45 protein-coding genes and 2 pseudogenes (1 of these 47 running past the window's edge) are annotated in these 57,671 nt (G+C 38.6%); 8 read left to right on the top strand and 39 right to left on the bottom strand.

Annotated elements, in window-relative coordinates:
- The 5 genes from QM450_RS06525 to rfbD all read right to left on the bottom strand — a co-directional run.
- On the bottom strand, window positions 1-394 hold the 5' portion of the coding sequence (locus QM450_RS06525) for a cell division protein SepF (RefSeq protein ID WP_414320046.1). The gene continues 158 nt to the left of window position 1, outside the view; only the first 394 of its 552 coding nucleotides appear in the window; its start codon is at window positions 392-394; the stop codon falls past the left edge of the window.
- Between the two features lie 9 nt (window positions 395-403).
- Window positions 404-1,075 (bottom strand): YggS family pyridoxal phosphate-dependent enzyme, encoded by a 672-nt coding sequence (locus QM450_RS06520; RefSeq protein ID WP_414320045.1) that lies wholly within the window; start codon window positions 1,073-1,075, stop codon window positions 404-406.
- A 5-nt stretch (window positions 1,076-1,080) separates the two neighbouring features.
- Window positions 1,081-2,337: a cell division protein FtsZ gene (gene ftsZ, locus QM450_RS06515; RefSeq protein WP_075231296.1), complete on the bottom strand. Its 1,257-nt coding sequence runs from the start codon at window positions 2,335-2,337 to the stop codon at window positions 1,081-1,083.
- Window positions 2,338-2,354: 17 nt separating this feature from the next.
- Window positions 2,355-3,728: a cell division protein FtsA gene (ftsA, locus tag QM450_RS06510; RefSeq protein WP_281335631.1), complete on the bottom strand. Its 1,374-nt coding sequence runs from the start codon at window positions 3,726-3,728 to the stop codon at window positions 2,355-2,357.
- A gap of 528 nt (window positions 3,729-4,256) precedes the next feature.
- The gene (gene rfbD / locus QM450_RS06505; RefSeq protein WP_414320044.1) at window positions 4,257-5,111 is read right to left on the bottom strand and encodes a dTDP-4-dehydrorhamnose reductase; all 855 of its coding nucleotides are present in this window, start codon (window positions 5,109-5,111) and stop codon (window positions 4,257-4,259) included.
- A gap of 253 nt (window positions 5,112-5,364) precedes the next feature.
- On the opposite strand from rfbD, the gene QM450_RS06500 reads away from it, so the two are divergent.
- Window positions 5,365-6,510, top strand: a complete 1,146-nt coding sequence (locus tag QM450_RS06500) for an IS110 family transposase (RefSeq protein WP_414320043.1) — start codon at window positions 5,365-5,367, stop codon at window positions 6,508-6,510.
- 188 nt (window positions 6,511-6,698) lie between these two features.
- Here the strand turns inward: QM450_RS06500 and rfbB are convergent, their stop codons facing one another.
- The 20 genes from rfbB to QM450_RS06400 form a co-directional block, all read right to left on the bottom strand.
- Window positions 6,699-7,748 (bottom strand): dTDP-glucose 4,6-dehydratase, encoded by a 1,050-nt coding sequence (gene rfbB / locus QM450_RS06495; RefSeq protein ID WP_414320042.1) that lies wholly within the window; start codon window positions 7,746-7,748, stop codon window positions 6,699-6,701.
- 12 nt (window positions 7,749-7,760) lie between these two features.
- Window positions 7,761-8,354: a dTDP-4-dehydrorhamnose 3,5-epimerase family protein gene (locus QM450_RS06490; protein ID WP_414320041.1), complete on the bottom strand. Its 594-nt coding sequence runs from the start codon at window positions 8,352-8,354 to the stop codon at window positions 7,761-7,763.
- Window positions 8,355-9,224: a glucose-1-phosphate thymidylyltransferase RfbA gene (gene rfbA, locus QM450_RS06485; RefSeq protein WP_265471457.1), complete on the bottom strand. Its 870-nt coding sequence runs from the start codon at window positions 9,222-9,224 to the stop codon at window positions 8,355-8,357. It abuts the gene before it with no gap.
- Window positions 9,225-9,265: 41 nt separating this feature from the next.
- Entirely contained in the window at window positions 9,266-10,354 is a 1,089-nt protein-coding gene (gene wecB / locus QM450_RS06480) for a non-hydrolyzing UDP-N-acetylglucosamine 2-epimerase (RefSeq protein WP_281335637.1), read from the bottom strand.
- 60 nt (window positions 10,355-10,414) lie between these two features.
- Window positions 10,415-11,860 (bottom strand): flippase, encoded by a 1,446-nt coding sequence (locus tag QM450_RS06475; protein ID WP_414320040.1) that lies wholly within the window; start codon window positions 11,858-11,860, stop codon window positions 10,415-10,417.
- A complete protein-coding gene (locus tag QM450_RS06470) occupies window positions 11,850-13,784 on the bottom strand; it encodes an HAD-IA family hydrolase (RefSeq protein WP_414320039.1) in 1,935 nt (644 codons plus the stop codon). Before QM450_RS06470 ends, QM450_RS06475 begins: the two co-directional genes overlap by 11 nt.
- 98 nt (window positions 13,785-13,882) lie before the next feature.
- On the bottom strand, window positions 13,883-14,785 hold the full coding sequence (locus QM450_RS06465; protein WP_414318093.1) for a glycosyltransferase family 2 protein: 903 nt from the start codon (window positions 14,783-14,785) through the stop codon (window positions 13,883-13,885).
- Window positions 14,786-14,792: 7 nt separating this feature from the next.
- Window positions 14,793-16,037 (bottom strand): polymerase, encoded by a 1,245-nt coding sequence (locus QM450_RS06460; protein WP_414320038.1) that lies wholly within the window; start codon window positions 16,035-16,037, stop codon window positions 14,793-14,795.
- A gap of 19 nt (window positions 16,038-16,056) precedes the next feature.
- On the bottom strand, window positions 16,057-17,139 hold the full coding sequence (locus tag QM450_RS06455; protein WP_025170933.1) for a glycosyl transferase: 1,083 nt from the start codon (window positions 17,137-17,139) through the stop codon (window positions 16,057-16,059).
- A 24-nt stretch (window positions 17,140-17,163) separates the two neighbouring features.
- Window positions 17,164-18,045, bottom strand: coding sequence for a glycosyltransferase (locus tag QM450_RS06450; RefSeq protein WP_281335624.1), 882 nt, complete (start codon window positions 18,043-18,045; stop codon window positions 17,164-17,166).
- 4 nt (window positions 18,046-18,049) lie between these two features.
- The gene (locus tag QM450_RS06445; protein ID WP_281335623.1) at window positions 18,050-18,871 is read right to left on the bottom strand and encodes a LicD family protein; all 822 of its coding nucleotides are present in this window, start codon (window positions 18,869-18,871) and stop codon (window positions 18,050-18,052) included.
- Entirely contained in the window at window positions 18,868-19,611 is a 744-nt protein-coding gene (locus QM450_RS06440; RefSeq protein ID WP_414320037.1) for a WecB/TagA/CpsF family glycosyltransferase, read from the bottom strand. Before QM450_RS06440 ends, QM450_RS06445 begins: the two co-directional genes overlap by 4 nt.
- 3 nt (window positions 19,612-19,614) lie before the next feature.
- Window positions 19,615-20,985, bottom strand: a complete 1,371-nt coding sequence (locus tag QM450_RS06435) for a sugar transferase (protein WP_414320036.1) — start codon at window positions 20,983-20,985, stop codon at window positions 19,615-19,617.
- 15 nt (window positions 20,986-21,000) lie between these two features.
- Entirely contained in the window at window positions 21,001-21,690 is a 690-nt protein-coding gene (locus tag QM450_RS06430; protein ID WP_414320035.1) for a tyrosine-protein kinase, read from the bottom strand.
- Between the two features lie 10 nt (window positions 21,691-21,700).
- Window positions 21,701-22,393: a CspC family polysaccharide chain length determinant protein gene (locus QM450_RS06425; protein WP_414320034.1), complete on the bottom strand. Its 693-nt coding sequence runs from the start codon at window positions 22,391-22,393 to the stop codon at window positions 21,701-21,703.
- An 8-nt stretch (window positions 22,394-22,401) separates the two neighbouring features.
- Window positions 22,402-23,133, bottom strand: coding sequence for a capsular polysaccharide biosynthesis protein Cps4B (gene cps4B, locus QM450_RS06420; protein ID WP_414320033.1), 732 nt, complete (start codon window positions 23,131-23,133; stop codon window positions 22,402-22,404).
- Between the two features lies 1 nt (window position 23,134).
- Window positions 23,135-24,580, bottom strand: a complete 1,446-nt coding sequence (locus QM450_RS06415; protein ID WP_414320032.1) for an LCP family protein — start codon at window positions 24,578-24,580, stop codon at window positions 23,135-23,137.
- A gap of 650 nt (window positions 24,581-25,230) precedes the next feature.
- A complete protein-coding gene (locus tag QM450_RS06410; RefSeq protein WP_414320031.1) occupies window positions 25,231-27,189 on the bottom strand; it encodes a peptide ABC transporter substrate-binding protein in 1,959 nt (652 codons plus the stop codon).
- 158 nt (window positions 27,190-27,347) lie between these two features.
- Complete coding sequence (locus QM450_RS06405; protein WP_075227262.1) at window positions 27,348-29,315, bottom strand: peptide ABC transporter substrate-binding protein; 1,968 nt, start codon at window positions 29,313-29,315, stop codon at window positions 27,348-27,350.
- Window positions 29,316-29,483: 168 nt separating this feature from the next.
- Window positions 29,484-31,094: a glycoside hydrolase family 13 protein gene (locus QM450_RS06400; RefSeq protein ID WP_414320030.1), complete on the bottom strand. Its 1,611-nt coding sequence runs from the start codon at window positions 31,092-31,094 to the stop codon at window positions 29,484-29,486.
- Window positions 31,095-31,246: 152 nt separating this feature from the next.
- On the opposite strand from QM450_RS06400, the gene QM450_RS06395 reads away from it, so the two are divergent.
- Window positions 31,247-32,731 carry a DUF1846 domain-containing protein gene (locus tag QM450_RS06395; protein ID WP_414320029.1) on the top strand — a complete coding sequence of 495 codons (1,485 nt, stop codon included), beginning with the start codon at window positions 31,247-31,249 and terminating at the stop codon, window positions 32,729-32,731.
- A 178-nt stretch (window positions 32,732-32,909) separates the two neighbouring features.
- Complete coding sequence (locus QM450_RS06390) at window positions 32,910-33,131, top strand: hypothetical protein (RefSeq protein WP_414320028.1); 222 nt, start codon at window positions 32,910-32,912, stop codon at window positions 33,129-33,131.
- 222 nt (window positions 33,132-33,353) lie between these two features.
- Here the strand turns inward: QM450_RS06390 and glmS are convergent, their stop codons facing one another.
- The 13 genes from glmS to nrdR form a co-directional block, all read right to left on the bottom strand.
- Window positions 33,354-35,162 carry a glutamine--fructose-6-phosphate transaminase (isomerizing) gene (gene glmS, locus QM450_RS06385; protein WP_414320027.1) on the bottom strand — a complete coding sequence of 603 codons (1,809 nt, stop codon included), beginning with the start codon at window positions 35,160-35,162 and terminating at the stop codon, window positions 33,354-33,356.
- A gap of 216 nt (window positions 35,163-35,378) precedes the next feature.
- Window positions 35,379-35,558, bottom strand: a complete 180-nt coding sequence (locus tag QM450_RS06380) for a hypothetical protein (protein ID WP_414320026.1) — start codon at window positions 35,556-35,558, stop codon at window positions 35,379-35,381.
- Window positions 35,559-36,011: 453 nt separating this feature from the next.
- Entirely contained in the window at window positions 36,012-38,027 is a 2,016-nt protein-coding gene (gene recG / locus QM450_RS06375; RefSeq protein WP_414320025.1) for an ATP-dependent DNA helicase RecG, read from the bottom strand.
- 24 nt (window positions 38,028-38,051) lie between these two features.
- On the bottom strand, window positions 38,052-39,155 hold the full coding sequence (gene alr, locus QM450_RS06370) for an alanine racemase (RefSeq protein WP_315640736.1): 1,104 nt from the start codon (window positions 39,153-39,155) through the stop codon (window positions 38,052-38,054).
- Entirely contained in the window at window positions 39,145-39,507 is a 363-nt protein-coding gene (gene acpS, locus QM450_RS06365; protein ID WP_315640904.1) for a holo-ACP synthase, read from the bottom strand. The genes alr and acpS overlap by 11 nt, the downstream gene beginning before the upstream one ends.
- Window positions 39,508-39,552: 45 nt before the next feature.
- Complete coding sequence (locus tag QM450_RS06360) at window positions 39,553-40,584, bottom strand: 3-deoxy-7-phosphoheptulonate synthase (protein WP_061863833.1); 1,032 nt, start codon at window positions 40,582-40,584, stop codon at window positions 39,553-39,555.
- A gap of 1 nt (window position 40,585) precedes the next feature.
- Entirely contained in the window at window positions 40,586-41,617 is a 1,032-nt protein-coding gene (locus QM450_RS06355; RefSeq protein ID WP_414320024.1) for a 3-deoxy-7-phosphoheptulonate synthase, read from the bottom strand.
- An 81-nt stretch (window positions 41,618-41,698) separates the two neighbouring features.
- Complete coding sequence (gene secA / locus QM450_RS06350; RefSeq protein ID WP_414320023.1) at window positions 41,699-44,212, bottom strand: preprotein translocase subunit SecA; 2,514 nt, start codon at window positions 44,210-44,212, stop codon at window positions 41,699-41,701.
- Window positions 44,213-44,855: 643 nt separating this feature from the next.
- The gene (gene der, locus QM450_RS06345; RefSeq protein ID WP_045762664.1) at window positions 44,856-46,166 is read right to left on the bottom strand and encodes a ribosome biogenesis GTPase Der; all 1,311 of its coding nucleotides are present in this window, start codon (window positions 46,164-46,166) and stop codon (window positions 44,856-44,858) included.
- A 13-nt stretch (window positions 46,167-46,179) separates the two neighbouring features.
- Window positions 46,180-46,893 (bottom strand): NADPH-dependent oxidoreductase, encoded by a 714-nt coding sequence (locus QM450_RS06340; protein ID WP_414320022.1) that lies wholly within the window; start codon window positions 46,891-46,893, stop codon window positions 46,180-46,182.
- Entirely contained in the window at window positions 46,890-47,786 is an 897-nt protein-coding gene (gene dnaI, locus QM450_RS06335; RefSeq protein ID WP_414320021.1) for a primosomal protein DnaI, read from the bottom strand. The genes QM450_RS06340 and dnaI overlap by 4 nt, the downstream gene beginning before the upstream one ends.
- Window positions 47,787-48,953 (bottom strand): DnaD domain protein, encoded by a 1,167-nt coding sequence (locus tag QM450_RS06330; protein WP_414320020.1) that lies wholly within the window; start codon window positions 48,951-48,953, stop codon window positions 47,787-47,789. It abuts the gene before it with no gap.
- Window positions 48,954-49,427: a transcriptional regulator NrdR gene (nrdR, locus tag QM450_RS06325; protein ID WP_001203674.1), complete on the bottom strand. Its 474-nt coding sequence runs from the start codon at window positions 49,425-49,427 to the stop codon at window positions 48,954-48,956.
- Window positions 49,428-49,566: 139 nt separating this feature from the next.
- Here nrdR and QM450_RS06320 point away from each other — a divergent pair, with 139 nt between their 5' ends.
- The 4 genes and pseudogenes from QM450_RS06320 to QM450_RS06305 all read left to right on the top strand — a co-directional run bounded on the left by QM450_RS06320 (window position 49,567) and on the right by QM450_RS06305 (window position 53,017).
- Window positions 49,567-49,932 carry a GntR family transcriptional regulator gene (locus QM450_RS06320; protein WP_248035513.1) on the top strand — a complete coding sequence of 122 codons (366 nt, stop codon included), beginning with the start codon at window positions 49,567-49,569 and terminating at the stop codon, window positions 49,930-49,932.
- Window positions 49,933-49,935: 3 nt separating this feature from the next.
- Window positions 49,936-50,631: an ABC transporter ATP-binding protein gene (locus tag QM450_RS06315; RefSeq protein ID WP_414320019.1), complete on the top strand. Its 696-nt coding sequence runs from the start codon at window positions 49,936-49,938 to the stop codon at window positions 50,629-50,631.
- A gap of 15 nt (window positions 50,632-50,646) precedes the next feature.
- A complete protein-coding gene (locus tag QM450_RS06310) occupies window positions 50,647-51,378 on the top strand; it encodes a hypothetical protein (RefSeq protein ID WP_414315733.1) in 732 nt (243 codons plus the stop codon).
- 305 nt (window positions 51,379-51,683) lie between these two features.
- A pseudogene (locus QM450_RS06305) lies at window positions 51,684-53,017 on the top strand (transposase).
- Window positions 53,018-53,064: 47 nt separating this feature from the next.
- On the opposite strand, the gene QM450_RS06300 reads toward QM450_RS06305, so the two are convergent.
- Entirely contained in the window at window positions 53,065-56,211 is a 3,147-nt protein-coding gene (locus tag QM450_RS06300) for an SEC10/PgrA surface exclusion domain-containing protein (RefSeq protein WP_414320018.1), read from the bottom strand.
- A gap of 182 nt (window positions 56,212-56,393) precedes the next feature.
- Between QM450_RS06300 and QM450_RS06295 the strand changes: the two are divergent.
- Window positions 56,394-57,246, top strand: a pseudogene (locus QM450_RS06295) (IS630 family transposase).
- Window positions 57,247-57,671 lie beyond the last annotated feature (425 nt).

Below are 57,671 nucleotides of genomic sequence, written 5' to 3'. Positions count from 1 at the left end.
CTCCATCTAAATAGTCTAGACAACGACGCGCTTGTACTTCAGTCATATATTGGAAATCGATTAAAATACTTTCATTGCCTGCTAGTAAATCAACGATATCCGTTGCATCTTCGTAGCGACGAGGATAACGAACATCAATAGTTACCTTTTCTGCACTACGATGACTCTTCATCGCTAATTCTTGCTGACGAGCATGAAGGCGCGTAATATTTTTTTCCTTTGAATTCACTTGTGAAGGCTGGGGAAGTTGTTGAGTTTGTGGAAGTTCTTCCATGGGGGCAGAAACTGATGTTAGCGTTTTTTCAGGCTTTAATTCAGCAACGTTTGGTGCCACTTCTTCTCCATCTTCAGTGAAATAATCTATAAACTTTTCAAATTTATTTTTTAGTGACATGGTTATTTCCTACTTAAAAAATGCTGTGCCGATTCGAACGAAAGTTGAACCACATTGAATCGCTTCTTTGAAGTCTCGACTCATACCCATACTTAGTTCTGTCATCGGCATATTGGGGAGATGTTTTTCTTGAATGTTTTTTTGCAATTCTTTCGTTTCTTTAAATATCTCTAGTAATTCTTGACTAGTTGCATCAAATGGAGCCATGGTCATCAGTCCCACATACTCAATCTGGTCTAATTCTGAAAGTTCTGGTAAGAGGGCTAACAATTCTTCTTTCGAAAAACCGTGCTTGCTCTCTTCCTTAGAAATATTTACTTGCAAAAAGCACTTAATCTTGTGGTCTGCTCGTTTTTGAATTTCCTGAGCTAGCTTTAATGAATCTAAAGCATGAAAATAATCCACATAAGAAATCACTTCCTTGACTTTACGTCTCTGTAAGGTTCCAATCAAATGCCAGGTAAGATTCTTATCACTTAGAGCATGATACTTGTCAAGAAATTTATCAACACGGTTCTCACCAATGTGTTGCACTCCTTGCGAAACCAAAGCTGAGGCTGTTTCAACATCTACATATTTGGTCACCGCAATCACAGAAACCGAGTCGTTTTCACGACCAGCTTCCTGAACTGCATTCGATATCTGTTGAAAAACAAGGTTCGTATTTTCTTTTAAATTCATCTTCATTAACGATTTTTAAAGAATGGTGGTGTTTCCAACTCATCTTCATCCGTAGCTGCTGGAACTTCAAAACGTTCCACTGGAGAAACAACTGGCTCTCCTTGACGAACGATAGCATCGCGTCTCAAGTCCCAGTCACCAAAAGCTGATGTCTTTGGAGCTTCTTGACGACGATAACTTGGAGTTGGAATTTCTGCTGTATCAGCCATATCAAAATTACGATCAAAAGTCTGCGCATGACTAGTTCGAGCAGGTTCGCGGTGTGTTGCTTGGCGTGGTTGAGGAGTTACAACTTTCTCAACTTTATCCTGACGTACTCCTGTCGCAACAACCGTCACGCGGATTTCGTCTTTCATTGTCTCATCAATAGATGTTCCAAGCCAGATGTTAACTCCATGCCCAGCTGCTTGGTTAACAATCTCTGATGCTTCTTCAGCTTCAATCAAAGTCAAGTCCAAACCACCAGTTACGTTAACGATAACATCCTCAGCACCATCGATAGTTGTTTCAAGAAGTGGTGAGTAGATTGCTTTACGAGCAGCTTCTACAACACGTTCTTCACCGCTACCGATACCAATTCCCATAAGGGCGTTACCTTTATTGGCCATAACAGTCTTAACGTCTGCAAAGTCCAAGTTGATCAAACCAGGATTTGTAATCAAATCTGTAATCCCTTGCACACCTTGACGAAGAACGTTATCTGCCTCACTCAATGCTTCAAGAAGTGGAGTCTTCTTGTCAACGATTTCTAGCAAGTTGTTGTTTGAGATAATCAAGAGTGTATCAACATGCTCACGAAGTTCGTTAATCCCTTCGATAGCAAATTGTCCACGTTTGCTTCCTTCAAAACCAAATGGGCGAGTAACAACACCGACTGTCAAAGCACCAAGACTTTTTGCAATACGAGCGATAACTGGTGCAGCACCTGTACCAGAACCACCACCCATACCAGCAGTGATGAAGACCATATCAGCACCGCTGATCGCTTCTGTCAATACTTCTTCGCTTTCTTCTGCAGCTTTACGACCAACTTCAGGTTGACCTCCTGCACCAAGTCCACGAGTCAATTTAGGGCCGAGCTGAATAACTGTCTCAGCTTTTGTACTGCTCAAAGCTTGTACATCTGTGTTGGCTGCGATAAATTCAACTCCAGAAACGCCTTCGTCAACCATACGGTTGATGGCATTCCCACCACCACCGCCGACACCGATTACTTTAATTACTGCACCTTGTGCTGCTGCTGTATCAAATGAAAATGTCATATTTATATTCCTCTATTTTATTCGTCAAACATGCTTCCAATCAAGCTACGGAAACGATCTGTTAATTTACCTTTGCTCTTTTCTTCTGATTGAAGAGGAGCTACTGGTTCAACAGATTGGTTTGTTTCAGGCTCAGGTGTTGTCACTGTATTAAATACTGGTCGTGGAGAAACAGGTGAAACAGGTTGAGCTGAACTTCTAAAGTCAAGTGGCTGGTGGCTTAAAGTATGTTCACCTCGAATTGCTCGCTGAGCTAGAACATTCACTTCAGTAAGGCTTCCAGCGAATTCTGACAAGCTAATGACATGGGCAAAAGCAGGATTGCGAATCCCAACTTGATTTGGTACGAATAACTTAACACGGACTCCAAATACTTCTTGAGCCAATTCAACGACACCTGGAAGGAGGGCATTCCCACCAATCAAAGCAATACCTCCTGGCAAGTCTAATAGGTGACGTCTTTCCAAATCTTGCTTAATTTGCTCAAAAATGTGCTTAAGTCTTGCCGAAATAATCTCAGCCAAGTATTCTTCAGTCACTTCAACTGGTTCAACTTCACCGATCACTTCAACTTGGAAAGTTTCCTTGCTAGCTAGTGGTGGATAAGCTTCACCATAGTTCAATTTTAGACCTTCTGCAATTTTCTTAGAAGTCTTGAGAACTTTTGAAATGTCTTTTGTAACATAATCGCCACCCTCTTGGTTGACATTTGTATATTGAAGTTCTTGGTTGCGAATAGTGGCAACCGTCGTTTGGCCACCACCCATGTCGATAACAGTCGCACCAAACTCACGTTCACCTTCATTCAAGACAGAGTGAACCATTGCAAGAGGTGAAATAATCACGTTATCAACTTGAATGCCTACACGCTCTACAGTTTTACGAAGATTATGGAGAATCGTACGTGGGCCAGTGTACAAGAGACCGCGCATTTCCAAACGCACACCCATCATTCCACGAGGATCACGAATTCCTTGGAATCCATCCACGACAAATTCCTCTGGAATAAAGGTGATAACTTCACGGTCTGGAGTCATACTTTTAGTCAAAGCTGATTTAACCACATTTTCAACATCTTGATCTGTAATTTCTCTTGTATCTGATGTCACCGGAATCATGCCCTGAGTTGGCTCAACTTGTAGCAAATTAGCTGGCAAACCAACGTTTACAGACTTGATTGAAATTCCTGCTTTTTCTTCTGCTTGAGAAATTGCAGACTTAATAGCAGTCGCTGCTGCTTCAATGTCAACGATAATCCCATCTTTGACACCTTTACTTTTGGCATTACTTACGCCAATTACATTTACTTCACCATTTACAAGCTCTGCAACCAACACTTTAATAGAGCTAGTTCCGATATCTAAGCCTGTAAAAAAACCATTCCTAGTCATTACACTGCGTCCTCTCTATCTTACCAGTTTCACACTTCTATTTTTAATAGCTACACCAAGGCATAACTACTCACAGAATATTATAACACAAAAAATACATTCGTGCTCGAATTTTCTAACATTTACGCAAGCTTTTTCTTGAATTTTTATAATTATCCGACGATTTCATCGGTGGGTAAATAAAAGAAAACGACTGGGCAAACGCCCCCTTAAAATAAGAAAACGCATAATATCAGATGTTCAAAAAAAACTTGATACTATGCGTTTTATAACGGAAAGATTTACTCAATTTTATCTTCAAATTGAGTTTTTACCTCCTCCGCCTTTTTATAAAATCACTGGAAAATTGGTCCTATTTTCCGCAACTGTCCAAAAGAAAATTCTATAAATCTATTTCCTAGTGTGAGTGTCTATCACACATAGTTCGACTTCTCTAATAAAACCATTTCATCCTTTAGCATGAGTGATAAGGCACTAATCCTGAAATATCTCTAGTTCAAAATATACTTTATAGCAATATTTCAACATTTATTTTTTAAGGTCTTGTTTGTAAAATTCTTTCAAGGCATCTTGCCAAGTTGGGATGACAAATCCTGTAGCTTTGGCTTTGACCAGACTCATCGTTGAGTTTAGGGGACGTTTAGCTTTGGCAGGAAATTGGCTTGAGTCTACTGGCTTGACTTCGACATCTGTATCCTTCAAAATTTCAACCGCAAAGTCATACCAAGTTGTGTCTTCTGTCGCATCATTTGACAAATGATAATAACCAAATTCCTTGCGATTTTCAGCTAGGAAAGTCATGAACTCGGCCAAGGTACGCGTCCAGGTTGGTCTACCATGTTGATCATTTACAACTGTCAAGGTCTTATGAGTTTTAGCAAGATTTTGCATTGTGAAGACGAAGTTTTTGCCGTAATTTCCAAAAACCCAGGCAGTACGGATAATATAGAAGTTTGAAACGTGTTTTTCTACAAGCTCCTCTCCCATACGCTTAGTACGACCATATTCAGTTTGAGGATCTGGTTTGTCATCCACTTCCCACTCTTGTCCAACTGGTTTCTTACCGTCAAATACATAATCGGTAGAGATGTAGACTAGAGTTGCACCATGCTTTTCGGATGCTTTGGCGACATTTTCTGTCCCCGTAACATTGATGGCAAAGTCCATTTCTTTCCCTTCATCCTCTGCTGCATCAACAGCTGTATAGGCCGCACAATGGTAAACTAAAGTCGGTTTCACCTCTTCAAAAACTTTCTCCACCATTTCTGCATCGGTAATATCCATCTCAGCCACATCAACAGCAACGTATTCTTCATTACGCTCGTCCAATAAATAGCGAAGTTCCGTTCCTAATTGGCCATTTGCCCCTGTAATTAAAATCATTTTTCTTCCTTATATTATATTTAGTGCAGTTAGCTACTGCCAAAGCCCAAGTGGTACACTTGGAATAAGCCACTGTGGATTAGTTCATTTCCTCCAATCGCTGGACGATTTCTGAAAGGCTCTAACCACAGCTTTTTGTTTCAATTGGTAATGAGTTTGATAACGCATAGACGTTTTATCTCGTGTAAGGTAACAAGGCAAAAAGTTCGTGGATAACCAAGTGGACTTGAATACTATATCTGGAGGTACTCCTATGCTTTATGTTGGCATTGATGTCGCTAAAAATAAACACGATGTTACAGCCTTGAATGTTCAAGGAAAAACTGTTCTAAAACCCCTCACTTTTTCAAATACCAGAGCTGGGTTTGAACTCTTAGATCACTCTCTTCGACAGCTCAATCAAGACTGCCTCATTGCTCTTGAAGATACTGGACATTATGCCTTTAATCTATTGAAATTCCTCCATGAACAAGGATATAAAGTTTATACCTACAATCCTTTGCTCATCAAGGAGTTTGCTAAATCATTATCACTTCGCAAGACCAAAACTGATAAGAAAGATGCTCGTATCATCGCTCTTAAACTTCTTTCTGACCCAAATCGTGAGCAATTTCAACACGATAATCGGCAAGAAGAACTAAAGATCCTGACTAGACATATTCATCGCCTTAAGAAGAAACAGTCTGATTGGAAAGTACAATACACTCGCTGTCTTGATATCATCTTTCCTGAGTTGGATAAGATCGTTGGAAAGCATTCAGAATATACCCACCAACTCTTGACACGCTACCCTAGCCCTCAGAAAATGCTTGAGGCAGGATTTGATAATCTGATAGAAATTAAACGATTGACTGCATCCAAAATTCAGGATAGCCTCTCAGTCGCACCTCTCTCTATCGGAACAACATCTCCCGCTCGTGAATTCGAACTCATCGAAATCATTGAAAACATCAAGCATTATAACAGACTCATTGACAAGGCGGAAAAACAAGCCAATGAGTTGATGGCTGAGATCAACTCGGTCATCACGACGGTTACTGGGATCGGGAATCGTTTAGGGGCCGTCATCTTAGCCGAGATTCGAAATATTCATGCCTTTGATAATCCTGCTCAATTACAAGCTTTCGCTGGACTGGATCCTTCTATTTACCAGTCAGGGAAGATCGATTTAGCAGGGAAAATGGTCAAACGGGGGTCACCCCATCTGCGTTGGGCACTCATACAAGCTGCCAAAGCGTGTGCTCGCTTTTCACCTGCTTTTAAAGCCTATCTTAGGACTAAGTTAGACCAAGGAAAACATTACAATGTGGCTATCATTCACCTTGCAAAAAAACTTATCAGAACGCTGTTTTATCTCCTAAAAAACAAGCTGCCCTTTGACGAACAAAAAGTAATCTAACTTCTGAATTTGATACAAGATAACCTTTGAAAAAATGGACTTTTTCAAGGGCTTTTTGCCGTGCTCTAAAATCATCAAATTGAAACATGAATTATTTTAGATAAAACTATTGACTTTTCTTATAGTTTGTCTTTCAACTGATTCACAATTCTTCGGTATAGCAATAAAAAGCAGAAAGTTTCTGCCTTTTATTTTTCAAGAACCTCTTGTGTTTTAGCGTAGTTGGCTTCAACAGCTTCTTTTTCTCCTTGCCACCACTCTTGGTTATCTTTGTACCATTGAATGGTTTCTTTGAGACCTTGTTCGAAGTTGGTGAATTCTGGTTTCCAGCCCAACTCATCACGGAGCTTGCTTGCGTCAATTGCATAACGAAGGTCATGTCCTGCACGGTCAGTCACATGATCATAGGCATCGGCAGGTTGTCCCATTTCCTTAAGGATAAGTTCCAAAACTTCCTTGTTGTTCTTCTCGCCATCAGCACCAATCAAGTAGGTTTCACCGATTTGCCCTTTTGTCAAGATTGTCCAAACACCTGAAGAATGGTCATTGGTATGAATCCAGTCACGAACGTTCTTACCTTCACCGTACAATTTTGGTTTAATTCCACTTAGAATGTTGGTAATCTGACGTGGGATGAATTTTTCGATATGTTGATAAGGACCGTAGTTATTTGAACAGTTAGAAATCGTTGCCTTAACACCAAATGATCTTACCCAGGCTTTGACAATCAAGTCTGAAGCTGCCTTGGTTGATGAGTAAGGAGAGCTTGGGTTATATTTGGTATCCGCGGTAAATTTCTCACCTGGACCTTCACCATGACCTGGCAAATCTTCGCGTAGAGGAAGGTCTCCATAAACTTCATCTGTAGACACATGGTGGAAACGAATATCGTATTTGCGAGCCGCTTCCAAAAGAGTATAGGTTCCGATAAAGTTAGTATGGATAAATGGCGATGGATCATTGAGCGAATTGTCATTGTGACTTTCCGCGGCATAGTGCACAATAGCATCTGCTTGAGCTGCTAACTTGTCTACCAAGTCTGCATCCGCAATGTCCCCAACAACTAACTCAACACGATCACCTAAAATTTCCTCAATATTAGCGCGGTTTCCAGCATAAGTCAACTTATCTAGGACTGTCACGTGAACATCTGGAAAATTCTTGTAAACATAGTGGACAAAGTTAGAACCGATAAAGCCAGCCCCACCTGTCACGATAATTTTTTTGTATTCAGTCATATTCTTTCCTTTTTACAAATCTTCTTTTTTCAAAGGTTTTACATCCTTAAGTAGTGGATGATTTTTATCTGCTTCTGAAACCTCTGCTTCTGCAAGATTTTCCCATTCAATGGCAAGGCTTGGATCAGCGTAGTTCACAAAGGCATATTTGGGTTTGAGTTCAAGAGCCCAGTAGTCATTGACCAGATAGCTATAAGAAACTGTATCTGATAAGACTTGGAATCCATTGGCCACGCCTCGAGGAACGAAGATTCCCTTGCTCGCATCAATGACCGTCTGATAGGTATTCCCGAAGGTTTCGCCCTCGCGTAGATCAACCCAAGAACCCAGAACTTTCCCACCATCTGCTACAGAGATGTACTTATCCCAAGGTTCTGCATGTAGGCCACGGAGGACATTTTTACGTGAGAAGGATACATTGTTTTGCAATTTTCCTTCTGCAAAGAAAGACTCTGGAAATCCAAGTGGAAGCATTTTTTCCTTTTGGAAATTTTCTTTAAACCAGCCACGATTATCACCATGAACGGGGATATCAAACTCCAGCATACCTGGAATTGCATCAACCTTGCGTGCTGCAAGCGTCTTTCCGAAAAAATTATCTGTCATCTATGCTTCTCCAATCAAACGGAGCAGATACTGTCCGTATTCATTTTTCTTAAGCGGTTGAGCCAAGGCCAACACATCTTCTCGACTGATATAGCCCATGCGATAAGCAATTTCTTCCAAGTTTGCCACCTGAACATTTTGCATCCGTTGGACTGTTTCGATGTACTGTGAAGCCTCTAGCAAACTTTCATGAGTGCCAGTATCCAACCAAGCAAAGCCACGTCCCATAACCTCAACCGATAAATCTCCACGATCTAGGTAAGCCTTGTTGACATCTGTAATTTCCAATTCACCACGCGGGCTTGGTTTAATACTTTTAGCAATTTCTACTACATCATTGTCATAGAAATAGAGGCCTGTAACTGCATAATTTGAACGAGGATGTTCTGGCTTTTCTTCGATAGAAATAGCGTTCATATCCTTGTCAAACTCAACAACGCCAAAGCGTTCTGGATCCTTCACATGGTAACCAAAAACAGTCGCTCCTGACTCCTTACTTGCGGCCTTTTGTAGCATCTTAGAAAGGCCAGGACCATGATAGATATTGTCACCTAAGATCAGAGCAACACTATCATCGCCAATAAACTCTTCCCCAATGATAAAGGCTTGTGCCAAACCATCTGGACTCGGTTGCTCTGCATAAGACAGTTTAATCCCAAACTCAGAGCCATCTTGAAGAAGCTCTTTAAAACGAGGCAAATCTTGAGGAGTTGAGATAATCAAAATATCTCTAATCCCAGCCAACATCAATGTTGAAAGTGGGTAGTAAATCATCGGTTTATCATAAACCGGCATCAGTTGTTTTGATGCAGCTCGAGTCAATGGATATAAACGTGTCCCCGAACCACCTGCGAGAATAATACCTTTCATAATAGGGTACCTTTCTATATTATTACTTTACCTAGCCTCGCTTAAATTCCGCGTAAAATACGAACTATCTGTTTACTAGCATCACCATTTCCATAAGGATTACTAGCTTGACTCATTTTTTTATATTCTTCGGAATCGTCTAAAAGCATCTTAAAGTTTTGATAAATAGTCTCCTCATCAGTTCCAACCAATTTCAACGTTCCGGCAGCTACTCCTTCAGGTCTTTCTGTCGTATCTCGCATGACCAATACAGGTTTTCCTAAAGAAGGAGCCTCTTCCTGAACTCCTCCTGAATCAGTTAAAATCATATAACTATGATTCATGAAATTATGAAAATCAAGAACATCCAAAGGTTCAATAATCTGAATACGTTCTGTGTCTCCAAAAATTTCCGCAGCTGTTTCACGCACCAAGGGATTTTTATGAATTGGATAAATTACCTTAACATCATCGTATTCATTTAAAACTCGTTTAACAGCTCTAAACATGTGTTTCATAGGTTCTCCGAGATTTTCACGTCTATGAGCAGTTAGTAGAATAAGACGAGTGTCAACGTTTAAATCTAAATCAGGGTGTGTATAATCCTTTTGTACTGTAGTTGTAAGTGCATCAATAACTGTATTTCCAGTTACATAAACATTCTCTCTACCCTCTTTTAAAAGATTTTCTTTAGCCAATTCAGTTGGAGCAAAATGATAATTTGCAATAATAGAAGTCGATTGTCTATTAAATTCTTCTGGGAAGGGACTTTGCAGGTTGTAAGTTCGTAACCCAGCTTCAACATGGCCAACCTTAATTCCAAGATAAAATGCTGCCAAAGCTGCTGCATATGTTGTAGTAGTGTCACCGTGAACTAGAACAATATCTGGTTGTTCTTCTTCTAAAACAGGTTTAATTTTTTCTAAAATACTTGTTGTTATAGAGAACAAGGTTTGATTAGCTTTCATTATTTCTAAATCATAGTCTGGTTGAACTCCAAACAATTCCAAAACAGGGATAACCATCTCCTTGTGCTGACCAGTTACACAAACAACTGTTTCCATATCTGCCTGTTTTTTCAACTCATTCACTAATGGACACATTTTTATCGCTTCTGGACGTGTACCAAAAACTAGCATTATCTTCATGATTTCCTCCTAAATCAATAATTAAATTCTTTATTTGTTTATACATTTCAATTTTTGACCAATTTACTTCTTCTTTGCAAGAAGAGAAAATAATTGAATCGTCACTTCCTCCTTTAATAAAAGCAGAATTACTAAATATAATGAAAAGAAAGCAAAACCTGCTAGCATTAGAGAATAAAATGGTATAGTTATCGTTATCAGCTGATTCAAAATGATTAGTGGTATTGTAGAAACAACTGTTGCAATTATCACATTAACCAAACTCTTTATCGATATATTTGATACTAAATATTCTTTTGAAAAATGTAGTTGTACCATCATCTGCGACAATTCCGCAAAAAGAGTTGCGACAGAAGCACCAATAATTCCAAACTTAGGCATTAACAGTAGATTCAAAATAAGATTAATCACAGCACCAATCGTTACTGCAACCATAAAATATTTTTCTCTATTCATTGGAATCAATATTTGATTTCCTGTAATATTCGAAAAACCAGAAATAAGTAAAATTGGCATAAGTATTTGCATGGCTAAAGTCGCAGGAAGATACTGACTTCCTCCTAGTAATAAGATACTATCTTTCGCCTCTACAATAAAGAATACCATCAATGGAATCGTAATAAAAAATATAACCGCAGATGACTCCTTTAATATTTTTCTAAAATTCGAGGTGTCATTTTTACTAATATAAAATGAAAGTCTCGGTAGCAAAACTGCACTAATAGATGTAATAAGAGAAAGCAAAATCCACTTAACCTTTGATGCCACAGAATAGTATCCCACAGCCTCATTACCATTAATAAAACCGAGCATAACTGTATCTAAATTAGTATAAATATTTACTGCAAGTAATGAGGCAAATAAATACCACATTGGTTTAAAATGATGTTTAAATTGTAAATTTTTATATAATTTAATATTAATGAAATGTCGGCTATGCCATAGATTTAAGATATTTGAACTTAGAGAAGAAAACAATGAAATACTAGCAAAAACAATATAATCCTCTGGCCTTTTCACAAGTAGAAAAATCAATATTAATGATAGAATTTTAAACACTACTGACCGGGTAGTAATATAAGTATACTCTTCCATTCCACTATACAACCAATTTAAGGCAAAAGGAGAAGATAAAATTGTCCCACATGTGAGCAATAAGAGTGAAAATTCTTTATTCAATTGTGTTATAAATATAGTCAAAAATAATAGTATTGCAGTTGTTATTATAGACATAGCAACGTTTATAATCATTAACTCCTGCACTACCTTTGACAACTTGTCTCTGTCATCTCTAACACTTGCTACTGCTTTGATACCATAAGTTGAAATTCCCAGAGAAGCAAGTAAAATACCATAATTCCCTATTGAACTAAAAAATGAAGTTAAACCTATACCAGTTGGATTCAATATTCTAGATATATAAGGAAAAGTGATTAATGGGAAGATGATATTTGATAGCGTCAGGACAATATTTAATAATGCATTCAACTTTATGGATTTATTCCCCATAATTTTTCAACCTCAATTTCAAATCTAAATATTTCAATAAAAATATAACTCTTGTATATAATTCTGGAATAAATAGGAAATTGACACCACCAAACAATCTATAAACAAAATCAACCCAAAGTAGATCGCTTTTCTCTCTTAATAACGTTTTTAAAGATTTTTTCGTAGTCTTAAGAGTTACTATCTCACCAAAATTTTCAACAACTTTTTCTTTTAAAGATTCAGAAAATGATTGTAACTTAGGTATATAAATACATTCTTTTTTTAGCGACATCATTAGCCATAGATTTTTTTGTTCAAAAGGGAGAAACTTCATTTTCTTATAAGCTTCCAAAATTTCTGAAAATCCAAATACTAACTCTTCTTGATAATCTTTAACTGCCTGATAAATACTCACATGTTTCTTATCATCTTCAAGAATGGGAATAATTTCGCTATCTTTTTTATATTTCAAAACTGGACCATGATCTGCTACAAAAATATCTTCATAAAATTCAAAATTTCTACTCACAATATCATAAAATTCCGATTTATTTGGATAATCAGAAAATAATAGACCAGTTTTATCCGTTTTATTTTCTACTGAGTAAACATTGAGCATCAATCCTAGATAATAACCTACTATTCTCTTGTCTGGAAGAGCCTTTTTGATACTATCTTGTATCGTTCCTTTCCAACCCACATCGACTAAATATACTTCATTTTGGTTTTTAGTTAAACGTTCTATATAATCACGTAGTAATTGACTGTCTTTTTTCTCTTTATTGAACTTCGCAATGAACTGAGGATGTTTTTTTAATTTCTCTAATAAATAATCGTCTACTGTTAATACATATGTTGGTTTCTCTTTTAAATCTTGACAAATCAATATGATTTCATTATCAGAAAAGTTTAAATTTAACAAGAAATTTTGTAATGTAATTTTTTTATATTGACGAAAAATCATCTCAAATTCTTCATCCTCTAAAGAAGTAAAAGAAGAATATAATGTCGATCGTCTAGAAACATAAAAATATTCTGTACAAATCTTTTGATTTTTCCCCAAAAAAGTATCTTGATATATATCAAAAAGTCTTTTCAATAACTGTCCTTCTCTTGAGCAAAAGAGTGCTATTTGAACATCATCTTGAATCATCTTTTTATGCAATTTCGAAATAAAGAATACGATGTCAGCTAAAAAAATATTAAACGGTGCTTTTTTACTGTTAGAAAATAAAATTTGATTATAGAGTCTTACCAACTCTTTCTCTGCTACTATTGTATTTTTATCTATGTATTGTCTATAAATAGCATTTAATCCTAGAGAACGCGGTACTTCATAATCAGATTTATAATTATCTCCTATCATGGTAATGTCTCTAGGATTTAAGCCTAATTCTTTTAAAATTAACTTATATAAATTTCCTGTGGATTTACGGCAAGCTTTCTCACTCGAAATATAGATAGAAGAGAAATAATCAAAAATTTCAAACTTTTTTAATACAGTTTCTATTAATTCTTTATCAGTATAAAAATCAGAAACTAAGATAATCTGTTTTGAATCACTTTTCAATCTTTTTAAAACTTCTTTAATTTCCGAATCCAAGTAAATATGTTGTAATTCAATTTTCAACTCTAGAGTTTTAGCTCTATGAATAAACTCTTCTTTTGATATAATTTTTATCTTATCTTTAATTTTATCGTAAATTCCAGACAAAAGATCTAGATAACACATTTCTTCAGTGCCTAACTCTTTATCGTTTTCGACACTTTTTCTAACCTTGTATAATATTGCAGGAGATACATCAAAATTCAGCTCCAAAGCCATTTCCTTAGCCCACTGATACAAAGTTTGCTCAGGATGACAATTCCTATGTACAACAGTATCAAAAAAATCAAATGCGACTATTTTTGTTTTTATTTGAGATATATCAAACACTTCCATGTTTCACCTAACTATTTTAAATTATGATCCTATAATGACCACTCTCTTTGCTTATTTAATCTAATTACCTTAGTGCATCTACAGTTATAAGCAGTAACTTATTCGTTTATGAAAATAAATGGGTAGGATGGATCAATTCTATTAAATACACCATCTAAATAATATTTATACTTTCTTTTAGAACAATCCCTTCTCGAGAAACAATGATAAAGTTGTTGCATGAATAAATAGATCAAGAAAACAGTATACCTTAGTTTACTATTTACATTTCTACGAACAAATACAACTCTATTTCTCGCCATTAAATATTCTTGAAGTCCATTGACCGCTTTTATAGAGACCGAACCTTTATGATAAACATAACTTTGAGTAAGACATATATTCTTATAGCCTAACTTTTTAGCTCTATAACACCATTCAGTTTCTTCATAAAATAGAAAATAGCTTTCCGGTATATATCCAATAAGTTTCAAGATAGAGGTTTTAAACATCAAACATGCTCCCCCAATATAGTCACTTTCGATTTTAGAAGGAAGTTTGTCTCTCTGAGCACCATGATTTTTTAAAGTTACAATTCCTCTATTAATAAAAATATCACCACCTGTAGATTGTACCAAGTTATTATTTTTATATTCAACTAACACTGGACTAACAAAAGCAACAGAGGAATCACCTTCTAGTTCTCGTTTACACGATTCCAAAAAATCAACTTCAATTAGTGTATCGTTGTTTAATATACAAATGTAATCATATCCATTATCCTCAGCATACTTTATTCCAATATTGTTCCCATTCGCATATCCTCTATTTTCTAAACTAGTAATAATCTTAATAGGGGATAGCGCCCTGGATAACTCTTTGACACTATCGTTAACCGAATTATTATCTACAATCACGATGTCATATTCATTTGATTTTATAGTACTTCTCAAACTTTGTACACATTCAATCGTATCTTCATAATTATTATAATTGAGAATAACTATACATACTTTATCCATTATACACCTAATTTTCTATGTCATTTTTTAGCCTATAGTCATAGTAGAATATTAATGCAAGAACAATTGCCAATGAGAAACTTCTCTGCGCTCCAAAGATATTTAAAGAAATTGAAGTAATTATTAAATTAGTTAAGAGTGCAATAAAAAAGGCTCGGTCAACTCTATATTTATCATTTGACATTCTTAGAATTAAATTAATTATCTTATAAAATATATAACCATACATAAAAATTGCAGCCACACCAAATTGAACAAATAACTCTAAAAAACCTAAATCATCTAGATACATCTTAACAGCACTTGGCCCAGCCAAAATAAAATTACTATTTATATTACTTGATGTTAGAATTCCAACCCCAAGTTTCCATACATCATTAGCTAATAAACCAAGATAGTATTTCAACTCCCAGTATCTAAATCCTAATCCCATATCAAACGTTCCAGTATCTATATTTAAATATGCTTTAATATAATCCAATCCACCTCCATAAACGAATGCTATAATTATAGTTATAAAACTTAAAGAGGTGAGCAATCTAGAAGTTCTTCTAGAAAATACAAACATGAGAAACATTGACATCAAAACAGAAACCAGTAGCATTCTTGTCTGATTTACAAATGTTATATACATTAATATCAAGAACAAATAATAAAAGTATTTCCTATTTCCAAATTTAAAATAGAAAAAAGTGGAAATTAGCAAACCTATTATAATTAATGGCGTTCCATCTATTCGTACCGAAAATTCATTTCGATACCACAAATCTCCGAATTCTCTTAAAATAGATGGGAATAGTTCAACTTGAAATAATGTATATAAAAACCAAGTGAATGCTCTAATCCCAAGAGAAAACATAAAAATATTGAGTGTATTATCTAAAATTTTTCTCATGTTTTCTTGTTTGTTTTTAAAAAGGTAAATCAATACAAAAAATAGAAAAATCCATATATATTGCCGGGATGCCAAAAAAATATTACTCACACTGTAATTATAAAGAGTTTTAGCTCTTAATATCTCATATATAATACATATAGATAAAAAAGTTCCATAGATAAAAGCAGATTTAGAAATTCTTTTAGCATTAACAATCAGTATAGGAATCATTAAAAATAAGAGTGCAATAGATAAAATAGTTAATAAGTTTCTATGCCAATATAAGTTGAGGGAAAACATAAGAAACATTCCCACTGATAGCATCACTGTAAAATAGTATAGAATCTCTATAAATTCAAACTTCTGTCTCTTCATTCATCTCTCCACAAAAAAACTACAATTGATTAATCAGCTGATGAATCATCTCCGCTCTTTTTTCCCAAGTATTACTTTTCAAAAAATCTTCTCTAGCTATACTGTCATATTTCAAATTATTATTTTCAATCAATTGCACCAGATTCATTTGGTAATCTGAATAATTTGAATACATGTATACAAATGGTTCAAATCTCAGAATTTCCTTATAACATACCGTAAGTATATTTTTGTTAAAGTTAATATATTCATACAACTTAACCGGATCCACTGCTTCAACAATATCATTAATTTGAAACGGCATAATAAGAACATCTGCATTCTCAATATACTGATAAATCTTCTCGTGTGGTACACTTCCTAAATAATGAATTCTATCATGTTCAGGAATAACAGCTTTGCTAATCGGACCAATCAACTTATATTCAATATTATCAAAATCTTCTAAACTTCGTAAAATGATATCAAAATCAAACCAATGACTGATAGTTCCAACATATGCAAGTACAAGCTTTTGGTTATTCTTTTTATGCTGAGTAGGAATGCTTAAAATTTTACCATTATAACCATTTCTAACAACCACTATTTTATCAACCTGTTCTTCCAAGTTATAATCAGAAATAATATTTTCTCTTAATTTCTCACTCGAAACCAAGATTAAATTAGCTCTATTGACCAGTTTCTCTTCTAAATCCTTTAATCGCTGGCGTTCTTCTCTATCTTCTATAAAAGCCACATGATAATCCATACAATCATATATTATTTTTTGTTCTGAATTGTCTACAAGAGAGGCAAACTGCATTGGATTTGTCAAATATACATATTCTGGTTTAAAAGCCTTAACTTTTCTTCGAATATTCCAAGCAACAATTTTATCATTCAGTTGCTTTAGTTTAGGTGACCTATTAACAAAAGGTAGGGCATAAATACGTGATATATTTGTAATATTAGTATTTCTATCCTCAGTCAACCCTTTTCTATTATACCAATAGCGATACAGAACTAGTATCTCATAAAAATTAGATAAGCTTTCTGCAATAAATTGTGGACGCTGTTTTATCCAATTCCAATCAACATTTGTCACATATAAAATTTTTTTCATCATTTTTTTATTCACTTTTAATAATTACCGACTAATTTTGTTTTTCTCCATTAAAGTTAAAAAATAACTAGTGGATTCAAAGTTGCATTTGTTTGAAAATAAGGTTTTTTCTACTAAGTTTGTATAAACCTGATTAGTTGCAACATTTTGATGGTGCAATATCTTAATCTTCGGTGTATAAATTCTCTTGTATCCTTTTAATTCAGCTTCATAATCTAATATCTCTGTTTCATAGTAAAAGAAGGTATTAGGGTTAAAAGCATACTCCTCTTTTTCGATAAAATCTCTCGAATATACGATAAAGGAACCATGAAGGATTGGGTTTTCTACCTGTTTTCTATAGTCCACTGAGCCTTTTTTACGTCTATTTTGATAGATTGCTGTTCGAAGAAATTTACTAGCTTTCAACCAACATTTGATTTTTAAAGCTAGACTAACTTGGCTCCCTTTTTTAAATTTTTCATTTAGAGCTTTAACTTCTTCATAAGTATAATGTGTCAACCGTTTTGGGTTTTGGTGAAGTTGGTAAGTAGTTGAGAAGATATCTGGCCCGAGCAAATGGAATTTTTCCTCACGATAGATATCTGTCACGATTTTTTCAAAATCTTCTGTTTCTATCTCAATATCGTTATTCATGATAACCATGAAATCGGGGTTATACTTTTCCTTAGCAAATTGATAAGCTACATTATTTCCACGAGCAAAACCAGCATTTTCATGGTTAATCAAAACATCAATTTCTGAATCTGATTCATAAATCTCTTGTAGTTTTTCACCTGTACCATTATTAGAAAAATTATCAATAATGACAATCTGTTTTGCATTAGAATTGCCTTCTTTTATAGATTTAACACAAGAAATAGTTTCTTCTAAGACTTTGTAATGCAAAATAATATAACAAAACAAATTTTTATCCTCCTAAATGCGATTTCTTTTCATCATCACTAGGCTCTTCGTGAAGATAGTTTTCTCCGTAAAGTCTTTTCAGGTAGCGGTCATACTCCGTTGGAACTTTAAAGAAGGTATCCTCAAAAGGCTTCTCTACTCCTTCTCCCCAAATTTCTACCGGCATAACTTCTTTAGCAAATAAAGAAGCATTGATAGTTCCAGCATACTGCTGCTTTTTCCAATCATACTTCTTATAAAGACTATCCAATCGTCTATAGACAGAATTTTGAGGAAATAGTTTTGCAAATCCTAGTTTTTTAAATAAACCAATAATTAGTTTTTGCTTAGCGGAATGCATATCCACATGGTCGCCAACATAGGTTGTTCCTAAACTTGCTAAAAAACGATACCAGTATACTTTGCCAAAGTATAGCTTTCTTAAAAACGAATGATTTGGAGCACCGTCCAAAGGAATGATATCAATCAAATGCAATCCTAAATTTGTATTTCGTGGCAAGCCCAAACGTTTTCTTTCATTTTCCAAAAGGAATAGGCGAGGAAAGTAACAATGCAAAGTGTCGCAATATTGATAAGCAAGAACCTGATATTTGCCTGCGATAATTCTATCCTTAAAAATTTCCGGAAGTCTATCGTAGCCTTCACGAGGTACTGCAATATCCATATCGTCATCCCATGGAATAAAGCCATCGTATTTGACTGCCCCAAGTACACTACCTCCACGGAGGAAGAAGTCTATATTATTCTCTTTACAAATTTTTTGAAACTCTTTTATAGCATCTAATTCAACTTGCTGAATCAATTTTACCATTTCTGTCTGGTTCAATATTTTACACCTCTTTTTGCTTTTAAAACTTTTCCTATGAATGAAACATTCCCTACAAAATAACGCTTAAAGAGGCGTTTAGGCTCATTTGCTACACGAAACAACCACTCAAGGTTTGACTTTTGCATCCATAGAGGTGCTCGTTGGATATGACCAGACAAGACATCAAAACTACCACCAACTCCCATAAATACCGAATTGACACCGTTATCCATAAATTTTTGAATAATATATTCTTTTTTAGGAGACGTAATACCAACAAACACAAAATCAGGGTTCTTTTCACGAATATCTTCTTGAATATCTTGCTCATCATCTGCAGAAAAATAACCATTTCTGTGTCCAACAACTATCAAATTAGGATAATCATTCTTAAATGCTTTGAGCATATCTTGCAAAACCTCTTCTTTTGCTCCAAAAAAGTAAACGGAATACCCTTTATTATTAGACAACTCTAAAAGAGATTGCATCAAATCAATCCCTGCCACTCGTTCAGGAACAGGTGTTCCTAAAAACTTACTTGCAAGAACAACGGAAGCGCCGTCGGCATTTATGATTCCTGAGTCATTAACAATTTTTTTAATTTTCTCATCTGTATGGCACTGATTAATTTTATCAGCATTAACTCCCATTAAGTGTAATGTTCTTTCCCCCAGTACGTATTGTTCAACAGCATCCACTGTTTCCCTCATCGTAAGAGGATCAATGTTAATACCTAAAACTTTGATTCTATTTGTCATCCCTCACTTCGCTCCATCTCTCATCAACACAACTTTAACAGTTTTTAACAAAATTTCAATATCTTTCCAGATTGTCCAATTATCAATATAAGCCACATCTAGTTTTACAACATCGTCAAAATCGGTTATTTTACTTCGGCCACTAATTTGCCACAATCCTGTAATTCCAGGTTTGAAGCTTAGGCGACGTTTTTGCTCTGGCGTGTACTTTTCGTACTCATCTACAGTTGGTGGGCGTGTGCCGACTAGACTCATGTCTCCAATCAAAACATTCCAAAATTGTGGCAATTCATCCAAACTAGTTTTTCGGATGAATTGTCCGATCTTAGTCACTCGAGGATCGTTATCAATCTTAAACATTCCACCTTGCATCGTATTTTGATCCATCAACTGTTCCTTGATAGCTTCAGCATCGATTCTCATCGAGCGAAATTTATAAAAGGTAAAGTGACGGCCATTTTTCCCGATACGAGTTTGAGAAAAGATTGCAGGTCCACCATCTTTACGAATCAAGGGGACCAAAAATAGACTAGCAATTCCACAAAGGAGCAACCCAACAATAGCTCCACAAATATCAAGGATTCGTTTGGCAATTATATGACTAGGATTGTAAAAGTTTGTAGAAAATGTCACCACATTCAAACCTGCCATCCCATGGATTTGTTTATCTCGACCTAAACTTTTATCGAAAGTATTTAAGTTAACTGTTACATCAATCCCCATTATTTCAAACTGAGAAATAACAGTCTCGATATCATAGTCCTCACTTGGGAGATTGACAAAAACTTCATCCACCACTCCATGCGTGGCATAAGAAAGCAACTGTTCCCTCGGCACAACAGCGACCTTATCATGAGTAAACTCTGGCATGTCTAAAACGCTTACTGCAACGATTCTCCCTGGAACATCATTAGCTGTTAATAATCGATCCAATACTTTTTCGGTATGTGACATCGCCGTAATCAATAAAATATTACGACTTCCCTTCACATTATGTTTGAAGATTCTCCAATATCTCTTCACAAAGAAACTGAGTAGATAATTCAAGACACTGTACAAGGAAAGCAAGTATACCATTCCACGCCTTGAAATTACAAACTTTTCTTTCAAGAAAAAACTTGAAAAACTAATCAGCAGAGCATAAAAGATAATATATTTAATTGTTTTTACTAACTCAACATACTGGCCTCGTTTAAAAAAATCCTTACCGTATCCACTGATATAGAAGGCGACAAAGTGAAGAAAAAACAGAACAAATACTGTATTTAAAACAATGTCAGTTTCTGAAATTGCAATCAGTACATAAGCTAATAAACTAACAAGTATACTCTGCAAGAGTGCCAGAGTTATATTGTAGAAGCCTCTTCCTTCCATACTGAACTCCCTATCTTATTTTTTTCTTTTACCATAAGAACCGTAAGTTCCATAAGATCCATATTTTTCTCGTTTAACATCAAATTTATTTAATACAACCCCCAAAAATGGGATCCCTGTTTGTTCTAACTGAACCTTAGCTTTTTGAACATCTCTTCTTTTTGTTCCACCAGCTTCTGTAACCAAAATCGAGGCATCGCATTTTTGCACAATAATTGCTGCATCAATTACAACTCCGATTGGTGCTGTATCAACGATAATATAATCAAAATATTTCCGTAGTGTTTCAATCATCAATCCAAAATTGGCACTTTGAAGAAGAGCTGTTGGATTTGGAGAAGGTGACCCTGATTGGATCATAAATAAATTATCAATGCTTGTTTCACAAAGACCATGGGATAAATCTTGCGTACCAGCAAGATAATCAGTTAAACCTGTGATTCGTTCTCTTGACTTGAATACTCCAGACATAACTGAATTTCGGATATCAGCATCAATCAGGAGTGTCTTGTAGCCTGCACGCGCAAAAGCCAAGGCAATATTTGTAGAAGTTGTCGATTTTCCTTCGCTTGGTTCAACAGAGGAAATCGTTATAACCTTTAAGTTATCTCCACTCAACTGTATATTGGTACGTAAAGCATTGTAGTACTCTTCTGCTTTTTTTACAGAGTTCAGTTTTTGTTGTGATAATTCTAACTTCGCCATAAGTTCTCCCTTACTTTAATTTATCCATATCTGGAATGACTCCAAGGAGTGAAATTTCCATAACATCTTCAATATCTTCTGGACGTTTAACACGGTCATCGAATAGTTCAAGCAACAAGACCACTACAATCACTAATCCTGCACCTGCTACAACTCCCATAATGGTATTTCGACGAATATTTGGTGAAGACGGTCCAGTTGCTGGACGTGCTTCCTCCAAGGTAGTTACGTCAGAAACACGGGTGACCGCAATAATCTTTTGTGCCGCAACATCTCGAAGTGCATTTGCAATCCGACTTGCTTCTTCAGGTTTGTAATCACTAACTGAAATAGATACGATACGTGTGTCTGCGGGAACCGTTACTTGAATCTTCTTAGCTAATATTTTCGCATTAATGTTTAAGCCAAGATCAGCAACCACTTTCTCTAGGACATCTTGGGAAAGAATGATCTCACGATAGTCCTTAACCAGGTAAGTTCCTGCTTGTAGATCTTGATTTGTCAATCCCGGTTTATCACTTTGGTTTCGATTAACTACATAGATCCGAGTTGTACTTCTATACTCAGGTTTAACAACAAAACTACTATATGCAAATGCAGCAGCTCCTGCTACGATGGCTACAAGAAGGATGAGCAGTTTCTTTTTCCATAGTGCCTTTAACAACTGAATAACATTGATTTCAATAGTATCTTTTTCTTTCATTATAACTCCTAAATAATTTGATCTTTAATGACTTTTTCGGGATTTAGTATAAAGAGTTCTCGGGCTTTATCCAATCCATACTTTTTACTCACTATTTCGTAGGCTTCCTTCATATAAGGAGGGCGACCATCTAGATTATGCATATCACTAGCAACTATATGAACCAAATCCCTCTCTAAGAAATAGCGAGCCCGTTTTTTCATAAATTTATAAGTATCACCAAACAATTTTGGTTTAAGGATACTCGAACTGTTGACCTGTGTATAACATCCCATATTGATGAGGTCTCGCACTCTTTTTTCATTATTTTCCAAAGCAGCGTATCGCTCTATATGCGCTATTACAGGTGTTATCCCCAACATGAGAACATTCGTTAGTGCATTATGAATGTCTCGGTAAGGAGTATTCATGCTGAATTCTATCAAGGCATAACGGGTGCCATTTAGTTGTGGAATCTGCTGATTCTCTAATTTGTTTAAAGCATCACTGCTGTAATAAATCTCTGCTCCATACAAGATGGTTAAATCAGGAGCAACCTCTTTAGCCAACTCCTTGACAACTTTAAAATTTCTTAATATATCCTCTTCTGGTGTTTCAAACATCCCCTTTCGACGATGGGAAGTCGAAACGATGGTACGGACTCCTTGAGCATAGGCCTCCTTCAGAAGCGCTATACTTTCTGTCTTATCCTTAGGACCATCATCTACATCAAAAACTATGTGTGAATGGATATCAATCATCTTATTTTCCTTCCATGATATCTTTAATTTCTGTTTTGAGTGTCTCTAAGCTATTTGGATCTACCTCTAGCATATAAAGGCTGCTGTCAGGCATGGCATAGGAAGGAAGATCCATACGACCAGTTCCCTTTAGATCTCGAGTGATGACAGTATATTTCCCTCCACTTACTAGTTGGGCGTTCACTAAACTAACCATTGTTTCAGGAGGCATATTAGTTTGGACAGAATCCTGTAAACTTTGCATAATATCATCAAAATTTTTCAATGCTTCTGCCGAAGTTAGTTTCTGGACAATTGCAGAAATGACTTTCTGTTGATTGCGCCCACGGTCTCCATCGCCATTTGCTAATGAATACCGCTCGCGTACAAAGCCTAGGGCCTGCTCAGAGTCTAGATGAACATTGCCAACAGGAAAATGGTAATTGCCATGAAGTGAGGTGAATTCCTGGTCATTATTAACATCGACACCACCTAAGAGATCAATTAATTTCAAGAAGGAAGTGAAATTGAGTCGTGCATAGTAATTTAGATCAATTCCATAAAGATTTTCCAAAGTATGAATCGAAGCATCCACACCATAAATACCTGCATGGGTCAATTTATCATTTTGGTTATTGCCTCCATCAGCTATGGGCACGTAGGCATCACGAGGGGTCGTTGTCAAGAGAATTTTCTTGGTTTCTTGATTAACCGTCATGATGATATTGACATCCGAACGAGAAACGGAGCTAATCGGTCCGTATGTATCAATCCCACTAATATAGATATTAAAAGCCTTGTTTTGAGAAGACTTAGGCGCTTCAACAGTTTTGGTTAGTTCTTTGGTATAAATCTTCTTGATTTTTTTGGCATGGTCTGGGTACTCTTGTTCGATCAGATTTTCAAAGACACTATTCAAAACAATTGCCTTGGTCTCTCCAGCTAAGAGACTCTTATAAGCCGCAAGATACGAAGAACTATCCTCAACCTTTAGGTCTTTATTCTGACTTGTCTTAATATCATCAAGCAATTTTTTGATATTCTCCGCATCTGTTTTTGTCGGAGCTGTCACACTGGATAGTTGGGACACATTACCAATCTCACTATCCTCCAAAACTGCAACACTGATAGAGTAACTAGAATAGTTAGATGTTGCATTTAAATGATTGGCCAAACTAACGAACTGATGAACTCCAACCAAAGCTAGTGAGCTGGCTACAATAGATAGCAAGAGCATGATTAAAGTAAACTTCTTAGCTTTTCTATTTGATATTAAAAATAAAGCTACTAGCGCAATGAACACCATAATAGCTGCTAGAAGAAGATTGAAATAACTAACGGCTAAGATATGATATCTGAATATTAAAAACAGCAAAAAACAAGTAAGTACTATATATAGAAACAACAAAATAATATTGAAACTTTGCTGAAACTTGCTCGTTTTATTTTCTTTTAAACGTCTCCCCACCTTACACCTCTATTAATTATTTTATTTCTATTATATCACAAAGTAATACCAGATGCTATCAACACCTGAATTGCAACCGTTTTATTTTACCTTGAAACCAAAAATACTATATTTCAATCATTAAATGCCTCATATCTTTTTTTGAAAGAAGACTTCCAACAAAAATACCAGGAGATAAAAATCGGTTGACAAGTTCTCAATACCATACTCTCACACCCTAAAACTTTCAATAATCACCAAGAAAGTGGAAGATTTTAGCTAGAAAAACTCATTTTTTACAAAAATAGCCTTTTAGAGTCTCAAAAACAACCCACTATCGCAACAAAGATTTATCGTTATAGTAAAATGAACTTGGAATAGTACGCTACAAATTCTAAAACATTTTTAGAATTTGTAGTAGATTTAATCTAGAACAGTGCACTACAACTGCTAAAAATATTTCTAGAAATTAGTTTGACTTTCCTAACCTTTCTGTTCATACCTTATTTCAATCTACTATAATAAAAAACAAGAGGCAGGGTAAAAGTTTTCAAAATAAAAAAACACATAGTATTAAGTGTTCAAAAACTTTATACTATGCATTTTATAATTGAAAGCTTCACTCAATTTCATTTTCAAATTGAGTTTTTACCCAACCTATCTTCTTAAACTTATTTCACGTGACTTTCAAAGTCTTTTTGACTCTTCTCGACAGAATTTTTACGTTCTTGTTCCCATTTAGCCTTCGCTTCAGCAAATTGAGAGCTTGTAACAACATCTGTCTGCAATCTCATGTACTTGTAGTTGCTTCCAGTTCCTTTGATACCAACTAGTGAGTAAGCACGTGTAAATGGTGTCACGCGTGTCACCGAAGCTCCACCACCGTTTGACACAACTGGGATTAGAAGGGAACTATCAATCAACCAAGCTTGTGCATCTGCGTAGTTTTCATAGCGTTTCGCTACGTCTGTATTTTCTGCATCTGCTGTTTTTAATTTTTGAGTAAATTGGTCCAAACCTAGACTAGTAATCTTGTTTGCATCCTTGCTTGGATCAAGTCCCAAAATCTTGAGATAAAATCCATCTTCAGAGTTGAAAGGATTGAGGTAAGTCGAAGGATCTTGGTAGTCAGCTGACCATCCATCCAAGTTCAAATCATAGTCATGATCTGCCGGTGTTGGTGCTTGAGCTGTTGCATTTGTATAATCATCTGTCGACAATTGGATAACATCAACCACTACATTTTCAGAACCGAGCGTTGATTCGATTGATTGTTTGATTGAGTTTGTTCCAGAAAGCAAGGTCTTGTTAACCTGGTCTACAGGCAAGTCCAAATGAATTGGGAAGCTCACACCTTGGGATTCTAATTCTTTTTTAGCTTCTGCAAACTTGGCTTGTGCTTTTTCTTTATTGAAATAACCGTCTTGAGCATCTTCAAGATTCATATTTGACCATTGTGTACCATAGTTGACCAATTTGGAAGCAACTGTTTCACCAAAAGTCTTGTCTCCAACTTGTACGAAAGTTGGTGGTACAAGCGAGTTACGAAGAGTGTTCTTAGCTGCTTCTTCACCATTTGATTGAGCTGAGTAGGCTGTACGATCAATGGCGAAGTTAACTGCCTGACGGAAGTTTTTATTCAAAACTGCAGCTTGAGTTGCTTGTTTTTGCTCATCGCTTGTTTTTGCAGTGTGGTTATAAGCACCACGGTTGACGTTAAAGTTATAGTACCAAGATGTTGCATCTTGCAAGCTATAAACGATATTGTCCTTGTATTTTTCCTTTGTCTTAGCGAAGTTTGAGCTATTTGGATAAACACCTGCAGATGAGTAAGCACCACTTTCAAAATTACGGATTGTCAAGTCTTGGTCTGAACCATCAAAGTAGACCAATTTTACCTTTTCAATCGTTACTTTTTCTTGGTCATAGTAATGTGGGTTTTTCACATATTCGATAGAAGACTTAGATGTAAAATCTTTTAACAAATATGGTCCGCTATAAAGAATGCTGTCAGGTTTCAAAGTTCCGAAGTCTTTACCTTTAGAAGCAAGGAATTCTTCGTTTACAGGGAATAAGATACTGTTGGTTGTTTTTGAGTTCCAGAATGGTTCTGGTCGTGTCAAGGTATATTGGACAGTATAGTCATCTAAGGCTTTGACACCAACATTTGAGAAGTCAGTATTTGCACCTGTTATATAATCATCTAAGCCCTTGATAGAGTTCTGAATCAAGTCCAAGGCTTGTCCCTTGTTGTCAGCAGCATACTTGATACCAGTTACAAAGTCTTGTGCTTTAAGGGGAGCGTATTCTTCACCGTCAGCTGTAAACCACTTGGCATCTTGGCGAAGTTTGTAGGTATAAGTTAAACCATCCTTAGAAACACTCCAATCTTCTGCAAGGGCAGGAATGAGGTTTCCATAGTTATCATTTTCAAGCAAACCATCAACCAAGTTGGTTATAATAGCAGTGTTATCACCAGAGTAGTCCAAGAGATAGTTGAAGGTTGTTGGATCTGCACCAAAGGTAGACGAGTATGTTTTGCCGTCTGATGCTGACTGGCCACATGCTGTCAATAGGACCGCAGCAGCAAGTGTCAACCCCGCTCCAATCAAACGTTTTTTAAGTTTCATGTTTTATTTCTCCTCATATGTTAGGTTTTGTAACATGGTTATATTTTAACAAATTTTGTCCAAAAAGTAAAGTTATATACTGATTTGACCTCTCATTGAAAATCAAAAAATAAAGAAATCCCGCTTCAAAACAGGATTTCTTTAATCATTACAAAAGACTATTTAACATGATTTGCTAGTTCTTTTTGGTATTTGGCATTTGTTTCAATTTTCTCTTTTTGCCATTTCTTGAGAGCTTCTTCGTATTCTTTAGCTGTTACAATATCATTTTGCAATTCTAAACCTTTGAATACAAATGGATCTCCTTTGATACCAACTTGAGAGTAAGCTTTTGTGAATGGCACTGTACGGCTAACTGTCGGAGAACCACCTGAAGAAGCTACAGGGATAAGAAGTGAGCTATCTGAAACCCAAGCTTGTGCTTTGGCATATTTTTCATAGCGTTTGTTAAGGTCGCTTGTTTCTGATGCTGCATCATCCAAGAGTTTCTTGTACTCATCAAGTCCAACTTGAGCCATGACTTCTGGATCTTTACCTTTTGTGATACCTAAGTGTTTAAGGGCAGAACCTTTCTTAGCATCTAAGATATTGAGGTAGGTTGCTGGGTCTTGATAGTCTGGCCCCCAACCAGTTCCGTTCAAGTCATAGTCTTTTTGAGAAGGCACTTTGGCTTGAGATGTAATGCTCATTTTCTCATTGTCAGTCATTTGGAGTACATCAATGACAACATTTTCACTTCCAAGTGCTGCTTCGACAGACTGTTTGAGAGAGTTGGTTTGCTGTACAGCAATGACATCAGTTTGTTCAACTGGGATATCCAAATGGATTGGGAAGGTTACACCTTTAGCTTGCAATTCTGATTTTGCTTTTTCAAAGGCAGCTTTTGCTTTTGTTGGATTGTAAAGGGTATCTTTACCATCTGTTAAAGCTACATCCTTCCACTGGTCTCCGTATGTTACCAATTGTTCTTGAGCCAATTCACCGAAGGTCTTTTCACCAACTTGAACATAGTCATAAGGCACAAGGCTGGTACGGATAATCTTGTCTGCACCTTCTTCGCCATTCATCTGTGCAGAGTAAGCATGACGGTCAAGAGCGAAGTTGATAGCTTGACGGAAGTTTTTATTGAGAAGCGCTTCTTTAGTTGATGTTTTTTGGGCATCATCTGTCTTAGCTGTTTTATTGTAAGACTGACGATTTACGTTGAAAGTAAAGTAATAGCTTGTCGCTTCTTGCGGGCTATAAACGATCTTATCGCCGTATTCTTTCTTAGTTGAATCAAAACTTGAACTAGTTGGGAAGAGACGAGCTGTCGTATATGAGCCTGACGCAAAGCTACGAATCAATGATTCTTGGTCAGAACCATCGTAGAAGGTAAGCTTGACGTGGTCAATTTTAACATTGTCTTTGTCCCAATAATTTGGGTTCTTTTCGTACTCGATCACTGATTTTGAAGTGAAGTTCTTCAAAATATATGGACCATTGTAGAGAATACCTGAAGGCGCTGCCGCACCGTAATCTTTTCCTTGAGAATTTAAGAATTCTTCATTAACAGGAAGCATAGTCGCTGTTGTCACCTTAGAATTCCAGAAGCTTTCTGGTTTGTTCAAGGTATACTCGACTGTATAATCGTCAACTGCTTTGACACCGACTGTTGAGAAGTCATTTGTTTCACCGCTAACATACTCTGCCAAACCTTTGATAGAGTCTTGGATAAGAGTTAGGCCATCTGATTTACCATCTGCAGCATGCTTCAAACCAGTCACAAAGTCTTGGGCCTTGACTTCAGCGTACTCTTCTCCTTCAGAAGTATACCATTTGACACCTTTACGTAGCTTGTAAGTGTAAGTCAAACCGTCCTGTGAAACAGACCAGTCTTCAGCAAGCGATGGAATCAAGTTCCCATATTTGTCATTTTCCAAGAGTCCATCGACCAAGTTAGCAATGACGTCTGATGTTGAACTTTTACTAGTAACGCTATAGTCCAATGTTGTTGGATCAATAGCATATACATACGAAAATGTTGTTGGAGCATCTGCTTTTTTCTCAGTCTTGCCACAAGCTGCCAAAAGAAGAGCTGCGCTCATCGTTATCCCTGCTACTGCGAGCCACTTTTTCGATTTCATCGGTATTCTCCTTTAAAATACTATTTTTCACCATTATACCCTATTTTTATATAAAAGCAAGGATTTTCAGGTGATTTTTTAGAAAATTCAAACTAATATTTATTAAAGAAGTTTTTACACTTATTTTAGAAAAAACTCAAGCATCTTTGGATACTTGAGTTTCTGGCTTTAATCAGCTAGTTCGACACAGAAGGCATCCCATGGAGCCAAGGTCTGTGTAGTCAAAACTGCTTCTACTGAGGTATTTTCAATCAAGATAGACTTGACTGACTCTTCTGCTGTAAACTCTTGCTGCTGGTTGGACAAATTGGCCACAACTAGGAAACGACGGTCGCCATCTTTACGGGTATAAGCAAAAACTTTTTCAGCCGTTTCTAGCAGTTCAAAGTCAGCACGAATCAACCAGTTATTTTCCTTACGAATTTCTACCAGTTTTTGATAAGTGTAAAAGATTGATTCTGGATTTGCTAAAGCTTCTTCTACATTTATCTTTACATAGTTTGGATTGACAGACAACCAAGGTTGACCATCTGAAAAACCAGCATTTTTTGTCTCATCCCACTGCATCGGTGTACGAGCATTATCACGCCCAATCACACGGATACTGTCCATGATTTCTTCCATTGGAACGCCTTTTTCAAGAGCTTCACGCGCATAATTGAGGGACTCAATATCCTCTACTTGATCCAGTGTTTCAAATGGGAAATTGGTCATCCCAATCTCTTCTCCTTGGTAAATGTAGGGAGTCCCTCCCATGAGATGAAGCAAGATTGCATACGCTTTGGCAGATTTTTCACGGTAGTCTTGGTCATTTCCCCAGATAGAAACAATACGAGGGAGGTCATGGTTGTTCCAGAAGAGGGAATTCCAGCCATCTTCAACTCCCAACTCTGTCTGCCATTTGTTGAAAATCTCTTTTAATTTCCCTACATTTAGCTCTTTTTGGTAATGCCACTTAGGTTTACCCTCATGATACTGAAGACAGATATGTTCAAACTGGAAAACCATAGACAGTTCTTGTCCTTTAGGATCTGAATAGAGTTTGGCAATCTCTGGTGTTGCTCCCCAAGTCTCCCCTACTGTCAAGAGCTCTTTGTCGCCGAAAGTAGCCTGATTCATTTCCTTGAGATAGGGATGAAGCATAGGACCATTGTTGACAATTTTCTGATCAGGAATCTTTCCAATCATGTCAATGACGTCCATACGGAATCCACCAATCCCTTTATCAATCCAGAAATTCATCATTTCATAGATTTTTTGACGTAGTTCTTCATTTTCCCAGTTAAGGTCTGGTTGCTTCTTGCTGAAAAAGTGCAGGTAGTATTGACCTGACTTTTCATCATATTGCCAGGCAGATCCACTGAAAATTGACTCCAATTCGTTAGGTTCATCCTGCCAGATATAGTAGTCTCGCTCAGGACTATCAGGATTTTCACAAGCTTCAATAAACCAAGCATGCTCATCTGATGTATGATTGACAACCAGGTCCATAATGATTCGAATGTCTCGTTTTTTTGCCTCAGCAATCAGCTCATCCATATCTTCCATGGTTCCAAAGATAGCCGCAATATCTTGATAGTTGGCAATATCATAACCATTGTCATCCATGGGGCTATCATAGACTGGAGAAAGCCAGATCGCTGTGATTCCTAAATTAGCTAGATAGTCTAGCTTACTGGTAATCCCAGGCAAATCACCAATCCCATCTCCATTGCTATCCTTAAAACTTTTTGGATAAACCTGATAAACAACGGCATTGTGCCACCATTTTTCTTGCATCTTTTTACCTCTATTTAAAATTGACTTTACTCCATCATAGACCTTTTATCAAAATTATGCAAGCGTTTGCTTTATCTTTTTTTCTCACTTTTGCGACTCTCTAGTTTCTAATCTTCCATTTTTTTTATATAATAGAGCTCAGAGGTAAAAAAATGAAAAAACAAGCTTTTAGTTCTGAACAATATTTGAATCTACAACGCGACCATATTTTAGAGCGCATCAACCAATTTGACGGCAAACTCTACTTGGAGTTTGGGGGTAAGATGTTGGAAGATTTCCACGCTGCTCGTGTCCTTCCTGGATATGAACCAGATAACAAAATCAAACTCTTACAAGAATTGAAGGAGCAAGTTGAGGTTGTTATCGCTATTAACGCTAGCAATATCGAGCACTCAAAAGCTCGTGGAGACTTGGGCATTTCTTATGACCAAGAAGTGCTTCGTTTGATCGATAAATTCAATGAACTTGGTATCTTTGTTGGTTCAGTTGTCATTACTCAATATGCAGGCCAACCGGCAGCAAATGCCTTCCGTAATCAATTAGAGAAAAATGGTATTGACTCTTATCTCCACTACCCAATCAAAGGGTATCCGACAGATATGGATCACATCATTTCTCCTGAAGGTATGGGGAAAAACGACTATATCAAAACTAGCCGTAACTTGATTGTCGTGACTGCTCCTGGGCCTGGTTCAGGTAAGTTGGCAACTTGTATGTCTAACATGTACCACGACCAAATCAATGGTATCAAGTCTGGTTATGCCAAATTTGAAACCTTCCCAGTTTGGAATCTCCCACTTCATCATCCAGTAAACTTAGCTTATGAAGCTGCTACAGCAGACCTAGATGATGTCAACATGATTGACCCATTCCATCTCCAAACTTACGGAGAAACAACAGTCAACTACAACCGCGATATCGAGATTTTCCCTGTCCTTAAGCGTATGCTAGAACGTATCTTGGGTGAGTCTCCTTATGCATCTCCAACTGACATGGGTGTAAATATGGTTGGTTTTGCAATTACTGATAATGACGCTGCAATTGAAGCATCTAAACAAGAAATTATCCGCCGCTATTACCAGACAGTTCTTGACTTCAAAGCTGAGAAGGTTGGAGAAACTGCTGTGAAGAAGATTGAGCTTCTCATGAATGACCTAGGTATCACACCAGCTGACCGAAAGGTTGCTGTTGCCGCACGTCAAAAAGCAGAAGAATCAGGCGGACCTGCTCTAGCACTTGAATTACCTTCTGGTGAAATCGTTACTGGTAAGAACTCAGAACTCTTTGGTCCAACAGCGGCTACATTGATCAATGCTATCAAGATGTCCGCTAACATTGATGCTGAAACAAAATTAATTGAACCAGAAGTGGTGAAACCAATTCAAGGTTTGAAAATCAATCACTTGGGTAGCCGTAACCCTCGACTCCACTCAAATGAAATCCTCATCGCTCTTGCAATCACAGCAATGCAGAATCCTGATGCAGATCATGCCATGAAAGAACTCGGAAATCTCAAAGGAAGCGAAGCTCACTCTACGATTATCCTAACAGACGAAGACAAAAATGTTCTTCGTAAACTAGGAATCAACGTAACCTTTGATCCTTACTACCAATACGATCGTTTGTATCGCAAGTAAAATACGACACTCACTCCTCTTAGAGTTGGATCCTTATCATCCAGCTCTAAGAGTTTTTTATATCTTGCAAGTCTTCCACAAGCATATCTTTCAAAAAGAATTCTCATTTTAATAGAAACTGGGATAACATTTAATTTTAGATTTATTTCTAATGAATTCTTAAAAGGAGTGATACTCAATGAAAATCAAAGAGCAAACTAGGAAACTAGCCGCAGGTTGCTCAAAGCACTGTTTTGAGGTTGTGGATAGAACTGACGAAGTCAGCTCAAAGCACTGTTTTGAAGTTGTGGATAGAACTGACGAAGTCAGTAACCATACCTACGGCAAGGCGACGTTGACGCGGTTTGAAGAGATTTTCGAAGAGTATGAATCAATCCTCTTCAATCTTGACTTGAACTAGCTTGGCTGAGGTTGATCCGTTTTCTCTACAATATCAAATTGGTGTAACGAGACTGACTGCGTCACTCTTATCTGTAACCTCAAAGCGATCTTGGAATCATCTGCATAAGAGACCTAGTTTAGTCATTGATTTTCATTAAGTCTACAAAAAAGTGCACCAGACAGCATTCTGATTTTCAGAAAACTATCTAGTTCACTTTTGCTTATGATTTAATTTTTTGGTTTATTCTACCGTTACTGACTTAGCAAGGTTACGCGGTTTGTCCACATCGAGTCCACGATGTAGGGTTGCAAAGTAAGCGACCAATTGTGTTGGTACGACCATTGAGATTGGTGAGAGGTAAGGGTGTACGGTCGTAAGAACGATATCGTCTGTATCTTTGGCAACATTTTCTTCTGCAATGGTGAGGACCTTAGCTCCACGTGCTGCCACTTCTTGGATATTTCCTCGAGTGTGATTTGCAAGAACTGGGTCTGACAAGAGGGCCAAGACAGGTGTTCCTTCTTCAATCAAGGCAATCGTTCCGTGCTTGAGCTCTCCAGCAGCAAAACCTTCACATTGGATGTAAGAGATTTCTTTGAGTTTGAGACTAGCTTCCATGGCTACATAGTAATCTTGACCACGTCCGATGTAAAAGGCATTGCGTGTTGTTTCAAGAAGATCACGGACTTTTGCGTCGATCGTTTCTTTCTCTGAAAGAGTTGATTCGATAGACTGAGCCACGATAGACAATTCATGAACCAAGTCAAAGGCTTTGGCTTTTTCATTGCCATTTGCTTCACCAACCGCTTTTGCAAGGAAGGCAAGGGCTGCTATTTGGGCTGTATAAGCCTTAGTTGACGCTACGGCAATTTCAGGACCTGCATGAAGCAACATAGTATGGTTGGCTTCACGTGACAGAGTTGAACCTGGAACGTTTGTCACTGTTAAGCTTGGAATTCCCATTTCATTGGCCTTAACCAAAACCTGACGGCTATCAGCTGTTTCACCAGATTGGCTGATAAAGATGAAGAGTGGTTTCTTGCTGAGAAGCGGCATACCATATCCCCACTCAGAGGAGATACCAAGTTCAACTGGCGTATCTGTCAATTCTTCCAACATTTTCTTAGAAGCAAATCCTGCATGATAAGAAGTTCCAGCTGCGAGAATGTAGATACGGTCTGCATCTTGAATAGCCTTGATGATAGCTGGATCTACGACTACCTGACCGGCCTCATCTGTGTAGGCTTGGATTAACTTACGCATCACCGTTGGCTGCTCATCGATTTCCTTGAGCATGTAGTAAGGATATGTCCCCTTACCGATATCTGACAAGTCAAGCTCCGCAGTGTAGCTAGCACGCTCACGGCTGTTACCATCATAGTCTTGCACTTCAACGCTATCAGCTTTTACGATAACCAACTCTTGGTCATGGATTTCCATGTATTGGTTGGTCTCACGAATCATAGCCATGGCGTCTGAGCAGACCATATTGTAGCCATCACCAAGACCAATCAAGAGAGGTGATTTGTTCTTGGCCACATAGATGACATCTGGATTTTCAGAGTCGATCAAGGCAAAGGCATAAGAACCACGGATGATGTGAAGAGCTTTTTTGAAGGCTTCAAGTACTGACAAGCCATCTTCTTCCGCAAATTTCCCAATCAAGTGAACGGCGATTTCAGTATCCGTTTGTCCCTTGAAGTGGTGACCTGCAAGGTATTCTTCTTTGATTTCAAGATAGTTTTCAATCACACCATTGTGCACCAAGACAAAACGTCCTGTCTCAGAGCGGTGTGGGTGAGCATTATCTTCTGTTGGTTTCCCGTGAGTCGCCCAACGAGTATGTCCGATACCAGTTGTTCCCTCAACACCAGCAGTTTTAGCAGATAATTCTGCGATACGACCAACAGTCTTCACTAAATGGTTTTCAGCACCACCTAGGACAAAAATTCCCGCAGAATCATAACCACGGTATTCGAGCTTTTCAAGCCCTTGAATCAAAATATCAGTTGCATTTGTGTTTCCAACAACACCAACAATTCCACACATAGTATATACGACACAGACAAGCTGTGCTTTCCCCTTAAATTGGTATAGTCTGATTTCTCTTTTATAGAATCAGCAAAAACAGTATATACTTGTTTCTTTCACTTGTCAAGAGTAAAAATTGGTATAGCATGATTCTACTGATTCTTTATACTAAAAGTCTATTCTATTTCACCTAGAGCAAGTATTTAAAAAGGGCTCTATCGCCCTTAATAACTACTATTTTGTAGCAAGCTTGTCTGCCTCTACTACTTCTTGAAAGGTTTTTTGATAATTTACTTTAATCGTCATTGTCATGTGAGAGTCCTCGTTTCTTTTTGATGAACCTAGTATAAAATCCCTTCCTAAAACATAGCTTATATTTTCCTTAGAAAAAACTAAAAGTAATTCTTGACTCAATGAAAACGAAAGAGCAAACTAGAAAGCTAGTCACAGCTTTCTCAAAGCACTGCTTTTAGTTTACCAGATAGACTAAGACGTTGTTTGAAGTGATGTTTAAGTTTATATATTCCGTAAATCAAATTATAGTGGATTGAAATAAGATGTGAACAGAGAGATTAGAAAAGTCAAACTAATTTCTAGAAATATTTTTAGCAGTTGTAGTGTACTGTTCTAGATTCAATCTACTATAACATAAGCATTTTTCTAAATCCCTTAGCTGCGAATCCCCACACAAAAAGAGCGTTATCGCTCTTTTACTTAGTATTTAGGAGAAGGTGCTTGCTCCTGTTGAAACGTTTTTTGGTAATTTACTTTAATCGTCATTGTCATGTGAGAGTCCTCGTTTCTTTTTGATGACTCTAGTATAGGCAATAACCCTAAAAGCAAACTTAAGATTTTCTTAGAGAAAGCTTAATCTAAATGTTCTTTCTTTTCTAGATTTAGGGCAATCATATGCCACTCTGGGTCCTCCTGCCAGTTAGGAAGGGAGCTGATATAACTAGCTACCTTACGTGCTTCCTCAAGTATTGGGAAGTCCTCGATAATATCAGCCACTTGAAACTCTGGTAGACCTGACTGTCTGGTTCCAAAAATCTCACCCGAACCGCGCATTTTCAAATCTTCCTCCGCAAGGACAAAACCATTGATCGTTTCTGTCATGATACGCATACGCTCTTTACCTGAGTCCGTTTTAGGATTAGCTACAAGAACCGCATAGGACTGTTTGTCTCCCCGACCGACGCGACCTCTAAGCTGATGAAGCTGACTAAGGCCAAAACGATCAGCATCCATGATAATCATGACGGTCGCATTTGGCACATTTACCCCAACCTCGATAACCGTTGTCGAAACCAGAATATCAGTCTTTCTCTCTTTGAACTCCTGCATAATCTGATCTTTTTCATCACTCTTCATCTTACCGTGTAAGAGAGCAACTTTTGCTTTTCCTGCAAAATGAGCCGTCAACTCTTCTGACAAAGCGATAGCATTTTTCAAATCCAAGGCTTCAGATTCTTCAATCAAAGGAGAGATTACATAGGCTTGGGAGCCTTTTTGAATCTCACCCTCCAGCCAAGTCAGGACCTGGGGCAGTTGCTCATGCTTGATCCAGCGAGTTACGATCGGTTTTCGTCCTGCTGGCATCTGGTCAATAATAGAAACATCCATATCCCCAAAGGCGGTGATGGCTAAGGTTCGTGGAATCGGCGTCGCCGTCATCATGAGGACATCTGGATTTTCTCCTTTTTCACGTAAAATACGTCTTTGTCCCACACCAAAACGGTGTTGCTCGTCGATGATAATCAAACCGAGTTTAGCATAGTCTACCCCATCTTGAATCAGAGCATGAGTTCCGATAATAACATCGACCTCGCCCTTGGCAATAGTTTCCAAAACCGTGCGTTTTTCTGCAGCTTTTAATGAACCTGTTAAGAGAGCCAGTTTCAAATCAGGAAAGAGACTTTCTAGACTTTCAAAATGTTGCTCTGCAAGAATCTCTGTTGGAACCATGAGGGCAGCCTGATAACCAGCCGTTACGGCTGCGTACATCGCTAGACCTGCCACCACTGTTTTCCCACTACCAACATCCCCTTGCAAGAGTCGATTCATATGATGGTCCGACTTCATATCCGTCAGGATTTCTTGCAGGCTCTTTTCTTGTGCTTGGGTCAAAGCAAAAGGCAAATTTTCTTTAACCGCAGTTAGTTTTTCCTGGGACCAATTCAGGACCAGACCACTTCCGTGAATCTTATTCTCAGACTTGAGGGTCTGTAATTGCATTTGGAAATAGAAAAGTTCCTCAAACTTGATTCGACGGAGAGCCTGCTTGTATTCTGCCAAATTCTTAGGAAAATGCATGGCACGAACAGCCTGACAGCGAGACATGAGTTTGTATTTATCTAGCAAGGACTGAGGGAGATTTTCCTCTATTAAGAGATCTAGCCCCTGATCAAAGGCGGTTTTAATGACCTTAACAAGGCTTGCTTGACTAACTCCTTGTGCGAGACGATAGACAGGTTGAAGGTCGTCCTCCACTTGGGCTAAAACCTTCATCCCTGTGAGACTAGCCTTGGCGCGATCCCACTTACCAAAAACGGCTAGAGTCGCTCCTAGCTCAATCTTGTCAGCCAGGTAGGGTTGGTTAAAGAAGTTCACTGAAAACACAACTTCTCCCTGCTTGAGGCTAAAGCGTAGGCGATTGCGCTTAAAACCATAATACTGAACACTAGCTGGTGTTACTACCTGACCAGATAGGACAGCCTTTTCACCGTCTTCTAGCTCTAGCACCTGCTTGGTCTTAAAATCTTCATAACGGAAAGGAAAGTAGAGCAAGAGATCTTGCAGGTTTTCAATTCCTAGTTTGGCATATTTCTCTGCTGATTTTGGTCCCACGCCAGGCAAGACATGCAAGGGTTGATGTAAATTCATGCTCTTCTCCTTTCCTTCTTTCTTTTAATGATATTCTCTCGGAACTCGATCACTGAGGAGGCAAACCACCTCATAATTGATAGTTCCTCTGTAGACTGCTACATCTGTTGCAGTAATTTCTTGATCACCGTCTGCACCAATCAAAGTTACCTTGGTACCTAATGGATACAGCTTATGCAAACGAACCGTGATCTGGTCCATAGATACCCGCCCTACGATAGGGCACAATTGTCCATCCACCAGAACTGAGAAATTCTGCATGTCTCTTGTCCAACCATCAGCATAACCGATTGGTAGCGTTGCAATGACTTGCTCACCGTCTGCCTGATAAGTTGCTCCGTAACCCATACAAGCACCAGCCTCTACTGTTTTGATATGAACGATGGCTGTTTCCAAAGTTAAGGCTGGTTTTAGTTCATAAGGCAATTCTAAAACTTGTCCGCTTGGATTGAGACCATACATGGAATCTCCCATGCGAACCGCATTGAAAATCGTTTCTGCATGCCATAGAGTCGTTGCTGAGTTACTCGCATGGACTAGTTCTGGTACTTCTTGCAAGTCAGCTAGGATTCCCTTAAAGCATTCTAACTGTTGATTAAAGTAACTATCCGACTCTTCATCAGCAGTTGCAAAGTGCGTAAAGATTCCCTCAACATTTGCTCCATGTCCCTTGAGTAAAGTTTGAGCTTGTGCTGCCTCGCTTGCACTTCTAAAACCAATTCGTCCCATACCTGAGTCAATTTTAAGGTGAACGGTTAAGCCTGATAAATCTGAATCAGTAGCAAGGAGATTCTCAATCCATTCCAATCCAGCCACTGTCAAGGTAATCGCATACTGCTTAGCCAATGAAAGAGATTCAACCTCAGATACTCCCAAAATGAGAATCTTCTTAGAAATTCCTGCCTGACGAAGCTCGATGGCTTCATCGATATTAGAAACGCAAAAACCATTGACATCATCCTGGATAGCCGTAGCAACAGCTACCGCTCCGTGTCCGTATGCATTGGCTTTCACAACCGCCCATTTTAGGGTATCTTTGGGAATATGCGCACCCATTTGTTGGATATTGTAGCGAATAGCACCCAGATCGATGAGGGCCTTAGTTGGTCTATGTGGACTAGTTTTCATAATCTTCCTCCAAAATAACACTAGCTGTCACAAACTGATCTGTATGGCTGATCGATAGCCACACTTTTCCTGAAAACGGGGATTTACTGAAGTAGGGGGCTCCTCTCTCATTGTTCAAGACTTCCAAGTCCTGAAAACCTAATTTCCCAATTCCCGTTCCCATAGCCTTTGAAAAGGCTTCTTTAGCTGACCAACGACCAGCCAAATACTCGACCTGTCTTCGACCCTTGAGACTGGAAAAGCGCTCCATTTCCTTGTCTGTCAAGACACGCTGGGCAAAACATTTTCTTTTTTCAACTGCATTTTGTATGGAAGCTAATTCTTCGATATCAATTCCGTGTCCAACTATCATTTTCGTCAAAAGGAGTTGAGATACCCCCAACTCCATCCTTTTCACTTATTTTGTTAAGGTAGTATAAATTTCTTCTACCAAGGCAACTGTGTTTTCCCATCCTAGACATGGGTCTGTAATAGAGCAACCAAAGATTTCTGGTTGATTTTGGCGACCATCTGCCAAGTAGGATTCAATCATGAAACCTCGAACTGTTTTCTTAATCTTTTCATTCCAGTCACGGTTGAGCAGTGCTTGGCGAACAATTCGAACTTGCTCCATATATTGTTTCCCTGAATTATCATGGTTGGTATCAATCATGATAAAGGGATTTTCAAGCCCCATAGACTCGTAACGCCCGATAGCATTTAAGAGAGTTTCATAGTAGAAGTTTGGTTCATTTTTCCCATATTCATTCATAGCTCCACGAAGGATAACGTGAGCTAGGGGATTCCCTGAAGTCTCAACTTCTTGTCCATGGTAAAGAAATGTTTGCTTGTTTTGTGCAGCATAGATGGCATTAAACATAACAGACAGATTTCCAGAGGTTGGATTTTTCATCCCCACTGGTGCATCAATCCCTGAAGCTACAAAACGGTGTTCTTGGTCTTCCACTGAACGCGCACCCACGGCATGGTAGCTCACCAAGTCGTCAACTAAAACTAGATTGGATGGATAAAGCATTTCATCTGCTGTAGTCAATCCAGTTTCTGTAATAACACGATAATGAAGCTGACGTACAGCCTGCAAACCATTAATCAAACTTGGTGCTTTAGAAGTATCTGGCTGATGAACCAAACCCTTGTAGCCATCTCCATTGGTGCGTGGCTTGGCTGTGTAAACACGCATGACCATGAAAATCTTATCCGCAACTTTCTTCTGCAAGTCTGCCAAACGGCGAGCATACTCAAGAACTGCTTCTTCATTGTCAGATGAACAAGGTCCAATGACCAACAAGATTCGGTCATCCTTTCCTGAAAGGATGTCTGCTAGTTCTTGGTCACGGCTTTCCTTATGTTGCAAGGCTTTTGCAGATAACTGTGTTTCCGCCTTAATCGCTTCAATATCGATTTCTTGACCTTTTTCAATAAATGCCATATTATTCTCCTAGTCTTTGGTAAATTTCGCGAACAAGAGCTTCAGTATTTTCCCATCCTAGACATGGATCGGTGATAGATTTTCCAAAGACCTCTGGTTCATTTTGACGACCGTCTTCTAGATAAGACTCAATCATGAAACCACGAACATATTTTTTAATCTTTTCATTCCAGTCACGGTTAATCAAGGTCTGACGAACGATGCGAATCTGATCCATATATTGCTTGCCTGAGTTGTCATGGTTGGTATCAATGATGATAAATGGATTTTCAAGGCCCATCTTTTCATACTGGGCAATGGTATCCATCAAATTATCATAGTAGTAGTTAGGAATGTTTTTCCCGTATTCGTTAAGGGCTCCACGAAGAATAGCATGAGAGAGTGGATTTCCAGTCGTCTCTACTTCTTTCCCCAAGAAAAGGAAGCTCTGCTTATTTTGTGCCGCATAAATCCCATTAAACATGACATTGAGATTGCCAGATGTTGGATTTTTAAAGCCAGTTGAAAAATCTGCTCCACTAGCTACAAAACGGTGTTGCTGGTCTTCGACAGAACGAGCCCCAACTGCCATGTAGGAAATGAGATCATCTACCAAGGGAAGATTTTCTGGATACAACATCTCATCCGCTGTGGTCATTCCTGTTTCAGAAATGACACGATAGTGCAAATGACGAACCGCCTTGATCCCATTGATAAGGCTCGGCGCTTCTTTGGCATTTGGTTGGTGAATCAAGCCCTTATAGCCATCACCATTAGTACGTGGTTTAGCAGTGTAGACGCGCATCACCATAAAGACACGGTCTTTGACTTCTTCTTGTAATTTTGCCAAACGCTTGGCATACTCAAGAACTGCTTCTTCATTGTCAGATGAACACGGACCAATCACTAACAAAATGCGTTTATCTTCACCACGAATAATCGCTTCAAGTTCTTGATCGCGTTGTTGTTTATTGGCAAGTGCTTGTCCTTCTAATTTAGACAAACTACGAACTTCTTCAATATTAATTTTAGGGCTTTTGGCTGTAAATACCATGATTCATCCTCCTTATAAAGCAAACGGACGCCAAGCGAAAATTCACTTTTCACTAGGCATCCGCCTGAAAATTAGTCATTCTTAACGTCGTTTACCGTGACAATTTTTAAATTTCTTACCAGAACCACATGGACACAAGTCATTACGCTTAACTTGGCTAAGATCCAAATCTGCAGGAAGCTCAGCCTGTTGCGCAGCGATATTACGAGTAGCTGTCGTACTGATATGACGCTCTGCTTGTGGACGCTCTTGTTCATGAATTTGTGCTTTCATCATCAAACGAGTCACATCAAACTCAATGGAACCAATCATATCATTAAACATACGGAAACCTTCTGCTTGATACTCAACGACTGGGTTATTCTGAGCATAACCACGGAGGCCAACAGCATTACGCAACTGATCAAGAGCATCGATATGGTCTGTCCACTTGTTATCTACAACACGTAGGATCAAGACTTTTTGGAATTCTTTGACGGCTTCCTCATCACGAAGCTTAGCAACTTGGCTATCGTAGACTTTCAAGGCACGTTGGTTTAGTTCATCTTTGATCGCTTGGTCTGACAAACCTTCTAGGTCTGAAAGTGAAATTGAATCTTCTGGAAGCAAGTTGTATCTTGCAAAATTCAAGATAGCTTCTAGTTTTTCATTTTGTTTAGCACGCGCATGATTATCAACAACACGATTAATGGTTCGTTTCATCATCGCATGAATCTCAGGAGCTAAGTCGCGATCAGCAGTGATGACATCGTAACGTTGCGAGTAGATAATCTCACGTTGCTCACGCATGACATCATCGTATTGAAGGACTTGTTTACGGGTATCGTAGTTGTTTCCTTCAACACGTTTTTGTGCTGCTTCAACCTGACGTGTCAACATACGAGATTTGATCGCTTCGTCTGACATATTGAGACGTTCAAAGACTCCCTTCAAGCGCTCTGAACCGAAGCGTTTCATCAAATCATCTTCAAGAGAAAGGTAGAATTGTGACTCCCCTGGGTCCCCTTGACGTCCTGAACGTCCACGAAGCTGGTTATCGATACGACGACTTTCATGGCGTTCTGTACCAATGACACAAAGTCCGCCAAGTTCACGAACACCTTCACCAAGCTTAATATCAGTACCACGACCGGCCATGTTGGTCGCGATTGTAACTGCACCACGTTGGCCAGCATTCATGATGATTTGAGCTTCTTTGTAGTGGTTCTTGGCATTCAATACTTCGTGAGGAACACCTGCAGCTACCAATTTTTTAGAAATATAATCACTAGTTTCAACTGCAACAGTACCTACCAAGACTGGTTGACCTTTTTGGTAGCGAGCTTTTACATCTTCGACAACAGCCTTAAATTTAGCTTCAAGACTAGCATAAAGTACGTCTGGATGGTCAATACGTTGAACTGGACGGTTTGTTGGGATAGGAATAACACGAATATTGTAGATTTCGCGGAATTCTTCTTCCTCAGTCTTACCTGTACCTGTCATACCTGACAATTTCTTGTACATACGGAAGAGGTTTTGGTAGGTAATAGAAGCTGAGGTCTTGGTTTCGTCCTGGATTGGCACACCTTCTTTAGCTTCAATCGCTTGGTGCAAGCCATCAGAATAACGACGACCTTCCATGGTACGACCAGTAAATTGGTCGACAATCAAGATTTCTTGCTCTTCGCTAACCACATAGTCAATGTCAAGAAGCATGATGTAGTTGGCACGAAGGGCGTTATCGATAAAGTGAGTCAGAGCAACATTTTCAATATCGTAGAGGTTGCTTAGATTGAAGTAGCTTTCTGCCTTGTCAATACCAGAATCAGACAAACCAATGGTCTTAGACTGGATATCAATGATATAGTCATCCTTATCCAAAGACTTCACAAAATGGTCAGCCATATGGTAGAGTTGACTAGTTTCAACTGCATTGGCTCCTGAAACGATCAAAGGAGTACGAGCTTCGTCGATCAAGATTGAGTCGACCTCATCGACCAAGGCGTAGTTGAGTGGACGTTGAACCATATTCTCCGCACGAACGACCATGTTATCACGGAGGTAGTCAAATCCGATTTCTGAGTTGGTTGAGTAAGTGATATCACACTCATAGGCTTCTTTTTTCTCCATTGGAGATTTGGCCGCCAAGTTGATCCCTACTGACAAGCCAAGCCATGAGTACAATTCACCCATCTCAGTCGCATCACGTTCAGAAAGGTATTCATTGACCGTAACTACGTGAACCCCTTTACCTGAAAGAGCATTGAGGTATACAGGCATAGTCGCTGTCAAGGTTTTCCCCTCACCAGTACGCATCTCAGGAACGTCACCATGGTGAAGAACGATCCCCCCCATAACCTGAACCTTATACGGGAAAAGACCAAGAACACGCTTAGCTCCCTCGCGTACAACAGCAAACGCCTCATACAAAAGTTGGTCAAGAGTCTCACCATTTTGATAGCGTTGTTTGAATTCTTCTGTTTTTGCTTGCAATTGCTCGTCTGTTAACGCAGCCATTTCATCTTCATATTTGAGGACTTTATCAGCCATCTTCTCCAGACGACGAATCTCTCCTTTATCATTTTCGATGATTGATTTTAATAAATTTGCCATTTTTTTCCTTACTTTAAATTCTGAATATTTTAGAATGTTCTTTTTATTGTAGCATATTTGCCCATTTTTTTCAAGAAATATTCCGTTTTCCCTTAGGACGAAAAAAGGGCTAACCAAGGTGATTAGTTCCCTTAAAATTCCTATTCCGAGGCTAGTTTTCTTCATTAATGCTTCTAGCTAGTTTTTCCATGAAAAATTGACCATCATTTTCTATCAGATACAAGTTTGCCTATTTCTTTCAAGGAAGACTGGATTTCTTCTTTTCCAATCGCAGCTTATTCATAAATTTTAGACAAGCATAGATTTTCCAGTCATTGACTAAGGATAAAAGGACTAAAAGTAGCCAGATCATCCATCTAGCAAGATCACTTGGTTCTTGTAAAATAAAGTTAAATAAGACTAGCGAAAAAAGAGTGAAAACTAGACTAAACAAGGCTGCTAGAGGCATATAAAACCAATAAAAATAGTAAAAGACAGAAAAGTACTTACTTCCTGGCTGTACCTTCCCTTGCCAACGAAAAAAGTAAAAGTAGGGTGCCAAAATCAAGAATTTTAATAGTTTTTCCATCTCCTTACCTCTCCAACGCGTTCCTTATTTTATTATAGCAAAAAATCTGGAAATGTCCTTCCAGATTCTACTTTTTTATTTGCGTTTTCTTGCGATGAGATGGATTGGTGTTCCTTCAAAAACAAAGGCCTTGCGGATTTGATTTTCCAAGAAACGCAAGTAAGAGAAGTGCATGAGCTCTTCTTCGTTGACAAAGATAACAAAGGTTGGTGGTTTGGTTGCCACTTGAGTCGCATAGAAAATCTTGAGGCGTTTCCCTTTATCTGTCGGTGTTGGGTTGATAGCAATAGCATCCATAATCACATCATTCAAGACAGCTGATGGAATACGGGTATTTTGACTCTCGCTGATTTGCTTAATCATCTCAGGTAACTTGTGGAGACGTTGCTTGGTCAAAGCTGAAACAAAGATAATCGGTGCGTAAGGCAAATATTGGAACTGCTCACGGATATCCTCTTCCCAGTTTTTCATGGTGTGGTTATCTTTTTCAAGGGTATCCCACTTATTGACCACGATAATCATCCCTTTACCAGCTTCGTGGGCAAATCCAGCGATACGCTTGTCATACTCACGAATACCTTCCTCGGCATTGAGGACCATCAAGACTACATCTGAACGGTCAATGGCACGCATAGCACGCATAACCGAGTATTTCTCAGTATTTTCATAGACTTTACCTGACTTACGCATACCAGCCGTATCAATCATGGTAAACTCTTGACCGTCAGCATCTGTAAAATGGGTATCAATGGCATCACGAGTAGTACCAGCGACAGGGCTAGCAATGACGCGATCTTCTCCCAAAATGGCATTGATCAAGCTAGATTTTCCGACATTTGGACGTCCAATCAAGCTGAATTTAATAACATCTGGATTTTCTTCTTCAACTTCATGTGGGAGATTTTCCACAATGGCATCCAGCACATCCCCTGTTCCAATACCATGAACAGATGAAATCGGTAGTGGTTCGCCCAAACCTAGAGCATAGAAATCATAGATATCATTTCGCATCTCTGGATTGTCAACCTTGTTAACGGCTAGGATAACTGGTTTATGAGTTTTATAAAGTTTACGGGCAACGTATTCGTCTGCATCTGTAATTCCTTCTTTACCTGACACGACAAAGACGATAACATCTGCTTCTTCCATGGCAATTTCTGCCTGGTGCTTGATTTGTTCCATGAAAGGCGCATCGACATCATCGATCCCCCCAGTATCAATCATACTAAAAGAACGGTTAAGCCACTCACCTGTGGCATAGATACGATCTCGCGTTACACCTTCAACATCTTCTACGATTGAAATGCGCTCTCCCGCGATACGGTTAAATAGGGTTGATTTCCCAACATTGGGACGTCCCACAATGGCAACAGTTGGTAAGGCCATGTTTTCTCACTTTCTACAATAACTTCTTCTGCTCAAGATTTTCTCGAGTCGAGCTTGGTTCTGGATTGCCGAATTGCTCTGCCAAACGTTGACTCCAAGTTGTAGTCGCACGCGCACCTGCATATTTAGTCTGTACACGGTCATAGGCTTCAATTGCCTCAGTTGACTGTTCTTGGTATTCTTCCTCAAAGACAACATGCTCTAATGGCAATCTTGGTTTTACATCATGCTTTTGATTTGGCACACCGAGTGCAATCCCAAAGACTGGATAGGTATAGTCAGGAAGCTTGAACAATTCTGCTAACTCAACAGACTTGTAACGCACCAAACCGATGGTCACTCCTCCGTAGCCTAGGCTTTCTGCCGCAAGCAAGGTATTTTGCCCAGCAAGCGCAGCATCTACTGAAGTGATGAGGAGTCCTTCCACCCCTTGAGGTTGGAAAACATCCGTATGAAGACGGGCCCCTTTTTCTGCACGGTTTAGGTCACCGACAAAGAGGAGAAAGGCTGCAGACTGGCGAATCGCTTCTTGAGGAACTAACTCAAATAATGCATCCTTCTTTTCTTGACTTCTGACAAGGATGACAGAGTAAGATTGGAAATTTTTCCAAGAAGAAGCCATTTGGGCAGCTGTCAAAATGGTATTTAAATCTGCTTGGGGAATCTCTTGCTTCTTAAATCTACGCACTGAAGTATGAGCCTTCATTAATTTGATTGTTTCTGTCATCGGCGGTTTTCTCCTTCAAGTCTGGTTTCCTCTGCTAAATAACGGATGCGTTCCATGACCCGTCTAGCTTCCCAGGTTTCGTCATTCCCATGTTTCCCTTTAGCGAAATGCAGCTCCAAATCTTCAAAGTTGAAGTTGGAGGTGAAAAAGGTCGGTAAATTTTCCTGCATTCTATATTGGAGAATGACCTGCAAGATCTCGTCACGCACCCAAGCTGTTGATTGCTCGGCACCAATATCATCTAAAATCAAGACCTCAGCCAGCTTAATCTCGTCCACCAAGTTCTTAACATTGCCATTACCGATGGCATTTTTAACATCGATGACAAAGCTAGGATAGTGGAGGAGAGTTGATGAAACGCCACGTTTTTCTGACAAATCATGAGCTAGGGCAGCTACCATGAAACTTTTACCCACACCAAAGTCTCCATATAAGTACAGACCTTTTCGAATAGCTGGATATTGCTCCACAAAGGCTAGGAGCTTTTCAAAAACGGACAAGCGCCCCAAATCATCCAAGTCTACTTGAGCTAGGCTAGCTTTTTTAAGACTAGCTGGAAGATTGATTAGCTTGAGACGGTTTTTAATCGCCGCTTCTTTTTCTGCCGCGATGAGCTCCGGAGTCTCTTCATAAGAGACATCTGCATAGCCATGGTTCATGACTAGGATAGGCTTGTAGCCACGCGCGATATAGTCTGTATCTCCTCGGAGGAACTTCTCTCTCTCAGTGATGTATTGGTTAAACTTGGAAATACTTCGGTTCAACTCCTCCTGACTGAGAGATTCTTTCTGGATAAAGGCTACAACATCAGGGTCTTTCACAATTTGCTGGACCAAATCCTGATACTGAAATCGGCTTGGTTGACGCTTGAGTACGTCTCCGACACTTTCCATCTAGTCTCCTCCTTTTTCTAATCGAGCTAACATTTCTTTTTTCTTACGTTCTAGTTCTAAGCGAGTTTCTTCGCTAGTTTCATTCTTATATTCGGGATTGCTCCATTTAGGCACATTGGTTTTTGCTGGGGCAGTCTGATTCTGCTTTTGCGTTTTTGCTTTTTGGCCACGTTCACGAATACGGAGGACAGCCTCCTCGGCACTACGGATATTTTGATAGGCGTAGTCATTAGCCACCTTCATGGCGTATTTTTCATTGATATTGGCTGAATCAACCTTATTAAAGGTCAGGAGCAAGATAACATTAATCACTTCATCCAGCAAACCCAAGGCTGCCATCTGCTGGAGCAGGTCCCGTTCAGTCTGGGTAATACTTCCTTTGCGGGTCTGCTTGATTTCAGCAAGGAACTGTAAGGCTGTCTTTCTCTTAGCCTCTCGAATAATAGTTGCTTCCTTGGGACTAAAGTCAGAATTCACAGGCTTTTGCGCTATCTTTTCACGGATGCGTTTGACAGAAATCACTTGCGACACTGCTGTCGCTTTGGCTACTTGATAAGTCTCAAACCAGGTCCACTTCTGCTCGTCTGCTATTGCAAACAAGGCCAAAACATCCGAAGTCTCATCTTGAAAACGAAGACCGTCACGAGCCATGAGCTGACGGAAATGCTCCAAATCAAAATCATCTGCTGCTGGCTGACTGCTAGAGGTTTCTTGACTCGCAGACTCAGATAACTGAGGAAAGATTTGACTCAAGGCCACTGAGATAGGTTCCCCTTCAACACCTTCCTGTCTCATGGCTGCAACCGCACTATCCCCAATCATTTTTTCTAATAAGGTCCGATAAACTGTATGTTGTAAAAATTCTTGAGTTGATAAGGGAGAATGGAGTAACAAGTTATAGGCCTCCCCCTGCTGATAGAGGGTCACCAATTTCATAGCTGTCAGAGTTTTAAAAGCCTTTAAAAGGGTACCCATCCCAAAATTCAGATGATTGAGCATGGCTGCAAAGAGATGTTCCTTTTGACCACCATCCCAAAAAGTCACAGCATAAAGATAGAGGCTCAGCGCCTCCTGACCGATAATCGGGAGGTAGCACTGCACCATTGATGAGGTATCTTGCGACACCCGATTATTCTTTACAAAAGAAAAACGGTCATTTGGCTTCATTTATTTTTCCTTTTTCTTTTTAGAGGATTGTGTAATCTGCTGGAGTAGGCTTTCAAGCTCACTCACATCCTTAAAGCTACGGTAAACACTGGCAAAACGTACATAAGTAATCTCATCTAACTCTGCCAACTCTTCCATAACCAAAGAGCCAATAACCTCACTCTGAATTTCATTTTCATTGCGACTACGGAGTTTTTGTTCGATGCGATTGACCACCATGCCAATTTCATCACTAGACACTGGACGTTTCTGGGCTGAACGAATAATCCCGTTAAAGATTTTATCTCTTGAAAATTGTTCCCGTGTACCATCTTTTTTGACCACAACTAGTGTTCTCTCTTCAACACGTTCATAGGTTGTAAAACGATGCTGACACTCTTCACACTCACGTCTTCTTCTGATTGTATTTCCTTCTTCAGCCTGGCGACTATCGATTACACTTGATTTTGTAGCGCCACATTTTGGACAACGCATGCCTTTCCCTCCTTGTCGTTTTCTTTTCATTATACCATTTTTTAAGAGATTCCCAAAATAATTCTCCTTTTGGCTTGACAAGTTTTTTGTTTTGTTGTATTATTGAATTAACACAAAGGCAAATAGAAAGGAGATCGTGATGTCTTGGACATTTGATAACAATAAACCCATTTATGTGCAGATTATGGAGAAAATCAAATTGCAGATTATTTCCCATAAACTCGAGCCCAATCAACAGCTTCCAACCGTTAGAGAATTAGCAAGCGAGGCAGGGGTCAATCCCAACACCATCCAGCGTGCCCTATCGGACTTGGAAAGAGAAGGCTTCGTTTATACCAAGCGGACATCTGGACGCTTTGTCACAGAGGACTTGGACTTGATCCTCCAATCCCGTAAGCAACTGTCAGAAGAACAGTTACAACAGTTTGTAACAGGCATGGTAGAATTCGGCTATGAAAAAGAAGAACTACCGACTGTTTTGAGAGATTATATTGAAGGAGTTTAAACTATGACCTTGTTAGCATTTGAAAATGTGTCAAAATCCTATGGAGCAAGTCCTGCTCTTACAAATGTTTCCCTTGAAATTCCAGCTGGAAAAATCGTTGGCCTCCTTGGACCAAACGGTTCTGGAAAAACAACCTTGATTAAACTAATCAACGGCTTGCTACAACCAGAGGAAGGTCGTGTCCTTATCAACGACATGGAACCATGTCCAGCAACTAAAGCAATTGTTTCTTATCTCCCTGATACGACCTACCTCAACGAACAGATGAAGGTCAAAGAAGCTCTCACTTATTTCAAGACCTTCTACCAAGATTTTAATCTGGAACGTGCTCAAGGTCTCCTTCGTGATCTTGGCATTGATGAAAACAGCCGTTTCAAGAAACTCTCAAAAGGGAACAAAGAAAAGGTTCAGTTGATCCTTGTCATGAGTCGCGATGCTCGTCTATATGTGCTTGATGAACCAATCGGGGGTGTAGACCCAGCAGCTCGTGACTATATCTTGAACACCATCATCAACAACTACTCTCCAACTTCGACTGTCTTGATTTCAACTCACTTGATTTCAGACATAGAACCAATCTTGGATGAGATTGTCTTCCTCAAGGACGGAAAAGTCGTCCGTCAAGGAAATGTTGATGATATTCGCTATGAGTCTGGAGAGTCTATCGACCAACTCTTCCGTCATGAATTCAAAGCCTAGTTAAAGGAGATTATTATGTTTTGGAATTTAGTTCGTTATGAATTTAAAAATGTTAACAAATGGTATTTAGCTCTCTATGGTGCTGTGTTAGCACTTTCTGGTCTTATCGGAATTCAAGCAAAGACCTATAACAATCTACCCATCAAAGAAAGTCAACCTATTCTACTTATTTTTCTAGCACTCGTGTTTGGTGGCTTGATGATTACGCTTGGGATTTCAACCTTGATTTTGATCATCCGTCGCTTCAAGGGAAGTGTCTATGACCGACAAGGTTATCTCACTTTGACCTTGCCAGTTTCCGAACACCAGATTATCCTAGCCAAACTCTTGGGGGCCTTCATTTGGTCTCTGATCAGTTCAGCAGTCTTGGTTCTGAGCATTTATATCATTCTTGTGATCATTGAGCCTAATTCTGTTAATTTCCTTGCTTTCAAAGACTTGTTCCAACAGTACCTAGACAGTATCGGCTTATCTCTGATTTCATATATCCTCAGCACAGTTTCAGGAATCCTCTGCATCTACTTGGCAATCTCTATCGGACAACTTTTCAATGAATACCGCACAGCACTCGCGGTTTTAGCCTATATTGTTATCCAGATCGTGCTCGGTTTTGTCGGTCTCAACCTTCGCATAGATACTAATTTCAATATGATGCTTACATTTGAAATCTTTACGGATTTAATCCTAATTGCTGGATTCTACCTCGGTACTTACTATATCTTGAAAAACAAGGTTAATCTTCAGTAATCATTCAGAGGCTAGTTAAAAACTTAATTTTATAGTGGATTGAACTTAGAGTAGTATGCCATGGATTCTAAAACATTTATTAGACATTGTTTTGACTTTCCTAACCTATTTGTTCATATCTTATTTCAATCAACTATAGTAGAAAATGAAATAGATCTGTCTATGATAAAACGCATATTATAGGCTCTATAATATTTGTAGTGGGTAAATCCCCTATAGATATTATGGAGCCTATTTTGTTGTAGAAAAAAAGTCCCATATGACCTATAATGAAAAGCAACCAAACCATCATTAGAAAGAATCCTATGGAACAATTACATTTTATCACAAAACTGCTCGATATCAAAGACCCTAATATCCAATTTATGGATATCATCAATAGGGATACCCACAAAGGAATCATCGCTAAACTGGATTATGAGGCTCCACCTCGTCCTGATTGCGGAAATCAAATGAAGAAATATGACTTTCAAAAACCGTCTAAGATTCCTTACCTTGAGACGACTGGTATGCCTACCAGAATTCTTCTTAGAAAGCGTCGATTCAAGTGCTATCAGTGCTCAAAAATGATGGTCGCTGAGATTTCTCTCGTCAAGAAAAATCACCAAATCCCTCGTATTATCAACCAAAAAATTGCTCAAAAGTTGATTGAATAGGCTTCTATGACTGACATTGCCCATCAGCTTTCCATTTCAACTTCAACTGTCATTCGCAAGCTCAATGACTTCCGTTTTAAGCATGATCGCCTTCCTGAGATTATGTCTTGGGACGTTGAAACAGTCAGGGGAGTGACTGTTTCAATCGGGAGATGAAGATGAGTTTCATTTCTCAAGATTTTGACAATCTCAATATCATCACTGTCCTTGAGGGGAGAACACAGGCTATCATCCGCAATCACTTTCTTCGCTACGATAGAGCTGTTCGCTATCAGGTGAAAATCATTACTATGGATATGTTTAGCCCTTACTATGACTTAGCTAAACAGCTTCGCTTTCGAATTTCTAGGCTCAGGCTGAAACAGTCTCCCAGACTGTTTCACTCCCGTACTCTAAAATGGTGTCGGATTGCTTTCACCCTTCGTTTTTATATTTCTAGACTCAGGCTAAAACAGTCCACTGGACTGTTTTACTCCAACATCTTAGCTGAGCTATGAGTCGGGTTCGTGTCCAAATTATGAACCAATTCGATAGAAAATCCCATCAATACAAGGCTATCAAGCGTTACTGGAAACTTATCCAACAGGATAGTCGTAGACTCAACGATAAATAATTTTATCGTCCTACTTTTCGTATGCACTTAACGAACAAAGAGATTCTAAGCAATCTTTTGAGCTATTCAAAAGCTTTGAAACACCACTACAATGTCTATCAGCTCTTGCTTTTTCACTTTCAGAATAAGGAGTCAGACAAATTTTTTGGACTTATTGAGGACAATCTAAAAAAGGTTTATCCTCTTTTTCAGACTGTCTTTAAGACATTTCTTAAGGACAAAGAGAAAATTGGAAGCAACTAATAATCTCATTAAACTCATCAAACGAAATGCCTTTGGTTTTCGGAACTTTGAAAACTTCAAAAAACGGATTTTTATCGCTCTGAATATCAAAAAAGAAAGGACGAAATTTGTCCTTTCTCGAGCTTAGCTTTTTTCAATCATTTACAGTTGATAGATAGCCAAAACTTTCAGTTTTTAGTCTTCTTTTTTCTTGCGAGAAAGAAGTCCAAATCCGCCAAGGGCTCCAAGAAGTCCAAGTGTTGCTAGGCCTGCATGTGCTTCTGTACCTGTATTAGGCAATTCCTTCGCTTCTGCTTTCTTAGCTGCTGTAACTACCTCTCCTTGTGCTTTTGAAGCAGATTGAGGAACTTCTGGAGCTAAAACGGTGTATCCTGTAATTTTACCTGTTTCATTCACAACCGGAATTGGTTGTTTCCCTTGTGCCACTAAGCTATCGTATTCAGCTTGAAGACGTTCTTTTTCTTGTGCCTCAAGGACGTTTTGATAAGCTTTTGAAGTCGTATCATAAACAGCTTGCGCCGCTACTTGTTTAACTTGTAAATCTTTTAGTTTTAGCAATTCTGCCTCTAAACTATCCAGAGCATCTAACAAGTTTGCTTTTGCGATTGCTTTCTTAGCTTGTGCTTCTTTCAGTAATTGTGGTGCATTTTTTAGATTAGCTAAGGTTACTTGAGCTTCACCTAAAATAGCTTTTGCTTTATCCACATTAGCTTTCGCAGTCACTACATTTTCTTGAGCCATTAGCAAGTCGGCTTGCAGGCTAGCTAAACGAGCTTTAGATTGGGTAAGCACATCTTGTTTAGCTGTTAAATCTGCTTGTTTGGAAGCAAGAACTTCTTTAGCAGCTACTAAATTAGCTTGCTTAACGGTAATATCAGCACTTAAATCATCCACTGCCTGTTGAGCTTTAACAAGATTTTCTTGTGCTTGGATCAATGTGGCTTTAGCAGACGACAAGTTTGCTTGAGCAGTCGGAGTTTGAACAGCCACTGATTGTGCTTGGGTCAAGTTTGCACTAACTGATGACAATTGTGATACTGCATTATCGTAGGCTGTTTGAGCAGTCATTTTAGCTTCTTGAGCTACTTTATTATTAGCTTGTGCTTGGGCTAATTCTGATTGGGTAGTTGCTAGCACTGCTTTAGCAGAAGTTAAGGCTGCTTGTTTCGCTTTAATATCAGCATTTAAAGCATCTACTGCTTGAGTTGCTTTTGTTAAACGTTCTTGTGCTTTAGTTAAAGCTTTCTCTGCTAAAGTAAGATTAGCTTGAGCAGTCGGAGTTTGAACAGCCACTGATTGTGCTTCATCTAAAACTTGTTGAGCCTTAGTGTTAATAGCAACTGCGTTATTGTAATTATTTTGAGCAGCGCTTAAAGCTGATTGCACACTGTTATTAGTTGCTGTTTTAGCTTCTAAATCAGCTTTAGCTGTGTTATATGTTGCAATGATATTGTCGCTTGAGTTTGGATTAGGAAGTGGTGTTTTATCAAACTGTGACAAATCTGAAGAATCTGTATTGAAAATATTCAGACTAAGACTTAAAGTTCCATCTTTTAAGCGAGATAAACCTACACCAATATAATTCTCTCCAGTGGTAGCGTTACGTGTTCCTACAACACTTGATGCATGAAACCACTCATCTGGTGCGAAAATCCAACGTCTAATAGCATCATAAACATAATACTTAGCATCATCCATTGTTTCTTTCCCCAATTCAGTTGGATTCGCCCAACTAGAAGTATTAAAATAATTACCTGCCCAATCTTCATCAACCCATCCATATTTAGCATCTAAATCAGACGTATCATGATTAAACGTCCACATCTTCATATCTGTTGTCGCATAATAGTTTGCGTGCTTTTGGGCTTCGATAGCTGATTCTGCTGTTACTGCAACTGGTGTTGTACCAACTAGTTTACGGGCTTGATTAATTAAATCAGCCGCAAAAAGAGAAAGCTCTTTAGCTTGTTCAGCAGTTACATGATTAATATCAAACGATTGTTTTTTGTCATTTTCATTATGAATAAATTTATTCTTAGAATCTTCTGATTTAGCTAAGCTAGCTAAAGTATTAAGCGCTACATCACGTTGCTCTTTTGTTAACGAATAATCATAGGCATCTTTAAGAGCTTTTGCATATTCGTCAGACATTGTAATTGTATTAATCGCTTTATAGTCGTTTTCAGCTGTTTTGTATGCGAATTGAGCATCCGTTAAAGCTTGTGCTGTCTGTTGAGCTTTAGCTGTTTTAGCATCTAAATCTGATTTTGCTGTAGAAACGTTTTTGCTTGCCGCATCAACGTCTTTTTGAGCTTTGTCAATCGCTTGTTGACGGTTAGCATCCGCCTCTTGCGCTTTTTGCAACGCTGTTTTAGCTTCTGACAAATGAGCTTGTTTACTGGCTTCATCATTTTTTGCAGCTTCAGCTTCGTCCAAGATAGCTTTTTGACCTGTGCCATCTAAGATGGCTTGTTTATCATTGACATCTTTTTGCGCTGTAGCAACATCGGCTTGTTTGGCGTCTTCAATAGCTTGTGTTTGATGAGCTTGAGCTGTCTTAGCATCTAAATCTGCTTTTGTTGACGTAACAGTTTGATTGGCTGCATCAACCGCTTGTTGAGCGTTGTCAATCGCTTGCTGACGATTAGCATCTGCTGTTTGAGCTTTTGTTAAATCAGACTCTGCTTGGGAAACGTGATCTTGTGCAGTGTTAACCGCTGCTTGAGCATTATCACGATTAGCAATAACTTCGGCTTGACCTGTACCATCCAAAATAGCTTGTTTATCATTGACATCTTTTTGAGCAGCATCTACAGCAGCTTGTGATGTCGTCACTTGATCTTGTGCCTGACTAACCGTTTGAGTTTGGTTGGCAACTGCTGTTTCTGCCGTTGCTTGATTGCTTTCAGCTTGTGCCTGTAAGTCTTCAGCTTGTGACACTTTGTTTTGAGCCGCTGTGACATCAGCTGTTGCTCCAGAAATAGCTTCTGGCGTTGCTTGGTCTACCAGTGCTCGGGCTTCGTTTGTAGCTTGACTAGCTTCATCATAAGTCACTTGAGCACTATCTGCCTCTTTTGCTTGGGCTTGAACCGTTGCTTCTTGATGGCTTACAGCTTCATTAGCCGTATCAAGACTTGTTTTGGCTTCTGTGACATCAGCTTGAGTGACAGCCGCCTTGTCTTGGTTTACTTGTGTTTCAGGTTGGCTGGGTGTAGTCACACCGTCGGCATGGACGTTTGTCGCTACACCCAAACCAGCCATTAGAGTTGTCGCAGCTGCGACGGTTTTTGTCATAACATCTTTAATACCTGTTGATTTCATCAGTATAATCTCCTTAAAAATTTGTGTTGTCACTAATAGTATACCTCCCCCCGAATGCTTTTGTCAAGCGGTTTTCGGGACTTTTTGAGGGGTTTTTTGACTCATTTTTTAGGTCGTTTTTTGGTGGGTTAAACCACTTGATATAGTCACTTAGTTTATAAAATACATGTTAGAATAAAGCTATGGCATATAGTACAGATTTTAAACAAGGAGCATTAGATTACATCAAAGAAGGACACAGCCATGTCGAGACAGCCAAAGTTTTTGACGTTGGCGTCAGAACTCTCTTCACGTGGGAAAAGAAATTACGTGAACAAGGGCACTTAGAGCGGAAAAAGCGAGTCGCCAAAAGCCGAAAGATTCCTTTAGAGGAATTGAAAGCCTTTGTAGAGGCTCATCCAGACTCTTTCTTACGGGAAATTGCGGCACATTTTGATTGTGCTGTTCCTTCAGTATGGGCAGCTTTAAAGCAGATTAAGGTCACTTTAAAAAAAGACGACTAGCTTTAAGGAACAAGATCCAGAGAAAGTCGCTGAGTTTCTTGATATTTTGAATAACCTAAAAGATTTACCAGTCGTATATATTGACGAAACAGGAATCGACCGCTACCTCTATCGTCCTCATGCACGGGCTCCTAGAGGAGAGAAAGTCTATGAAAAGATTAGCGGACGGCGTTTTGAGCGGACTTCAATTGTTGCAGAACAAGTAGACGGAGAGTTTATAGCTCCTATGATTTACAAGGAAAGTATGACGAGCGACTTCTCTGTGAAGTGGTTCAAAACGCAACTTCCACCTGCTTTGAAGACACCTCATGTCATTGTTATGGACAATGCTAGTTTTCATCCCAAGAACATTTTGGATGAGCTTTGCGTCCAAGATAAACACTTTTTCTTACCTCTACCACCGTATTCACCAGATTTGAATCCCATCGAGCAAGCTTGGGCTATCTTGAAAAAGAAAGTGACGGATTTATTGAGGGAAGTTCCAAATGTTTATGAATGTTTAGAGCGCTTTTTTAAAACTATAGTGGATTGAACTTAGAGTACTACAATATAGATTCTAAAACATTTTTAGAAATTAATTTGACTTTCCTAACCTCTTTGTTCACATCTTATTTCAATCAACTATAAATGACTATATAACATCTTGTTTCAAAAAATACCAGATGAGGTGTTTTTTTTAGCATGCCCTTTTATGGATCAATAAGTGGTAAAAATAAGACAGTAACCTCAGAATAGCTACTGTCTTATCTCTTTTTTTACTTAAAGCCCTTGATATACTTGATAAATGGTAGAAAAAGAGCCTTTAAAGTAAAAAAAAGAGCTTTTAAGCTCTCAGATTGAAGACAAAGTCCTTGGAAGTCAAGTTTCTAAGGGCTTTTCTTTGTGTAAAGTCGTATAATAGAGGTAAGAAGAGTTGTGAGGTGTTCCCTATGTTTCACAAAGAAAAACCTGACTATA

It is taken from the genome of Streptococcus infantis (assembly GCF_047464615.1).
Taxonomy (GTDB): domain Bacteria; phylum Bacillota; class Bacilli; order Lactobacillales; family Streptococcaceae; genus Streptococcus; species Streptococcus infantis_Y.
Note: the sequence above shows the minus strand (reverse complement) of the source record. Positions and strands in the feature narration are given on the sequence as shown.

Coding starts and splice junctions, on each gene's coding strand:
- QM450_RS06520 (WP_414320045.1), bottom strand. CDS start 1,075: ATGAATTTAAAAGAAAATACGAACCTTGTTTTTCAACAGATATCGAAT.
- ftsZ (WP_075231296.1), bottom strand. CDS start 2,337: ATGACATTTTCATTTGATACAGCAGCAGCACAAGGTGCAGTAATTAAA.
- ftsA (WP_281335631.1), bottom strand. CDS start 3,728: ATGACTAGGAATGGTTTTTTTACAGGCTTAGATATCGGAACTAGCTCT.
- rfbD (WP_414320044.1), bottom strand. CDS start 5,111: ATGATTTTAATTACAGGGGCAAATGGCCAATTAGGAACGGAACTTCGC.
- QM450_RS06500 (WP_414320043.1), top strand. CDS start 5,365: ATGCTTTATGTTGGCATTGATGTCGCTAAAAATAAACACGATGTTACA.
- rfbB (WP_414320042.1), bottom strand. CDS start 7,748: ATGACTGAATACAAAAAAATTATCGTGACAGGTGGGGCTGGCTTTATC.
- QM450_RS06490 (WP_414320041.1), bottom strand. CDS start 8,354: ATGACAGATAATTTTTTCGGAAAGACGCTTGCAGCACGCAAGGTTGAT.
- rfbA (WP_265471457.1), bottom strand. CDS start 9,224: ATGAAAGGTATTATTCTCGCAGGTGGTTCGGGGACACGTTTATATCCA.
- QM450_RS06475 (WP_414320040.1), bottom strand. CDS start 11,860: ATGGGGAATAAATCCATAAAGTTGAATGCATTATTAAATATTGTCCTG.
- QM450_RS06470 (WP_414320039.1), bottom strand. CDS start 13,784: ATGGAAGTGTTTGATATATCTCAAATAAAAACAAAAATAGTCGCATTT.
- QM450_RS06465 (WP_414318093.1), bottom strand. CDS start 14,785: ATGGATAAAGTATGTATAGTTATTCTCAATTATAATAATTATGAAGAT.
- QM450_RS06460 (WP_414320038.1), bottom strand. CDS start 16,037: ATGAAGAGACAGAAGTTTGAATTTATAGAGATTCTATACTATTTTACA.
- QM450_RS06455 (WP_025170933.1), bottom strand. CDS start 17,139: ATGAAAAAAATTTTATATGTGACAAATGTTGATTGGAATTGGATAAAA.
- QM450_RS06440 (WP_414320037.1), bottom strand. CDS start 19,611: ATGACAAATAGAATCAAAGTTTTAGGTATTAACATTGATCCTCTTACG.
- QM450_RS06435 (WP_414320036.1), bottom strand. CDS start 20,985: ATGGAAGGAAGAGGCTTCTACAATATAACTCTGGCACTCTTGCAGAGT.
- QM450_RS06430 (WP_414320035.1), bottom strand. CDS start 21,690: ATGGCGAAGTTAGAATTATCACAACAAAAACTGAACTCTGTAAAAAAA.
- QM450_RS06425 (WP_414320034.1), bottom strand. CDS start 22,393: ATGAAAGAAAAAGATACTATTGAAATCAATGTTATTCAGTTGTTAAAG.
- cps4B (WP_414320033.1), bottom strand. CDS start 23,133: ATGATTGATATCCATTCACACATAGTTTTTGATGTAGATGATGGTCCT.
- QM450_RS06410 (WP_414320031.1), bottom strand. CDS start 27,189: ATGAAACTTAAAAAACGTTTGATTGGAGCGGGGTTGACACTTGCTGCT.
- QM450_RS06405 (WP_075227262.1), bottom strand. CDS start 29,315: ATGAAATCGAAAAAGTGGCTCGCAGTAGCAGGGATAACGATGAGCGCA.
- QM450_RS06400 (WP_414320030.1), bottom strand. CDS start 31,094: ATGCAAGAAAAATGGTGGCACAATGCCGTTGTTTATCAGGTTTATCCA.
- QM450_RS06395 (WP_414320029.1), top strand. CDS start 31,247: ATGAAAAAACAAGCTTTTAGTTCTGAACAATATTTGAATCTACAACGC.
- QM450_RS06390 (WP_414320028.1), top strand. CDS start 32,910: ATGAAAATCAAAGAGCAAACTAGGAAACTAGCCGCAGGTTGCTCAAAG.
- glmS (WP_414320027.1), bottom strand. CDS start 35,162: ATGTGTGGAATTGTTGGTGTTGTTGGAAACACAAATGCAACTGATATT.
- recG (WP_414320025.1), bottom strand. CDS start 38,027: ATGAATTTACATCAACCCTTGCATGTCTTGCCTGGCGTGGGACCAAAA.
- alr (WP_315640736.1), bottom strand. CDS start 39,155: ATGAAAACTAGTCCACATAGACCAACTAAGGCCCTCATCGATCTGGGT.
- acpS (WP_315640904.1), bottom strand. CDS start 39,507: ATGATAGTTGGACACGGAATTGATATCGAAGAATTAGCTTCCATACAA.
- QM450_RS06360 (WP_061863833.1), bottom strand. CDS start 40,584: ATGGCATTTATTGAAAAAGGTCAAGAAATCGATATTGAAGCGATTAAG.
- QM450_RS06355 (WP_414320024.1), bottom strand. CDS start 41,617: ATGGTATTTACAGCCAAAAGCCCTAAAATTAATATTGAAGAAGTTCGT.
- secA (WP_414320023.1), bottom strand. CDS start 44,212: ATGGCAAATTTATTAAAATCAATCATCGAAAATGATAAAGGAGAGATT.
- der (WP_045762664.1), bottom strand. CDS start 46,166: ATGGCCTTACCAACTGTTGCCATTGTGGGACGTCCCAATGTTGGGAAA.
- QM450_RS06340 (WP_414320022.1), bottom strand. CDS start 46,893: ATGACAGAAACAATCAAATTAATGAAGGCTCATACTTCAGTGCGTAGA.
- dnaI (WP_414320021.1), bottom strand. CDS start 47,786: ATGGAAAGTGTCGGAGACGTACTCAAGCGTCAACCAAGCCGATTTCAG.
- QM450_RS06330 (WP_414320020.1), bottom strand. CDS start 48,953: ATGAAGCCAAATGACCGTTTTTCTTTTGTAAAGAATAATCGGGTGTCG.
- nrdR (WP_001203674.1), bottom strand. CDS start 49,427: ATGCGTTGTCCAAAATGTGGCGCTACAAAATCAAGTGTAATCGATAGT.
- QM450_RS06320 (WP_248035513.1), top strand. CDS start 49,567: ATGTCTTGGACATTTGATAACAATAAACCCATTTATGTGCAGATTATG.
- QM450_RS06315 (WP_414320019.1), top strand. CDS start 49,936: ATGACCTTGTTAGCATTTGAAAATGTGTCAAAATCCTATGGAGCAAGT.
- QM450_RS06310 (WP_414315733.1), top strand. CDS start 50,647: ATGTTTTGGAATTTAGTTCGTTATGAATTTAAAAATGTTAACAAATGG.
- QM450_RS06300 (WP_414320018.1), bottom strand. CDS start 56,211: ATGAAATCAACAGGTATTAAAGATGTTATGACAAAAACCGTCGCAGCT.